This is a genomic window from Thermus tenuipuniceus (assembly GCF_002964845.1).
In the GTDB taxonomy this organism is placed as follows: domain Bacteria; phylum Deinococcota; class Deinococci; order Deinococcales; family Thermaceae; genus Thermus; species Thermus tenuipuniceus.
Window position 1 is genome coordinate 1 of sequence record NZ_KZ672956.1, and the last position, 54,780, is coordinate 54,780.

At 65.8% G+C, this 54,780-nt stretch carries 56 protein-coding genes and 2 tRNA genes (1 of these 58 only partly in view); 33 read left to right on the forward strand and 25 right to left on the reverse strand.

The genetic code is table 11. From position 1 onward, the window contains the following. Positions 1-224, reverse strand: a 224-nt coding sequence (locus C2847_RS00005; protein ID WP_128415144.1) for a helix-turn-helix domain-containing protein, incomplete at its 3' end; no start/stop codon positions are given. Positions 225-340: 116 nt separating this feature from the next. On the opposite strand from C2847_RS00005, the gene C2847_RS00010 reads away from it, so the two are divergent. Then, the gene (locus C2847_RS00010) at positions 341-1,774 is read left to right on the forward strand and encodes an ATP cone domain-containing protein (RefSeq protein ID WP_164835586.1); all 1,434 of its coding nucleotides are present in this window, start codon (positions 341-343) and stop codon (positions 1,772-1,774) included. Then, entirely contained in the window at positions 1,767-2,105 is a 339-nt protein-coding gene (locus tag C2847_RS00015) for a hypothetical protein (protein ID WP_105316574.1), read from the forward strand. Before C2847_RS00010 ends, C2847_RS00015 begins: the two co-directional genes overlap by 8 nt. On the opposite strand, the gene C2847_RS00020 is transcribed toward C2847_RS00015, so the two are convergent. From C2847_RS00020 to C2847_RS00040, 5 genes are all read right to left on the reverse strand, one after another. Further along, entirely contained in the window at positions 2,078-2,374 is a 297-nt protein-coding gene (locus C2847_RS00020) for a hypothetical protein (protein ID WP_105316449.1), read from the reverse strand. The genes C2847_RS00015 and C2847_RS00020 overlap by 28 nt on opposite strands. Then, a complete protein-coding gene (locus C2847_RS00025; RefSeq protein WP_105316450.1) occupies positions 2,374-2,688 on the reverse strand; it encodes a hypothetical protein in 315 nt (104 codons plus the stop codon). The genes C2847_RS00020 and C2847_RS00025 overlap by 1 nt, the downstream gene beginning before the upstream one ends. 12 nt (positions 2,689-2,700) lie before the next feature. After that, the gene (gene thrC / locus C2847_RS00030) at positions 2,701-3,756 is read right to left on the reverse strand and encodes a threonine synthase (protein WP_105316451.1); all 1,056 of its coding nucleotides are present in this window, start codon (positions 3,754-3,756) and stop codon (positions 2,701-2,703) included. A gap of 104 nt (positions 3,757-3,860) precedes the next feature. Next, on the reverse strand, positions 3,861-4,421 hold the full coding sequence (locus C2847_RS00035) for a Uma2 family endonuclease (RefSeq protein WP_105316452.1): 561 nt from the start codon (positions 4,419-4,421) through the stop codon (positions 3,861-3,863). Between the two features lie 4 nt (positions 4,422-4,425). Next, positions 4,426-5,424, reverse strand: coding sequence for a homoserine dehydrogenase (locus tag C2847_RS00040; protein ID WP_105316453.1), 999 nt, complete (start codon positions 5,422-5,424; stop codon positions 4,426-4,428). Positions 5,425-5,473: 49 nt separating this feature from the next. Here C2847_RS00040 and queG point away from each other — a divergent pair, with 49 nt between their 5' ends. After that, the gene (gene queG, locus C2847_RS00045; protein WP_105316454.1) at positions 5,474-6,622 is read left to right on the forward strand and encodes a tRNA epoxyqueuosine(34) reductase QueG; all 1,149 of its coding nucleotides are present in this window, start codon (positions 5,474-5,476) and stop codon (positions 6,620-6,622) included. Here the strand turns inward: queG and C2847_RS00050 are convergent. Next, positions 6,530-7,234 (reverse strand): metallophosphoesterase family protein, encoded by a 705-nt coding sequence (locus C2847_RS00050; RefSeq protein ID WP_105316455.1) that lies wholly within the window; start codon positions 7,232-7,234, stop codon positions 6,530-6,532. The genes queG and C2847_RS00050 overlap by 93 nt on opposite strands. Positions 7,235-7,304: 70 nt before the next feature. On the opposite strand from C2847_RS00050, the gene lnt reads away from it, so the two are divergent. Both lnt and C2847_RS00060 read left to right on the forward strand, forming a co-directional pair. Continuing rightward, positions 7,305-8,636, forward strand: coding sequence for an apolipoprotein N-acyltransferase (gene lnt, locus C2847_RS00055; protein WP_105316456.1), 1,332 nt, complete (start codon positions 7,305-7,307; stop codon positions 8,634-8,636). Further along, positions 8,615-8,701: transfer RNA gene (locus tag C2847_RS00060), tRNA-Leu, on the forward strand. The genes lnt and C2847_RS00060 overlap by 22 nt, the downstream gene beginning before the upstream one ends. 137 nt (positions 8,702-8,838) lie before the next feature. Here the strand turns inward: C2847_RS00060 and C2847_RS00065 are convergent. From C2847_RS00065 to C2847_RS00080, 4 genes are read right to left on the reverse strand one after another with little or no spacing between them, the layout of a single operon-like run. Then, on the reverse strand, positions 8,839-9,420 hold the full coding sequence (locus tag C2847_RS00065) for a DJ-1/PfpI family protein (protein ID WP_105316457.1): 582 nt from the start codon (positions 9,418-9,420) through the stop codon (positions 8,839-8,841). 56 nt (positions 9,421-9,476) lie between these two features. Continuing rightward, positions 9,477-10,229, reverse strand: a complete 753-nt coding sequence (locus C2847_RS00070) for a class I SAM-dependent methyltransferase (protein WP_105316458.1) — start codon at positions 10,227-10,229, stop codon at positions 9,477-9,479. Further along, positions 10,220-10,864, reverse strand: a complete 645-nt coding sequence (locus C2847_RS00075; protein ID WP_105316459.1) for a class I SAM-dependent methyltransferase — start codon at positions 10,862-10,864, stop codon at positions 10,220-10,222. The genes C2847_RS00070 and C2847_RS00075 overlap by 10 nt, the downstream gene beginning before the upstream one ends. Before the next feature lie 7 nt (positions 10,865-10,871). After that, positions 10,872-12,458, reverse strand: a complete 1,587-nt coding sequence (locus tag C2847_RS00080; protein ID WP_105316460.1) for an alpha-amylase family glycosyl hydrolase — start codon at positions 12,456-12,458, stop codon at positions 10,872-10,874. 114 nt (positions 12,459-12,572) lie between these two features. On the opposite strand from C2847_RS00080, the gene C2847_RS00085 reads away from it, so the two are divergent. From C2847_RS00085 to C2847_RS00100, 4 genes are all read left to right on the forward strand, one after another. Further along, positions 12,573-13,922 (forward strand): trehalose-6-phosphate synthase, encoded by a 1,350-nt coding sequence (locus tag C2847_RS00085; RefSeq protein ID WP_105316461.1) that lies wholly within the window; start codon positions 12,573-12,575, stop codon positions 13,920-13,922. Beyond that, the gene (gene otsB / locus C2847_RS00090) at positions 13,919-14,608 is read left to right on the forward strand and encodes a trehalose-phosphatase (RefSeq protein WP_105316462.1); all 690 of its coding nucleotides are present in this window, start codon (positions 13,919-13,921) and stop codon (positions 14,606-14,608) included. Before C2847_RS00085 ends, otsB begins: the two co-directional genes overlap by 4 nt. A 19-nt stretch (positions 14,609-14,627) precedes the next feature. Further along, a complete protein-coding gene (gene treS, locus C2847_RS00095; RefSeq protein ID WP_105316575.1) occupies positions 14,628-17,540 on the forward strand; it encodes a maltose alpha-D-glucosyltransferase in 2,913 nt (970 codons plus the stop codon). A gap of 98 nt (positions 17,541-17,638) precedes the next feature. Continuing rightward, positions 17,639-17,992, forward strand: a complete 354-nt coding sequence (locus C2847_RS00100) for a glycosyltransferase (RefSeq protein ID WP_208619912.1) — start codon at positions 17,639-17,641, stop codon at positions 17,990-17,992. Between the two features lie 179 nt (positions 17,993-18,171). On the opposite strand, the gene C2847_RS00105 is transcribed toward C2847_RS00100, so the two are convergent. After that, entirely contained in the window at positions 18,172-18,381 is a 210-nt protein-coding gene (locus C2847_RS00105) for a CDGSH iron-sulfur domain-containing protein (protein WP_105316463.1), read from the reverse strand. Between the two features lie 31 nt (positions 18,382-18,412). Between C2847_RS00105 and C2847_RS00110 the strand changes: the two genes are divergently transcribed. The 3 genes from C2847_RS00110 (at position 18,413) to C2847_RS00120 (ending at position 20,412) form a co-directional block, all read left to right on the forward strand. Continuing rightward, complete coding sequence (locus C2847_RS00110) at positions 18,413-18,805, forward strand: hypothetical protein (protein ID WP_105316464.1); 393 nt, start codon at positions 18,413-18,415, stop codon at positions 18,803-18,805. Beyond that, positions 18,798-20,342 (forward strand): tRNA lysidine(34) synthetase TilS, encoded by a 1,545-nt coding sequence (tilS, locus tag C2847_RS00115; protein ID WP_164835587.1) that lies wholly within the window; start codon positions 18,798-18,800, stop codon positions 20,340-20,342. The genes C2847_RS00110 and tilS overlap by 8 nt, the downstream gene beginning before the upstream one ends. Then, positions 20,321-20,412 (forward strand) — tRNA-Ser (locus C2847_RS00120). Before tilS ends, C2847_RS00120 begins: the two co-directional genes overlap by 22 nt. A 22-nt stretch (positions 20,413-20,434) precedes the next feature. Here C2847_RS00120 and C2847_RS00125 read toward each other — a convergent pair. Continuing rightward, positions 20,435-21,043 carry a YkgJ family cysteine cluster protein gene (locus tag C2847_RS00125; RefSeq protein WP_105316465.1) on the reverse strand — a complete coding sequence of 203 codons (609 nt, stop codon included), beginning with the start codon at positions 21,041-21,043 and terminating at the stop codon, positions 20,435-20,437. After that, positions 21,040-21,252, reverse strand: a complete 213-nt coding sequence (locus C2847_RS00130) for a hypothetical protein (protein WP_105316466.1) — start codon at positions 21,250-21,252, stop codon at positions 21,040-21,042. Before C2847_RS00130 ends, C2847_RS00125 begins: the two co-directional genes overlap by 4 nt. Positions 21,253-21,275: 23 nt before the next feature. Here C2847_RS00130 and C2847_RS00135 point away from each other — a divergent pair, with 23 nt between their 5' ends. Next, positions 21,276-21,770, forward strand: a complete 495-nt coding sequence (locus C2847_RS00135) for a DinB family protein (protein ID WP_208619913.1) — start codon at positions 21,276-21,278, stop codon at positions 21,768-21,770. Positions 21,771-21,808: 38 nt separating this feature from the next. Continuing rightward, positions 21,809-22,204, forward strand: a complete 396-nt coding sequence (locus C2847_RS00140; protein ID WP_105316467.1) for a DUF3197 domain-containing protein — start codon at positions 21,809-21,811, stop codon at positions 22,202-22,204. On the opposite strand, the gene C2847_RS00145 is transcribed toward C2847_RS00140, so the two are convergent. From C2847_RS00145 to guaA, 8 genes are all read right to left on the reverse strand, one after another. After that, positions 22,201-23,064, reverse strand: a complete 864-nt coding sequence (locus C2847_RS00145) for a hydroxymethylglutaryl-CoA lyase (protein WP_105316468.1) — start codon at positions 23,062-23,064, stop codon at positions 22,201-22,203. The genes C2847_RS00140 and C2847_RS00145 overlap by 4 nt on opposite strands. Positions 23,065-23,068: 4 nt before the next feature. Continuing rightward, complete coding sequence (locus tag C2847_RS00150) at positions 23,069-24,751, reverse strand: acyl-CoA carboxylase subunit beta (RefSeq protein WP_105316469.1); 1,683 nt, start codon at positions 24,749-24,751, stop codon at positions 23,069-23,071. Between the two features lie 24 nt (positions 24,752-24,775). Then, the gene (gene rnhA, locus C2847_RS00155) at positions 24,776-25,261 is read right to left on the reverse strand and encodes a ribonuclease HI (protein WP_105316578.1); all 486 of its coding nucleotides are present in this window, start codon (positions 25,259-25,261) and stop codon (positions 24,776-24,778) included. Continuing rightward, entirely contained in the window at positions 25,258-25,779 is a 522-nt protein-coding gene (locus tag C2847_RS00160) for a Uma2 family endonuclease (protein WP_105316470.1), read from the reverse strand. Before C2847_RS00160 ends, rnhA begins: the two co-directional genes overlap by 4 nt. Positions 25,780-25,783: 4 nt before the next feature. Next, complete coding sequence (locus tag C2847_RS00165) at positions 25,784-26,164, reverse strand: VOC family protein (RefSeq protein ID WP_105316471.1); 381 nt, start codon at positions 26,162-26,164, stop codon at positions 25,784-25,786. After that, entirely contained in the window at positions 26,164-26,451 is a 288-nt protein-coding gene (locus tag C2847_RS00170) for a glutamine synthetase/cystathionine beta-lyase binding protein (protein ID WP_105316472.1), read from the reverse strand. The genes C2847_RS00165 and C2847_RS00170 overlap by 1 nt, the downstream gene beginning before the upstream one ends. Before the next feature lie 157 nt (positions 26,452-26,608). Beyond that, positions 26,609-27,181 (reverse strand): Uma2 family endonuclease, encoded by a 573-nt coding sequence (locus tag C2847_RS00175; RefSeq protein ID WP_105316473.1) that lies wholly within the window; start codon positions 27,179-27,181, stop codon positions 26,609-26,611. Beyond that, positions 27,181-28,692: a glutamine-hydrolyzing GMP synthase gene (guaA, locus tag C2847_RS00180; protein WP_105316474.1), complete on the reverse strand. Its 1,512-nt coding sequence runs from the start codon at positions 28,690-28,692 to the stop codon at positions 27,181-27,183. The genes C2847_RS00175 and guaA overlap by 1 nt, the downstream gene beginning before the upstream one ends. A gap of 31 nt (positions 28,693-28,723) precedes the next feature. Between guaA and C2847_RS00185 the strand changes: the two genes are divergently transcribed. The 16 genes from C2847_RS00185 to C2847_RS00260 all read left to right on the forward strand — a co-directional run bounded on the left by C2847_RS00185 (position 28,724) and on the right by C2847_RS00260 (position 48,362). Then, positions 28,724-29,188: an S-ribosylhomocysteine lyase gene (locus C2847_RS00185; protein ID WP_105316475.1), complete on the forward strand. Its 465-nt coding sequence runs from the start codon at positions 28,724-28,726 to the stop codon at positions 29,186-29,188. Continuing rightward, positions 29,185-29,850 carry a 5'-methylthioadenosine/S-adenosylhomocysteine nucleosidase gene (gene mtnN, locus C2847_RS00190; protein ID WP_105316476.1) on the forward strand — a complete coding sequence of 222 codons (666 nt, stop codon included), beginning with the start codon at positions 29,185-29,187 and terminating at the stop codon, positions 29,848-29,850. The genes C2847_RS00185 and mtnN overlap by 4 nt, the downstream gene beginning before the upstream one ends. A 15-nt stretch (positions 29,851-29,865) precedes the next feature. After that, positions 29,866-30,789, forward strand: coding sequence for a ribose-phosphate diphosphokinase (locus C2847_RS00195; protein WP_105316477.1), 924 nt, complete (start codon positions 29,866-29,868; stop codon positions 30,787-30,789). An 81-nt stretch (positions 30,790-30,870) separates the two neighbouring features. Next, positions 30,871-31,491 carry a 50S ribosomal protein L25 gene (locus C2847_RS00200; protein WP_105316579.1) on the forward strand — a complete coding sequence of 207 codons (621 nt, stop codon included), beginning with the start codon at positions 30,871-30,873 and terminating at the stop codon, positions 31,489-31,491. Positions 31,492-31,641: 150 nt separating this feature from the next. After that, a complete protein-coding gene (pth, locus tag C2847_RS00205; protein ID WP_105316478.1) occupies positions 31,642-32,220 on the forward strand; it encodes an aminoacyl-tRNA hydrolase in 579 nt (192 codons plus the stop codon). A 9-nt stretch (positions 32,221-32,229) separates the two neighbouring features. Continuing rightward, positions 32,230-33,198 carry a D-alanine--D-alanine ligase gene (ddl, locus tag C2847_RS00210; protein ID WP_105316479.1) on the forward strand — a complete coding sequence of 323 codons (969 nt, stop codon included), beginning with the start codon at positions 32,230-32,232 and terminating at the stop codon, positions 33,196-33,198. A gap of 94 nt (positions 33,199-33,292) precedes the next feature. After that, complete coding sequence (locus C2847_RS00215) at positions 33,293-34,096, forward strand: carbohydrate deacetylase (RefSeq protein ID WP_105316480.1); 804 nt, start codon at positions 33,293-33,295, stop codon at positions 34,094-34,096. Next, positions 34,093-35,346 carry an MFS transporter gene (locus C2847_RS00220; protein WP_105316481.1) on the forward strand — a complete coding sequence of 418 codons (1,254 nt, stop codon included), beginning with the start codon at positions 34,093-34,095 and terminating at the stop codon, positions 35,344-35,346. Before C2847_RS00215 ends, C2847_RS00220 begins: the two co-directional genes overlap by 4 nt. Positions 35,347-35,352: 6 nt before the next feature. Beyond that, entirely contained in the window at positions 35,353-37,080 is a 1,728-nt protein-coding gene (locus C2847_RS00225; protein ID WP_105316482.1) for a glycoside hydrolase family 2 protein, read from the forward strand. Positions 37,081-37,104: 24 nt separating this feature from the next. After that, positions 37,105-39,474, forward strand: a complete 2,370-nt coding sequence (locus C2847_RS00230) for a glycoside hydrolase family 31 protein (RefSeq protein ID WP_279627857.1) — start codon at positions 37,105-37,107, stop codon at positions 39,472-39,474. Continuing rightward, positions 39,471-41,519, forward strand: a complete 2,049-nt coding sequence (locus C2847_RS12785; RefSeq protein ID WP_105316483.1) for a glycoside hydrolase family 2 TIM barrel-domain containing protein — start codon at positions 39,471-39,473, stop codon at positions 41,517-41,519. Before C2847_RS00230 ends, C2847_RS12785 begins: the two co-directional genes overlap by 4 nt. Beyond that, positions 41,519-42,805, forward strand: a complete 1,287-nt coding sequence (locus tag C2847_RS00240) for an MFS transporter (protein WP_105316581.1) — start codon at positions 41,519-41,521, stop codon at positions 42,803-42,805. Before C2847_RS12785 ends, C2847_RS00240 begins: the two co-directional genes overlap by 1 nt. A gap of 11 nt (positions 42,806-42,816) precedes the next feature. Beyond that, complete coding sequence (locus C2847_RS00245; protein ID WP_105316484.1) at positions 42,817-44,277, forward strand: glycoside hydrolase family 36 protein; 1,461 nt, start codon at positions 42,817-42,819, stop codon at positions 44,275-44,277. Beyond that, the gene (gene galT, locus C2847_RS00250) at positions 44,261-45,343 is read left to right on the forward strand and encodes a galactose-1-phosphate uridylyltransferase (RefSeq protein WP_105316485.1); all 1,083 of its coding nucleotides are present in this window, start codon (positions 44,261-44,263) and stop codon (positions 45,341-45,343) included. Before C2847_RS00245 ends, galT begins: the two co-directional genes overlap by 17 nt. Continuing rightward, complete coding sequence (glpK, locus tag C2847_RS00255; protein ID WP_105316486.1) at positions 45,340-46,830, forward strand: glycerol kinase GlpK; 1,491 nt, start codon at positions 45,340-45,342, stop codon at positions 46,828-46,830. The genes galT and glpK overlap by 4 nt, the downstream gene beginning before the upstream one ends. Further along, complete coding sequence (locus C2847_RS00260) at positions 46,827-48,362, forward strand: FAD-dependent oxidoreductase (protein ID WP_105316487.1); 1,536 nt, start codon at positions 46,827-46,829, stop codon at positions 48,360-48,362. The genes glpK and C2847_RS00260 overlap by 4 nt, the downstream gene beginning before the upstream one ends. Here the strand turns inward: C2847_RS00260 and ftsH are convergent. Beyond that, positions 48,359-50,212 carry an ATP-dependent zinc metalloprotease FtsH gene (ftsH, locus tag C2847_RS00265; protein WP_105316488.1) on the reverse strand — a complete coding sequence of 618 codons (1,854 nt, stop codon included), beginning with the start codon at positions 50,210-50,212 and terminating at the stop codon, positions 48,359-48,361. The genes C2847_RS00260 and ftsH overlap by 4 nt on opposite strands. 72 nt (positions 50,213-50,284) lie before the next feature. Here ftsH and C2847_RS00270 point away from each other — a divergent pair, with 72 nt between their 5' ends. After that, positions 50,285-51,637, forward strand: coding sequence for a tetratricopeptide repeat protein (locus C2847_RS00270; RefSeq protein ID WP_105316489.1), 1,353 nt, complete (start codon positions 50,285-50,287; stop codon positions 51,635-51,637). On the opposite strand, the gene C2847_RS00275 is transcribed toward C2847_RS00270, so the two are convergent. Further along, positions 51,634-52,671, reverse strand: a complete 1,038-nt coding sequence (locus C2847_RS00275; protein WP_105316490.1) for a DUF4388 domain-containing protein — start codon at positions 52,669-52,671, stop codon at positions 51,634-51,636. The genes C2847_RS00270 and C2847_RS00275 overlap by 4 nt on opposite strands. Positions 52,672-52,674: 3 nt before the next feature. Then, a complete protein-coding gene (gene ruvB / locus C2847_RS00280; RefSeq protein WP_105316582.1) occupies positions 52,675-53,646 on the reverse strand; it encodes a Holliday junction branch migration DNA helicase RuvB in 972 nt (323 codons plus the stop codon). A 30-nt stretch (positions 53,647-53,676) separates the two neighbouring features. Between ruvB and panB the strand changes: the two genes are divergently transcribed. Beyond that, entirely contained in the window at positions 53,677-54,462 is a 786-nt protein-coding gene (gene panB, locus C2847_RS00285) for a 3-methyl-2-oxobutanoate hydroxymethyltransferase (RefSeq protein WP_105316491.1), read from the forward strand. A gap of 166 nt (positions 54,463-54,628) precedes the next feature. Further along, positions 54,629-54,780, forward strand: partial view of a metal ABC transporter ATP-binding protein gene (locus C2847_RS00290; RefSeq protein ID WP_425275067.1) — the 5' portion only. 607 nt of this gene lie beyond the right edge of the window; only the first 152 of its 759 coding nucleotides appear in the window; the start codon lies at positions 54,629-54,631; the stop codon falls past the right edge of the window.

Consider the following 54,780-nt stretch of genomic DNA (forward strand, 5'->3'; position numbering starts at 1 on the left):
CCCTTCTCCCTCAAAGCCCTTTCCCAACGGTAGTAAGTAGCCCGGCTGATGCCCAAAAGCTCCTGGACCTCATCCCGGCTCCTCTTGCCCTCCCGCAAGGCTTTCACCAACTTCACCTTGCGAAGGCGTTCCTGGACATCCGGGTCGCCCGCTCCGGCCTCGGCCAGAGTCTGCGCTTCCTTAGCTCCTCGCCATAGGTCTTTGCCAACCGTGGTAAGCTGCATAGGGGGAACCTCCGCAGGGTCGGTTCCCCATCTTTTTATCCCCTTCAGCGTCTCACATGTGTTTGTCCGGGTTCAGAAAGCCCCTTCCTGAAGGGAAGATGCTATGATGCCAGAGAGTGGCTGAGGTCTTTGTGCGCTTAAGGCGAGGCCGGTGGCCCCTTTCCAAAGGGCTTTTGGTGGAGGCCCTTCTGCCCTTGGGGGTGCCCCTCGAGGCCGCTCAGGCTGTGGCCCACACCGTGGAGGAGCGGCTCAAGGCGGAAGGGCAGTTGGCCGTGCCCCCTAGGGTCCTGCGCAAGGTCTTCCTGGAGGAGGTGGCCCGGGCCCTGGGGGAGGAGGTGGCGGGGAGGCTTTCCAGGCAGACCCTTCCCTTTGAGGAGATCCTGGTGCTCCAGGGAAGGAAGCGCCGTCCCTTTTCCAAAGGGCTTCTGGCGAGGAGCCTCGAGGAGGCGGGTTTTTCTTTGAAGGAAGCCCACGACCTGGCCAAGGAAGTGGAAGGCTACCTCAGGCAGGAAGGGGTCAGGCAGATCTCCGCCCGCCGCCTGGAGGAGGTGGTGGCCCAGGTGGTGGGCCGGGCCCTGGGCAAGGGGGCCAAGAGGCGCTACCTCCAGCGCCAGGCCTTCGCCGGGGAGCTTTTCGTGGAGGAGGAAAGCGGCGAACCCCGGATGCCTTTCTCCAAAGGCATCCTGGCCCAGTCCCTGATGAGCATTGGGTTCTCCCCCGAGCGGGCGTACCGGCTGGCCCGGGAGATGGAAAAGGCCCTGCGCCAGGAGGGGCGGAGGGTGATCCGGCGGAATGAGCTTCGGGAAAGGGTGTACCAGGCCCTTCTCAGGGAGGCGGGGGAGGAGGTGGCCAGGCGGTACTTGCTCCTTAGAAGCCTGAGGCGAAGTGCCCGCCCGGTGCACATCCTCATCGGTGGGGTAACCGGGGTGGGGAAGAGCGTGCTGGCCTCGGCCCTGGCCTACCGCTTGGGCATCACCCACATCGTTCCCTCCGATGCCGTGCGGGAGGTCTTCCGGGCCTCCCTTTCCCAGGACCTTCTTCCCACCCTGCACCTTTCCACCTTTGAGGCCTGGAAAGCCCTTCTGCCGGACCTGAGCGGGGAGGAAAGCCACGAGGAGCGGGTGATGCGGGGCTTTTTGGACCAGGTGGCCCGGGTGGCGGTGGGCCTTAGGGCCATCCAGGAACGAAGCGCCCTCGAGGGAACCTCCATCGTGCTGGAAGGGGTCCATGTGGTCCCCCGCTACCTGGACCATCCCTACCGGGACAGGGTGCTCACGGTTCCCATGCTGGTGGTGCTTCAGGACGAGAAGCTTCACCAGGACCGCTTTCTCCTTAGGGACCGGGAGACGGCCCATGCCCGGCCGCAGGAGAAATACCTCACCCACTTCGCCGAGATCCGCCTTATCCAGGACCACCTTCTCCGTTGGGCCCAGGAGGAAGGGGTTCCCGTCATCCCGGGTGAGGATCTGGACGAGGCGGTGGAGAAGGCCTTGGAGGTCCTGGTGGCCTACCTCGAGGCCCATGGCTCCCGGGAGGCGGCCCGTGCTTGAGGTGCTGGGGTTTTCCCTCCTCCTCTTCCTGGCCTTCCGCTGGCAGCACCGCCTTCCCCTCTGGGCCTTGGGGGTCTGGGTCAATCTCATCTGGTTTGTGTATCAAAACGAGCTGGGCTCGGGGTGGCTGGCCTACCTAAGGGGCCTGGGTGTAGGAATCTTCCTGGCTGCGGGGTACGGCAGGCCGGGATTGGCCTGGGCCCTCACCCCTTGGCCCCTCCTCCTCTACCTGCGCCTGGATGTCCGGGAACTCCTCCTTTACCTGCCGGCCCTGGGAGAGGGGATGCTCCTTGGAGCCCTCCTCTACTTGGCGGGCTTTCGCAAGCGGTAGACCAGGTAGGGAAGGCCTACCCCCAGGGCACCCCCTGTGAGGAAGGGGATGGGGTGGCCGAAGAGGAGCTGAAGGAGGAAGAGCAGGGCGTAAAGACCCACAAAGAAGGGCACGGGAAAAGGCTTCTCCCCATAGGCGACGCCCATGGTGCCCACGAAGAGGCCCACAGCTAGGGCCATTCCCTCCTGGTTGGGGCGTAGGAAGAGGAAGTAGGCGTAAGCGGCCACACCCAGGAGGGCCAGGCTTTGGGATAGGCGGTTAGGGTTCATCAGGTCCAGTTAAAGCGTTTGACCAGCACCTGGGAAAGGACCAGGGCCACCCCGCCCCAGGCCACCTGGGGCTCCTGCCCCAAAAAGCCCATGACCGCGGAGAAGACCCCCGCCACGAAAAAGAAGGGGACGTACTTAGGGTTTACGGTGAGGCCCAGGACGAAGGCCACTAGGAACCCCGCTATCCCGGGGGGAAGGGTGGCTCCCAGGACCATGAAGCAAAGCATGAGGGCGATGGTGATGGCCCCTGCCAGGTAGTAGGCTCCGGGGAAGGGTTCCTTGGGCTTTTTGGGGGTGCTTTTGACCTCGGACATGGCCCAAGCTTATCACACTAGTCCAGCAGCCTGGGCCACCGCCTCGAGGTTCGCCGGCACCGGGGGTAGAAGCTCGGCCACCTTTTCCGCCGTGGCCGGGTCCTTGAGGCCGTGGCCCGTGAGGGTGAGGACCACGGTGTTTCCCGGATCCAACCGGTCCTCCCTAAGGAGCTTCCATACCCCGGCCATGGCGGCGGCGGAGGCGGGCTCGCAGAAGATTCCTTCCTCCTGGGCCAGGTAGCGGTAGGCGAGGAGGATTTCCTCGTCTGTCACTGCCTCTATCGTCCCGCCGGATTCCTCCTTGGCCCGCATAGCCCCTTGCCAGCTGGCCGGGTTGCCGATGCGGATGGCGGTGGCCAGAGTTTCCGGCTTCTCCACGGGCCGCCCCAGGACCAAGGGAGCGGCGCCCGCTGCCTGGAAGCCCAGCATCCGGGGGAGGCGGCTCGCCTTGCCCAGGGCGTGGTATTCCCTATACCCCATCCAGTGGGCGGTGATGTTGCCGGCGTTGCCCACGGGCAGGGCGTGGTACTGGGGGGCATCCCCCAGCTCGTCCACCACCTCGAAGGCCAGGGTCTTCTGGCCTTCCAGGCGGTAGGGGTTCAAGGAGTTCACCAGGGCCACAGGATAGGCCTCGGTGAGGGCCTTGGTAAGGGCCAAGGCCTGGTCGAAGTTGCCTTCGATTTGGATAATCCGCGCCCCATGGACCAGGCTCTGGGCCACCTTGCCCAGGGCCACGTAGCCCGCGGGCAGGATGACGATGGCCCTTATTCCCGCACGAGCGGCGTAGGCGGCGGCGCTGGCGGCGGTGTTTCCCGTGCTGGCAGCCGCCACCGCCTTCGCTCCTTCCTCCACCGCCTTGGAAACCGCCAGGGTCATGCCCCGGTCCTTGAAGCTTCCCGTGGGGTTCAGCCCCTCGAACTTGGCATAGAGGCGTATGCCCCGTCTTTGGGCTTCCGCAGGGCCTTTTAAGGGTATCAAGGGGGTGGAGCCTTCCCAAAGGGAGATCACGGGCGTGTTCAGGGACACGGGAAGGTGGGCCCGGTACCGTTCGATGAGGGGAAGCCGCATGGGGATATGTTTCCCCCTAGGAGGCTAAGCCGTCAAGGGTCCCAGGTCTGCCCTACCGAAGCAAGGGCAGGGCCTTTCCCACGGCAAAGCGTGGGAGGATGGCCCTATAGAAAAAGTTCCTGGGCCTTTAGGGCAAAGCCAGGCAGCTCCGGGTCCAAGGGGACGGATTCCGGGTCCTGGTACCTCTCGGCCCTACCGGGACGGAAGACCTCCACCTGGTGGGCGTAGGGGTCCAGAAGCACCGCCAGGCGTACCCCCTGGGCCAGGTAAGCCTGCGCCTTTTGCCGGAGTTCCTCGAGGCTTTGGCTTCGGGAGCGGATCTCAAAGACGGCATCGGGGACCAAGGTGGGAAAGCCTTCCCGCTCTTCCGGGGATAGGGCCAACCAGCGGTGGCGGAGCACAAAGGCGGCGTCGGGGGAGAGCACGGCTCCGCTGGGAAACCGAAACCCGGTGCTCGAGCTAAAGAGGTACCCCAGGCCCTTTTCCTGGTTCCAGCGGTAAAGCTGGCCCAGAAGGAGGGCTTCCAGGTGGCCGCTTTCCCCCCCTACAGGCGACACGATAAGCCTCCCGTCTTCCCATCGCTCCAACTGCCAGCCGGGGTTTTGCGCCGAGAGCTGGCGCAGTTCCTCGTCGCTCACGGGGCGGAGGAGGTTCAGGAAGGGCACGCCCTTATTCTACCCCGGGGAAAGGGGTTCCCTCCTCCCTGGAAGGCGTTGGGGCCGGGGCGGGGAGGTGGCCCAGGTTTCCCGATAGGAGGCGGAAGAGATCCGCCAGAAGGCCGCTGGCCGTGGCCCCGCCCCCGGCCCCCGGCCCCGTAACAAAAACCTCGCCTAGGGGCCTTGCCCGCACCCACAGGATGTTGCCCTGGGCCCGGGCCAGCGGGTGGTCCTGGGGCAGCTGCCGGGGGGCCACCGCAGCCCGCCAGCGCCCCCCTTCCCCATAGAGACTTGCTACCAGACGCACCTTTTTCCCTTGGGACTGGGCTTCCTGGAGAAGTTCCGGGGTTAGGCGGGTGATGCCCTGGATTTGCACCTCCGAGAAAGGGAAGGCAGGGTCCACCAGGAGCCTGGCCAGAAGGGTGAGCTTGTGGGCGGCGTCGATGCCCTCCACGTCCAAGGTGGGGTCCGCCTCGGCGTAGCCCAGAGGCTGGGCCTCGAGGAGGGCTTCCTCATAGGTCCGTCCCCTTTCCATCTCCTGGAGGATGTAGAGGGTGGTGCCGTTCAGGATCCCGTGGAGCTCTAAAAGCTGGCTTCCCCTGAGGGTTTCCAAAAAGGATAGGGCCGGGGTGCCGGCCATGACGCTGGCCTCGTGATAGATGAGCCCTTCCTCGGCGAAGGGGCGCAAGGCCTCCCAGGCCTCCGCCAGAAGGGCCTTGTTGGCGGTGATGAGGGGGATACCCGCTTCCAGGGCCGGGCGGACCAAGCTGAGGGGGGCCTCCACCCCACCCATGGCCTCCACCGTCACGTCCGCCTGCAGGAGGTCCATGGGTTCGGTGTGTAGGAGTTCGTCAGGGATAGGCCTGGGCTTTGATCTATCCCGCACCAAGACCCCCAGAAACCGAGGGGAGAAGCCCAGGGCATGGAAGTCCTCGAGGCGCTCCTGGACCAGGGTGTAAAAGGCGCTACCCACGGTGCCTCCGCCCAGGAGGGCGATCTTTACCTCTTCCATGCCGGGGATTATACCGGTTTTCCCTGGCCCTTTGCCCTAAAGTGGGGCCGTGGAGCCCCGTGCGCTTCTAGAGGAAGCCCTTCGGGAGCGGGGGCTTTTCCATGCCTGGGCTCCCCTGGCCTTACCGGAGGAGGCGGAGGGCCGCTTCCGGCGCTTCCTGACCGAGGGACGGCACGGGGGAATGGCCTATTTGGAGCGGGGCGTGGAGGCTCGTTTCCACCCGGAGCACCGCTTTCCCTGGGCGCGGAGCGCCCTGGTGGTCTTCGCCCCCTACGCCTACCCTGACCCCGGGGTGCCCAAAGGGGGAGTCCGGGTGGGCCGGGTGGCCCGGTATGCCTGGGTGCGGGACTACCACCTGGTTCTGGGGGAGGAGGTGAAGGCCCTCGAGGCCCTGGCCAGAAGCATGGGGATCGAGGCCAAGGGTTACGTGGACCACGGGCCCCTCCCCGAGCGCACCCTGGCGGCCCTTACGGGGGTGGGCTGGATAGGGAAAAGCGGCATGTTCCTCTCGCCGACCTTTGGCGTGCATGCCCTTATTGGTGTCCTCCTCACCTCGTTGGAGGTGGAGGTTTCCCCTCCGCACCCAAACCGCTGTGGGCGCTGTACCCGTTGCCTGGCCTCCTGTCCCACGGGGGCCCTTCTGGGGGATGGCACCTTGGACGCCCGGGTGTGCGTGAGCTACCTTACCGTGGAGCACAAGGGGTTTATCCCGCCGGAGGTTTGGCCGGGGATAGGGGAGTGGCTTTTGGGGTGCGACCTCTGCCAGGAGGTCTGCCCCTGGGAGCGGTTTGGCCGGGTGTGGCGGGGTTTTAGGCCGGAGCCGGAGCTGGCCCACCCGGACCTAACCGAGTTCTTTCGCCTCTCGGGAAGGGCGTTCCAAAGGAGGTACGGGGATACGGCCTTCGCCCGCCCGGGAAGGGCCCGCATGGCTCGGAATGCCCTTATCGTATTGAGCAGTCTAGGCCTTGGGAAAGAACTCATGGCGGTGGCGGCCAAAGACCCCCATCCCCTGGTGCGCCGCACGGCCCTCCATGCCCTTTACCGGGCTGGCTTGGGGATTGAGGAGTTTCTAAGGGATCCCGATGAAGGGATTCGGGCCGAGGCCTCAGTCCTCCTTGGGGAAGTGCCCCGTGCGGTAGACCTTTTCCAGAACCGGAGGGAGTCCCCAAGCCCTGAGGTCAAAGATGAGGGGACCTAGGTCGTAGGGCACCTTGAGGAAGCGGACCTCGAGGGTCTCCGTGTCCAGGATCATGGCATCGGCCCCGGGTTCTCCACTTAAGGAGAGGCCCACGCTTCCCGGATCTGCCACCAGGCCCAGGCCCACCCGGCGGGATAGGGGAAGGTGCCGGCCTCCCAGGAGGAGGGTGGCGGCGCCGTAGCGCTCCAGATGGGGCAGGAGCTGGTTGGCGGGGCCCAGGAGGTCCAGGTGGCTTTCGGGGTTACCAGGGGTGCCGTGGAAGGCCACCAGCCGGTTTCCCCCGTAAACTTTCCGGTGGGAAAGCCTTAGAGAGCGGAGGTAGTCCAGTTCCCTTTCCGAAAGCTGGGACCGGGTCCACGCCAGGGTGGCCTTGCCCACTCCCTCGGGCAGGGTGCCCGGCAGAGGGTAGGCTACCCTTAAGTCCCAGGCCCCGGCGATGGCGGGAAGCCCCTCCTTGATGAGGCGGCCGATGACCTGTTTGGGGTGGGGGCCGTAGCCCACCAGGTCCCCGAGCACCAGGATCTCGTCCACGCCTTCATCCCGCAGGGCCTCGAGGGCCGCTTCCAGGGCCGGCAGGTTGGCGTGGATATCGGAAAGGACCCCTAGCCGCATGGGTTCATTTTCCCACGCAACTTGGGAAAGACCTGTGAAAGAACCTGGGCCTACCCCTTATGTTAAAAGGGTGCGGCCCTTCCTCCTCGGCCTCCTCCTGGCCCTCACCTTGCCTCCTTTCCCTTTCGGCTTTTTCGCCCCTGTGGTCCTGGCCTTTCTCCTTCAAGGGGGTTTCCGCACGGGCTTCCTCATGGGCCTGGGGTTTTGGGGTTTGCACCTCATCTGGCTTCCCCAAAGCTTCGCCCAGCTCTTTGGCCCCCTAGGGGCCCTGCCCTTCCTTCCCCTGGTGCTTCTCAAGGCCCTTTCCTTTGGCCTCCTCTTCGCCCTCACCCCCACGCCCCTGGCCCGGGTGGGGGGGTGGGTGGCGCTGGAGTGGCTCACGGAGCAAGGGGATCTGGCCTTTCCCTGGGGGTTCTTGGGCTACAGCCTGGTAGAGGCCCCGGGGCGGGTGCTGGCCGCTTGGGGCGGGGTGTACCTCCTTTCCCTCTTGGTCCTGGTTTTGGCCTGGGGTCTGAGCGAGAGGCGCTACTGGCTCCTTCTGCCCTGGGGGGCCCTCTGGCTTTTTCCCTTACCCCCGGTTACCGGTGGGGAAAGGGCCCTTTTGGTTCAGGGCAACATCAACCCCTTGGCCAAGGTCCAGGGGGAGCTGGGCGAGGAGGTCTACCTCCGCCTCACGCAGGAGGGCTTGCAAAGGCATCCCGAGGCCCGGTTGGTGGTCTGGCCAGAGACGGCGGTCTGGCAGATCCCGGGAGGCATAGACCACCTCTTAGAGGGCCGGTTCCTCCTCACGGGTCTCAACCTCTATGGCCCCAACCGGGCGGTCCTTTACCAAGACGGAAGGACGCTGGGCCATTACGACAAGGTGCGCCTGGTGCCTTTCGGGGAGCGTTTTCCCTTCCGGGAGACCCTGGGAGGGGTGTACGGGTTTTTCTTCCAGGCCTTTGGCCTAGGGGATCTGGCGGACCGTACGCCAGGGGACCGGCTGGCGCCCCTCGGCCCTTATGGGACCATGATCTGCTACGAATCCGCCTTTCCCTCCGTGGCCCGCACCTTGGTTCGGGAGGGGGCGGGGGTGCTGGTCCTTCTCACCAACGATGCCTGGTATGGTCCTTCCTTTGGCGGCAAGCAGCACTTCGCCCTGGGGCGGCTTAGGGCGGTGGAAACGGGGCGCTGGCTCTTACGGGCGGGAAACGACGGCATCACCGCCAGCATAGACCCCTATGGCCGGGTGGTGGCCCAGATTCCCCCACACCAGGAGGGGTACCTCCTGGCTCCCTACGGCTTGAAGGAGGGCCGTACCCTTTACGTCCGCTACGGGGACTGGGCGGTGGGGGTGGCGTTGACGCTTTTCCTCTTGGGCCTTATCCTTAGGATGCGCGCGCCGGGGTGGCGGAACCGGTAGACGCGGCAGACTCAAAATCTGCTGTCCGCAAGGACGTGCGGGTTCGAGTCCCGCCCCCGGCACCAAAGGGGCCAGGCCGGAAGGGCCTGGCCCTCAGGCTTTTTATACCACCCTAGCTTGCGCCAGGGTGGGGGCCCCGGAAAGGACCTCCGGTAGGCGTCATCTCGTGGGGGCTTAGAGAACGAGACCAGAGGAAAGGGTATTACACCCCCTCTACCCGCACCCTCAGGACCTCCAAAAACCGGGCCAACCAGACGGGGTGCGCGGGCCAGGCGGGAGCGGTGACCAGGTTGCCGTCCACCACCGCTTGGTCCACCGGCACCTCCTCGTAATGGGCCCCGGCCAGGGTGAGCTCTGGGCCTACCGCAGGGTAAGCGGTGGCTTTCCGCCCTTGCATGACCCCGGCGGCTGTGAGCACCTGAAGGCCGTGGCAGATGGCGGCCACGGGTTTGTTGGCTTCAAAAAAATGGCGGACGATCTCCAGCACCCGGGGTTCCCGACGGATGTACTCCGGGGCCCGCCCACCAGGGACCACCAGGGCGTCGTAGTGGGCAGGGTCCACCTCGTCGAAGGTGTAGTTCAGGGTGAAGTTGTGGCCGGGCTTTTCCGAGTAGGTCTGGTCCCCCTCGAAGTCGTGCACCGCGGTGCGGATCCGCTGGCCGGAGCGCTTGCCTGGGCAGACGGCGTGCACCTCAAAGCCCAGCATCTTCAGGGCTTGGAAGGGCACCATGACCTCATAATCCTCCACGAAATCCCCTACCAGGAACAGGATCTTGCGGGCCATACCCCACCTCCTTGCCTCGAGGGCCATTCCCAGTCTATCCCCTTCCTTGTGCTTCCTCAAGGGTGGTTTTCCCAAAGGGCGAGGGTATAGCCTTCCTCTTGGGTGACCTGGGGAGAGCTTCCCACGGCTTCCTGAAAGAGGGCCCGTAGCCTTTCTGCGGAAAATCTGCGTTCTAGGGGAGGCCCTTCGTCTTCTTGGCGGAAGGGCCATTCCAGAACCACCACCCGCCGGGCCACCCGGGCCGCCTCCTTTAGGGCGGGGATGGGGTCCAGGTGATGCAGGCTTAGGCCGAAGAAGGCCAGGTCGAAGCTCTGGTGGGGGAAGGGGAGGCTTTCCGCTCGGGCTTCCAGGAAGCGGGCCTCCCTCACCTTGGCCCGGGCCACCTCGAGGCGGTCGGACCTGGGGTCTACCCCTACGGTAAAGAGGCCCAGGGAGGCGAAGGCCTCGGCGAAGACCCCGGTCCCCGTGCCGATGTCGAGGGCGCTATGGGCGGCCAGGCCCTCCAAGGCTTTTTGGGCTATTTCCAAAGGGGGAAAACGCCCTAGGCGCTCGGGTTTGCGGAAAGGGTCCCTGGCCTCGCAGGCGTTGGTGAAAAGGGCCCACATCACCGTGGCTCCCTCCGCCGCGGCGGCTTTGAAGGCCGCCTCGAGGGCCCGGAAGACCGCCTCCTCTTCCCCGGAAAGCTCCGTATGGGTGGGGTGGGTACGGTAGTCTACCCCGCTTCCCTCCAGGGCCAAAAGGGCCTTTTCCACTGCCCGGTAGTCCCCCTGCAGGAGGGGGTAGAGGGCGAAGAGGACCTTCACCGCCATCTCCCCAAGTATAGGGCGCCCCGGTTTCCTGCCCGCCGGCCTGCCTCGTCTGCTTCGGCGAAGGGGGGCTTGGCCTCAGGGGCCAGGAAGACCGCTTCCCCTTCCGCCTCCGGCGGGCCCAGGAGGTCTTTCAGGTCCTCGCGGGTGAGGAAACGGGCCTGGGCCCATGGGAGAACGCCCTTTTCCCCGAGCCTCCGGTACAAGGCTGCCCAGGGGGAGAGGGCCTCGAGGATCCCCACCAAAAGGCCTCCCCCGGGCTTCAGGACCCTTCTGGCCTCAACGAGGGCTTTCTCCACGTTCTCCACGAACTCCAGTACGGTGAAGAGGAGGACCACGTCAAAGCTTTGCCCGGGGAAGGGGAGGGCCTCTGCCCGCCCTTCTACCCACGTGGCTTCCGGTACCCTCCTTCGCCCCACCTGGAGCATGGCTAAGGAGGGTTCCAGCCCCACCTTTCGGGCATAGGGAAGGCGCTTAAGCCAGTAGCCGGTTCCCGCTCCCACCTCGAGGAGGCTTTCCCCTGAGGGGAGGAGGGTCCTCAGGGTCTTTTCCTCCTCGGCGATGGCAAAGGCCCCCAGGGGGGTCTCGTACCAGGCCTCGTAGCCCTCGGCTAGGGTCGCAAAGGGATCTTCCCGCATCCTGGCCCTAGCTTAGTCGCACCACCACCCCCTCAACCGGGCGCAAGCGCAGGGTCTCCCCCACGGCCTCTTCCCGGTCCAGATGGGTGGAGAGGACCACCCAGCCCTGTTGCGGTAACTCCAAGACCCTTTCCCGGTCCGTGAAGTTTAGGGCGACGAGGAGGCCTTTCCCTCGCAGGTAGGCGTAGAGGCCGTTTCTCGCCCAATAGGTGCGGTAGGGGCCGAAGAGGAGCTCGGGGTCTTGGCGAAGGCGGATGAGGCGTTTCACCAGATGGAGCATGGATTTCGGATCCTTCTCCTGGGCGGCCACGTTTCGCACCGTCCAGTCGGGGTTTAGGGGAAGCCAGGGCTCCACCGTGGAGAAACCGGCGTGGGGGGAGGTATCCCAGGGCATGGGAGTGCGCTCCGGGTCCCGGCCCAGGCTGTGGTAGCCCGCAGGGACGCGGTCCTTCTGCCTCAGGGCGGCGGGGTCTTGCACCCTATCTGGGGGGATTTCCCCGTTGGGCAAGGCCAACTCGTCCCCGTAGTACCAGGTGGGTGTGCCCCGTAGGGTGAATAGGAGCATGGCGGCCACCCGGGCCTGGACCTCCCCGAGCCTCGAGGCCAGCCGGGGCTGGTCGTGGTTGCCCAGAACCCAGTTGGGCCAGTCCCAGGGGGTGAGGAGGCTTTCGTACGCCTCCACGATGCGGGCAATGTTCTCGGGCCGCCAATCGGGGAGGCCCTGGGTGATCAGGCTGAAGTTGAAGGGGAGGTGGCACCCCGCCCGGTAGTAGCGCACCAGGCGGTGGAGGGGAAGGTAGATCTCTCCCACCATGACCCGCTCCTGTCCGGGCTGGCTGAACTCGTCTAAGACGTAGCGCATTTCGCGCACGTAGGCGTAGGTGTCCGGTTGGTCCTCCGTGAAGAGGTGGTCGTGGCGGAGGCGGTCGGGATGCCCGGGCCGCCACTCGGGGTTTCCCGGCTCATCCCGGAAGAGTGGGTCCTTGGCCAAAAGCCAAAGGACGTCCACCCGAAAGCCATCCACCCCCCGCCTAAGCCAGAAGCGCATGGCCTCGTGGATGGCCTCCCGCACCTCAGGGTTTTGCCAGTTGAGGTCGGGTTGCTCAGGCAGGAAGAGGTGGAGGTAGTACTGGCCGGTGCCCTCATCCAGGGTCCAGGCGGGGCCTCCGAAGAAGCTCTGCCAGTTGTTGGGAGGGCCGCCATCCGGGGCCGGGTCTTTCCAGATGTACCAGTTCCGCTTGGGGTTATCCCGGGAGCTGCGGGACTCCAGGAACCAGGGGTGCTGGTCTGAGGTGTGGTTGGGCACCAGGTCGATGAGGACCTTGAGGCCCAGGGCGTGGGCCTCCTTTAGGAGGCGGTCGAAGTCCTCCAGGGTTCCGAAGATGGGATCCACGTCGCAGTAGTCGGCCACGTCATAGCCGAAGTCCTTCATGGGGCTTTTGTAAAAGGGGGAGAGCCAGATGGTCCCCACTCCCAGGTCCTTCAGGTAGGGAAGCCTCCTGCGGATCCCCTCCAGGTCGCCGATGCCGTCCCCGTTGGTGTCCTGGAAGCTTCGCGGATAGATCTGGTAGATCACGGTTTCCTTCCACCACATGCAAGGAGTCTACACCCGGACAGGCCGGGTATGGAAGGGCTTCCAGAAGGGGCACCCTACTGATCGTGCACGCGATCCAAAAAAGATTTTCTCTTCCGGGGTATACTGACGTCTGTGAGCCTGATCATTGTGGCCAACCGTGCCCCTTTCCGTCTGACCGCCGAGGGGCTGGTTCCCGCGGTGGGGGGGCTCGCCACCGCCTTGTTGCCGGTCCTCGAGGCCCGGGGCGGAACCTGGGTGGCCGCGGCGGAGTGGGGCGGAAGGGGCTGGACGGCGCAGCTACGGCAAAGCGCAATCCGCCTGGAAAGGGTTTTCCTCAGCGAGAGGGAGTGGCAGGGCTATTACGGGGGATTTTCCAACAGGGTTCTTTGGCCTCTTTGCCACTACTTCCTGGAGAAGATAGAACTTAGACGGGAGTATTTCCAGGATTACTTGCGGGTGAACCGCCGTTTCGCCGAGGCGGTGGCTCGCATCCACCGGCATGGGGATACGGTTTTTGTTCAGGACTATCACCTCCTCCTTCTTCCCGGGCTTCTTCGGGAGAGAATCCTGGGGCCCATAGGCTTCTTCTTCCACATCCCCTGGCCCTCCAGCGGGGTCTTCCGCATCCTTCCCTGGGGGCGGGCCTTGGTGGAGGGGGTTTTGGGAGCGGATCTGGTGGGCTTCCACACCTGGGAGTATGCGGAGAACTTCCTGCGCACCGCTGCCCATTACGGTTTTCCCGTGGAGGGGAACCGGGTGCGGGTGGGGGAGCGCATGGTGCGGGTGGAGGCCCATCCCTTGGGCATCGATACCCACCGGTTCCACGAGCTTTCGCAAAGCCCGGAGGTGGGAGCCCATGCCAGGAGCCTGCGGCGCCTGGCCGGGGTGGACCGCCTGATCCTGGGGGTGGACCGTCTGGACTACACCAAAGGGATCCGGGAAAGGCTTTTGGCCTTTGAACGCTTCCTCCAGGCCTACCCCCACTGGCGGGGCCGGGTGGCTTTTTTCCAGATCGCCACCCCGAGTCGCACCCAGGTGGCCGCCTACCGGGAGCTCAAGCGCCAGGTGGACGAGGTGGTGGGGCGGATCCTAGGGAGTTTCCTGCGGGAGGACTGGGTGCCCCTCCGGTACTTTTACCAAACCTACACTCAGGAGGAGCTCTCCGCTTTTTACCGGGCTGCGGACGTGGCCCTCATCACCCTCTTGCGGGATGGGATGAACCTGGTGGCCTTGGAGTACGCCTACACCTCCTTGGAAGGGGTCTTGGTGCTTTCCAACCTGACGGGGGCGGCGGAATACCTCAAGGAGGCCCTTTTGGTCAACCCCTACGACCTGGACGGCATGGCGGCGGCCCTGGATAGGGCCCTGCGCATGCCCTACGGGGAGCGGCAGGAGAGGCTTTTGGCCCTGAAGGCGAGGATCCAGGCCCTGGATGCCCAAAGCTGGGCGGATCGGTTTCTATCCTCCCTGGAGGCGGGATGAGGGTGGCAAACCCCCTCTTCCTTCTGGACTACGACGGCACCCTGGCGCCCATCGCCCCAAGGCCCGAGGAGGCCCTCCCTCACCCGGGAGCCCTCGAGGTCCTTAGGGCCCTGATGGCCCGCTATCCCCTTTACGTGATTACGGGAAGGCGGGTGGCGGACCTGGCTAGGCTTCTTCCCCTTCCGGGCTTAAGGGTGGTGGGGGGGCATGGCTTGGAGGAGGGCGAGATAGGCGGGGAAAGCCATCCCCTTTTCCCTGCGGACCTTGGCCCCCTGCGGCGGGTGCTTCCCTCCTGCCCGGGGGTTTGGCTGGAGGATAAGGGGTTTGCCCTGGCCTTCCACTACCGGGGGGCGGAGGACGAGGAGAGGGTCCGTGCCTGCCTAGAGGTTTGGCTTGCCGCCCACGAGGATCTTTTGCGGGCCTTGGGCCTCGAGGCCCTTGCGGGGAAGAAGGTCCTGGAGATCAAGCCTAAGGGGGCCAGCAAAGGGCAAGCGGTGTTGCGCCTCTTGCCGAGGCACCCCGGCCACACCCCCATCTACATCGGCGACGACGCCACCGACGAGTCCGCCTTCCAGGCCCTTAGGGGGAGAGGGCTGACCTTCAAGGTGGGCCCGGGGCCCACGCAGGCGGAGGAGCGGCTTGGGGATGTGGAGGGGGTTCTGGCCTACTTGAAGTCCTACCTCTAGCGGCGCATACTTGGGGATCGTGGATCCCCTTTGGTACAAGGATGCGGTCATCTATCAGCTTCACGTGCGCTCCTTCTTTGACGCCAACGACGACGGCTACGGGGACTTCGAGGGCTTGAGGCAAAAGCTTTCCTACCTGGAGGCCTTGGGCGTGAACACCCTTTGGCTCATGCCCTTCTTCCAGTCCCCCTTAAGGGACGATGGGTACGACATCTCCGACTATTACCAGATCCTGCCTGTCCACGGAACCCTGGAGGACTTCCGGCGATTCCTGGACGAGGCCCACGCAAGGGGGATGCGGGTCATCATCGAATTGGTCCTCAACCACACCTCCATCGACCATCCCTGGTTCCAGGAGGCCAGGAAGCCGGGTAGCCCCTTGCGGGACTTTTACGTGTGGAGCGATACCCCGGACAAGTACCAGGGGGTGAGGGTTATCTTCCAGGACTTTGAGCCCAGCAACTGGACCTTTGACCCGGTGGCCGGGGCCTACTACTGGCACCGGTTTTACCACCACCAGCCCGACCTCAACTGGGACAACCCTGAGGTGGAGAGGGCCATGCACCAGGTGATGTTCTTCTGGGCCGACATGGGGGTGGACGGTTTCCGCCTGGACGCCATCCCCTACCTCTACGAGCGGGAAGGGACCAGCTGTGAAAACCTTCCCGAGACCATCGAGGCGGTGAAACGCCTGCGCAAAGCCCTGGAGGAGCGCTATGGCCCCGGCAAGGTTCTCTTGGCCGAGGCCAACATGTGGCCCGAGGAGACCCTTCCCTACTTCGGAGAGGGGGAGGGGGTGCACATGGCCTACAACTTCCCCCTGATGCCCCGCCTTTTCCTGGCCCTGCGCCGGGAGGACCGGGGGCCCATCGAGGCCATGCTTCAGGAGACGGAGGGCATACCGGAGACCGCCCAGTGGGCCCTTTTCCTGCGCAACCACGACGAGCTGACCCTGGAGAAGGTCACGGAGGAGGAACGGGAGTTCCTCTGGGAGGTCTATGCCCCCGACCCCCGGTACCGGATCAACCTGGGGATCCGCCGCAGGCTCATGCCCCTTCTGGGTGGGGATAGACGGCGCTTTGAGCTTCTTCACGCTCTCCTCTTCACCCTGAAGGGAAGCCCAATCCTCTACTACGGGGACGAGATCGGCATGGGGGATAACCCTTTTCTGGGCGACCGCAACGGGGTGCGGACCCCCATGCAGTGGTCGGCGGACCGGAATGCGGGTTTTTCCCGGGCTCCCTATCACCGCCTCTTCCTGCCCCCGGTGAGCGAGGGGCCCTACAGCTATCACTTTGTCAATGTGGAGGCCCAGCAGGAAAACCCCCACTCCCTCCTGAACTTCGTGCGCCGCTTCCTGGGTATCCGAAACCGGTACGCTCGGGTTTTGGGCCGGGGAGGCCTGCGCCTGCTTCCCGTGGCGAACCGGCGTATCCTGGCGTATGAAAGGGAGTATGAAGGGGAGAGGATCCTGGTGGTGGCCAACCTTTCCCGCTACACCCAGGCCTTCGACCTGCCCCTGGAAGGATACGAGGGCCTGGTTCCGGTGGAGCTCTTCTCCCAACACCCTTTCCCCCCGGTGGAGGGGCGTTACCGCCTGGCCTTGGGGCCTCATGGATTTGCTCTCTTCTCCCTAAGGCCCAAGGAGGAGACGGAGCGCCTCCACCTTCCCGACTGGGCAGTGCCCGGGGAGGAGGTGGCGGAGGCCCTCGAGGACCTGCCCTCCGTTCCCCTTTCTGGCGGCGTGGAGGGCCTCTTTGTCGATACCTTGGTGGACGAAAGAGCCCGGGCCTCCCTCCTGAGCGCCCTGGGTAAGGTCCTGGGGGAACGGGGTTGGCTAGCCCTGAGGCCTAAGCGGGTGGAGCTCAAGGACGCCCTTCGCTTCCAGAAGGAACCCCCTCTGTACCTCACCCTCCTGCGCCTCGAGGGGGAGGAGGCCTCCCTTGAGGCCTTTTTGCCCATTGCCCTGCGCCGGGAGGGGGAAGGCCCGGGGCTTTTCGCCCGGGTGCGGGGAGGGGGATACCTCTTCGAGCTGTCCCAGGACCCCGGGTTTTACGCCCTTCTCTTAAGACGGCTTTCCCAGGGGTTTGAGGGCCGGAGCCTTAGGGCCCATTACCGAGGCCGTCATCCGGGTCCGGTTCCCGAGACCCTGGAACTCCTCCGCCCGGGTCTAGCGGCAGGGGAAGGGGTTTGGCTCCAGGTGGGGTTGGTCCAGGATGGCGGACTGGACCGCACGGAGCGGGTTTTGCCCCTCCTTTCCCTGCCCTGGGCTTTGAAGCCCGCAGGGGGGCTTTCCTGGGAGCGAGGCCGGGAGCGCCGGGCCTTGGCACTCACCGGTACCCTTCCCTCTGGCCGGCCCCAGGAGGCCTTTGCCTACGCCTTAAGGCTGGCAGAGGAGGGCCTGGCCCGGCTTCAGGACCACCCGGTTGGGGAAGGGGCCTTGGGCCTGATGGCGGATGCCCTTAGGGAGCTGGAGGCCCTGGCCCGACTCCTGGGGGTGCGGCTTGCCCTTTTGCACCGGGCTTTGCGGGAGGTGGAGGGGGAGGGGGATGGGGTACCCCTCCTGAACCGCGGCCTGGGGGCTTTTGTGGAGGTGGAAGGGGAGGTTTTCCTTCTGGCCCTGGGAAAGGAAACCAGGGGCCTTCCCCTTTTGGACCTGGCCCGGCTGGCCTACGACCTGGAGCGGGCCCTCTATCTGGCGGCAGAAAAGAGGGAAGAAGCGGAGGCTTGGGTGGATCTGGCCGCGGACTTTCTGGAGGCGGCTCTTCTTCAGGCCTACCAGGAGGCGTACCCGGGCGATTTGCAGGCCGTGGGGTTCCCCCAGGTCATGCTGGCCTTAGCGCAAGAACAGGCCCTGCGGGAGGAGGGGCTTGGCCGAAAAAGGGTCCTTGAGCGTTGGCGGAGGAGGGCTGGGGACCAAGGGGTCCGGTAGCTGCTCTATAATGGGGGGCTGGGGCGGCGCCATCCCCTTAGCGGACGAGTCTGGGGGACTGCCCGGTTCTCCTTCCCTGGATAAAGGAGGGTTAGGCCATGCGGATCGCTCAGATTGCGCCGCTTTATGAGGCCGTTCCACCCAAGCTCTATGGCGGGACGGAGCGGGTGGTGCATGCCTTGGTGGAAGAACGGGTGCGCCGCGGGCATGAGGTCACCCTTTTCGCTTCGGCGGACTCCCGCACCAGCGCCCGCCTGGTGCCGATGGCGGAGGGGGGATTGCGCCTTTTAGGGGCCAGGGATGGTTTGGCCCTCCACATAGCCATGTTGGAGGAGGTCTATGCCCAGGCGGACCGTTTTGACATCATCCACTTCCCCCGCGCATTCCCCCGCGCAGCCGCGGGGTCCCGCTTCCGGGCTGAACCCTTGGCGCAAGCAAGGGGAGAGGCTTAGGCCCCCTCAACCGGCAAGGCTTGGGGGGTAACCAGACGTGGAGGGGTATCCCTTGCCCCAGGAGTGAGGCGGTGGGGCCCGCAGGCCTCGAGGGGCACCGGGGAAAGGGCAAAGGAGGTACTCCCTGGTCCAGGGGCCCTGGGGTCGGGCCCTCGTCCCTCCGGGCCTTTGGGGAGCCCCTAAGGCGCTGTTTCCAGCTCCCCTTTCTCCGCCTGGAACCCCACCTCCTTGTGGCTGCCGTCGCAGAAGGGTTTGTTTCCGGACTGGCCGCAGCGGCAAAGGGCCAGCTTGGCCCTTTCTAGCTGCATCTCCTCTCCGTTCAGGCGGAAGGGGGTTCCCTCGGGCAGGTCCAGGACGTAGGGGCCGTTTTCCCGGAAGCGAAGCCTCATGGGGTTAGGATACCGCGGCTATAGTGGAAGCATGGTATGCCCGCAAAACGGCAGGGTGGGCCTCGAGGTGCCCTTGAAGACGGTGAAGAACTTCCTCACGGGGAAGGCCCTGGCGCGAATTGACCCCCATGGCCCCCACTACCTTTGCCAGGATCCCGCCTGCCCGGTGGTCTACTACGGCCAGGAAGGGGTTTTCCTCGGGGAAGAGGTGCGCTTTCCCGTCTACGATAAGGGAGCCTCCCTCGTCTGCTACTGCTTCGACTGGACCCGGGAGGGGTTGGCGGAAGCCTTGCGCCAAGGACAGGATCCGGTGGCCCAGGTGGAGGAAGGGATCAGGGCCAAGCGGTGCGCCTGCGATCAGCGCAATCCCCGAGGGCGTTGTTGCCTTTCCACCCTGAAGGCGGAGGTGGCCAGGCTTGCCTGAGGGCTTCCTGCAGGAATTGGAGGAGGCTTTCCAGAAGCACCTGGCCCGGCTTGCGCCCCGGGATCCTTTGGTGCTGGCGGTTTCGGGGGGTGGGGATTCCGTGGCCCTGGCCCACCTGGTGAAGCGGGTTGGGCGAGGGGCGGTGGTGGCCCATCTGGACCATGCCCTCCGCCCGGAAAGCGGGGCGGACCTCTTCTTCGTGAAGGCCCTTGCGGCAAGGCTTGGCTTTCCCTTCCATGCCGAGCGGGTGGAGGTGGGAAGGATCGCCCGGGAAAGGGGGGAGAACCTCGAGGCGGTGGCCCGGGAGATCCGCTACGCCTTCCTGCACCGGGTGGCCAAGGAGGTGAAGGCCAAGGCCATCCTCACCGCCCATACCCTGGACGACCAGGCGGAAACGGTGCTCCTCAAACTCCTCCAGGGCACGGCCCGGGGTCTGGGTATCCGGGAAAAGGAGGGGCTGGTGGTGCGGCCCCTTCTGGCCTTCCGCCGAGCGGAGTTACGGGCCTACCTTAGGGCCCTGGGGGAGGTCTGGCGGGAGGATCCCTCCAACCAGGACCTTTCGCGGGATCGCAACTACCTGAGGCTTAGGGTTTTCCCCCTTTTGGAGGAGCGGTTTCCCGGGGCCAAGGAGGCCCTTTCCCGCTTCGCCCGGGTACGGATGGAGGAGGATGCCCATCTGGAAAGGGAGGCCAGGGCCCGCCTCCTGCCCGACCCCCGCTTCCACGTGCCCGCCTACCGGGCGGTTCCCCTTTTGGAAGCTCCCGCAGTCCTGAGGCAAAGGGCCTTGCGCTTCATCCTGGAGGCCTTGGACCTTCGCCCTGAGGCCCGGCTCATCGTCCTCCTGGAGGGGGCTTTGGCGGGTGGGGTGGCCACCCTGCCCGGCGGGTACACGGTCAGGCGCAAGGGGGGTACCCTTTTCCTCATCCCTCCGAAACCCAGCCTCCCCCTACCCCCAGGGTTCCGCCGGCCCGAACCCGGGGACTACCTGGCCATGCCCTACGGGAGGAAGCGCCTGGTGGATTTTTTGGCGGAAAAAGGGGTGCCCAAGGAGCTCAAGCCCCTTTGGCCGGTGAGGGCGGAGGGCAAGGAGGTGGTGGAGGTCCTGGGCTTCTTTCCCCCTTCCCAGGAGGAAGGGTACATGGCCCTGGCCCTCGAGGAGGCCAGGCGGGCCTTTCAGGAGGGAGAGGTGCCCGTGGGTGCGGTTCTGGTGGTGGGGGAAAAGGTCTTTAGGGCCCACAACCGGGTGGAGGCCACCCGGGACCCCACGGCCCATGCGGAGATGCTCCTTCTCCGGGAGCTGGGCAAGGAGGCCCGGGGGGGGAGGCTCTACGTGACCCTCGAGCCGTGTCGCATGTGCCATCATGCCCTTCAGGAGGCGGGGGTGGAGGTGGTCTACGGGGTGGAGAACCTGAAGGAGGGAGCCTTAACCCGGTTTGGCCACGGGGAGGGCTTGAGGGGTGGCGTCCTGGAAGGGGAGTGTGCTAAGCTCCTAAAGGGTTTCTTTGCCCGGCTCAGGGAGGGGTGCCGGAGCGGTTGAACGGGCCGGTCTCGAAAACCGGTAGGCCCCGCAAGGGGCCTCGCGGGTTCGAATCCCGCCCCCTCCGCCAAAGGGCGGCCTGCGGGCCGCTTTTATACCACCTGGAACCCCCACCGCCCCCCGAGGATCCCCAGCGCCTCCAGGAAGGTTTCCGCCTCCTTCCTTTCCCCGGGAAACCCGGAAAGAAGCAGGTACAAAAGGGTGGCTAGCTCCCCCAGGACCAGGAAGCCGTACCGCCTTTTTTCCTCCTCCCAAACCGCCTCCATGCGCAGGCGGGCCATGCGCCAGGGAGTGGGGAGGAAGTGGCCCTGCTTTAGGCCCGCCTCGGGCTCGCAGAGCCTGGGGTCGCCTTGGGTGAGAAGCCCCCGGCAGGCCAGCGGACGCCAGGGATAGACCCCGCAGAGGCCCTCTTCCAGCAAGGGGCAGGGGGTGCGGGCCAGGAAGTACCGGCCCGGGAAGCGAGGATCGTCCTTGCCCTCCCTCAGGAGGGCAAGCCGCTTGGGGCCTTCCTTCCGGAGCTTGGCCCTTTGAGCCTGGCTAAGGTGGGGGAGAAGGGCTTCCCCTTCCAGGCGGGAAAGGGTCACCAGGCCGAAGCAGCAGGCAAAGCACCCGGCCCGGCAGGAGGGTGCAATCCCCTTTTTGGCCAGATAGTCGGCCAGGTCCGCCTCGAGGGCCAGCCAATGGGCTTCCACCGGGTTCATCGGCGCTGGCGGTACACCCCCTTCCTGGGGTCATAGGGGCAGGCGCGGAAGGCCACGTGGGGGCAGAAGCGCCGGTGGCGGGCCACCTCCTCCGCCAGGGCCTTGGGCAGGTGGCATCGGGGGCAACGGGCCTGGGGAGAGGCTTGCCGCAACCGGTAGGCGAGTAATAGGACCAGGCCCGAAAGGAAGAGAAGACCAAAAGCCTCCACAGGGGTTAGTGTAAGCTCTTCCTATGGCCAGTCTTGCGCCTTTCCTGCAAGCCCTGGAACCCGGGGTTTCCCCGGCCGTTTCCGCCTGGATCAAGGGCCTTAAGGAAGTGGAGCTCCACCTGGACCGCTGGGCCTTCGACCTTTCGGAGGAGGGTTTTTGGTGGCGGCCCAAGGAGGGCCTGAACCCCATCGGGGGCCTGGTGCGCCACATCACCGGAAGCTCCTTGCGGCTTCTTTCCTACGCCTTCCCCCAGGAGCTTCCCGACTGGGCCAAGAAGGGGCGGGAATGGGAGCTCCAGGGGGAGCCTGAGTCCAAAGGGGTGGTGGAGGCCCGCTTCCGGGAGGCTTGGGCAAGGCTGGATTCCGCCTTCCGGAGCCTGCGGGAAGAGGAGCTTTCCCAGGAGGTTCCGGTGGGCGCCCAGGGTTTCCAGGCGCCCCGGGCTCACATCCTCCACCACCTGGTGGAGCATGCCCAGCACCATGCGGGGCAGATCATCTACGCCCGTAAGCTCATGTAGGGACCCGTGTCCTCCCGGGTTGGCCGTAAGATGTTTCCATGGAACGTGTAGGCCTGCGCGGTTCTCCCAACCGGACCCTCGAGGCCCTCAAGGAAGCCCTTAAGGGCGTGCGCTTTCCTGAGGCCAAGGTCTATTTCATCACCGACTGGCAGGACCGCCGGCATCAGGCCCGGTACGCCCTTCTCCTCCACGGGGGCAAGAAGGACCTCCTCACCCCTGACGCCTTTGGTCCCGCCTTTCAGGGAGGGGAAGAGGCGCTTTCGGAGCTGGTTAGCCTGTTGCTGGGGCTTGGGGCCAGGAAGTTCTACGAGGCGGTGGTTTCCCCAGGGGAGCTGACGGGCCTTTTGAACCTGCCGCCGGAGGAGCTCCTTAGGCGGATCAACGCCATCGCCAACCCCACCGACCCTGGCATCTACCTGAAAAGGGCCGCCTAACCGTATAGAAGCTTAAGCCGGGCGGCTTCCCCTGCCAGCTCGGGGAGGGCTTTCAGGTCTATTCCCGTGTGGTAGCCTTTGGTTTCCAGGTAGGGGAGGACCTTTTCCGTGGGCAGGTTTCCCACCAGCTCATCGCCGGCGAAGGGGCAGCCCCCTATCCCGGCCAAGGCACCCTCCAACCAGAGGATGCCGGCCGCCAACGCCGCCTCCACCTTGGCCAAGACCCCTTCCGGGCGGGCGTGCAGGTGGGCCCCTAGGCCTTCCGGGCCGAAGCGGGCCACGGCCTCCTCCAGCACCTCCTGGATGCGGCTTGCCTCCGCCACCCCGTAGGTGTCCGCCAGGGCGATCTCCCTGATCCCAAGTTCCCGTAGCCGTGCGATATCCTCCAGCACCCCTTCCACGCTCCAGGGGTCCCCGTAGGGGTTGCCGAAGGCCATGGAAAGGTAGACCACCAGGCTAAGCTTTCCTTTTGTGGCCTCCACCATGGCCTTTACCAAGGGCCAGGATTCCTGCCGGGTGCGATGGGTGTTCTTCCGCTGGAAGGTTTCCGAAAGGGAGAAGGGGTAGCCGATGGCCGTGAGGTTTGGGGCCTTAAGGGCCCTTTCCAAGCCCTTTTCGTTGGCCACGATGGCCAGATAGGTGCGGCCCTGGGGTGGGGGAAGGCTGGCCAGGACCTCCTCGGCATCCGCCATCTGGGGTACCCACTTGGGGGAGACGAAGCTGGTGAGGTCCAGATGGCGGAACCCCGCTTCCAGGAGTTTCTCTAGGAAGGCCACCTTCTCCTCGGTGGGGATGAAGCGGCTGAAGCCCTGCCAGGCATCCCGGGGGCATTCCACGTAGCGGATGGAGACCTTGGCCATAGGGTTACACCTGGAAGACCCCGGTGCGGAAAGGTTCCCGCTCGGGGTTTGAGGCGCAGGCCTCGAGGGCCCGGATAAGCCACTTCCGGGTCTCGTGAGGGAGGAGGATCCCGTCCACCCAGAGCCGGGCGGCGGCGTACCGGGGGTCCAGGGTTTCCTCGTAGCGGCCCTTGATGCGCTCGTAAAGCTCCTTTAGCTCTTCGTCAGAGGGTTCCTTCCCCTCCCGCCTGAGCTTTTCCACCTCCAGCTCCAAAAGGGTCTTGGCCGCCTGGGCCCCGCCCATCACCGCGTACTTGGCGCTGGGCCAGGCGAAGATGAACCTGGGGGCGTAGGCCTTGCCCGCCAGGGCGTAGTTCCCCGCCCCGAAGGAACCCCCCAGGATCAGGGTGATCTTGGGCACCACGGAGTTGCTCACGGCATTGACCAGCTTGGCTCCCCGGCGGATGATCCCCGCCTGCTCCGACTCCTTCCCCACCATGAAGCCCGTCACGTCCTGGAGGAAGAGGAGGGGGATGTTCATCTGGTTCACCTCGAGGATGAACCGAGCGGCCTTGTCCGCCGCCTCCGCGTAGATCACCCCCCCCACCTCGATCCGTCCCTTCTTCTTCAGGATGAGGCGCTGGTTGCCCACGATGCCCACGGGGAAACCCCCGATGCGGGCAAACCCCGTGACCAGGGTCTCCCCGTATCCCCCCTTGTACTCCAAAAACTCCGAGCCATCCACCAGCCGGGCGATCACCTCCCGAAGGTCGTAGGGACGGCTGCCGTCAGGGGCGATGAGGCCGTAGAGGTCTTCGGCGGGGTAAAGGGGTTCCCTGGGTTCCTTGCGCCCTTCTGCCCAGGGGGCGAGCCTGGGGGGTGGGTACAGGGCGATGAGCTGGCGGATCCTTTCGATGGCCGCTTCGTCGTTCGGCTCGTAGAAGTCCACGGTACCCGAGACCTCAAAGTGCATGCGGGCCCCGCCCAGCTCCTCGCTGCTGACCTCCTGGCCGATGGCCGCTTTTACCAGGGCAGGCCCCGCCAGGTAGAGGCCACTTCCCTCGGTCATGATGAGGACGTCGGTCATGACGGGGAGGTAGGCTCCCCCGGCCACGCAGTTGCCCATGATGGCGGAGATCTGGGGGATGCCCAGGGCGGACATGCGGGCATTGAGGTAGAAGATACGGCCAAAGTCGTCCTGGTCCGGGAAGACCTCGTCCTGTAGGGGTAGGAAAACCCCGGCGGAGTCCACCAGGTACAGGGTGGGGATGCGGTTTTCCAGCGCTATGGTCTGGGCCCGGATCACCTTCTTGGCGGTGATGGGGAAGAAGGCCCCCGCTTTCACCGTGGCGTCGTTGGCGATGATCATCCAGGTCTGGCCCTGGATCTGTCCCAGGCCGGTGATGACCCCTCCGGCCGGGGCCCCGCCCCACTCCTCGTACATCCCCCACCCGGCGAAGGCCATGAGCTCGTAGAACTCCGCGCCCGGCTCCAGAAGCCTGGCAATGCGCTCCCGGGCGGTGAGGCGTCCCTTTTTATGCTGGCGTTCCACCGCCTTGGGGCCTCCTCCCTGGCGCACCCGTTCCAGGCTCTCCTTGAAGTCCCGCACCAGGGCCACCCAGGCGTCCTTATTGGCCTTGAAGACCGGGCCTTCCCGCTCCTCCGGGCGGAGCTTGCTCTCGAGGCGGCTCGTGGGCTGGCCTAGCATGGCCTTAGTATAACGTTTTTCTGCCTATCGGGGAAAAAGCGTGGCTCCCTTAGGGGGGCAGGGGGTTTGGGACAGGGCCTTTTGCCGCTGGGCCTGGTGCCTGGCCTCCCGGTCCACCCGTTCGTTCTCCGGGTGGCCGCCATGTCCACGCACCCAATGGGGCACCACCCGGTGCCGCTTGAGCTCCAGCATAAGGGCTTCCCAGAGGTCGCGGTTTTCTATGGGCTTGCCGTCCGCCCTCCGCATCCCTCTTTTTTCCCAGGCGGGAAGCCACTCGTTTAGGGCCTTCACCAGGTACTGGCTGTCGGAGAAGAGGTGCACTTCACAGGGTTCCTTGAGCGCCCTAAGCCCTTGCAGCAGGGCGGTGAGCTCCATGCGGTTGTTGGTGGTGCAGGGCTCGCCTCCGGAAAACATTCGTTCGTGGCTGCCATAGCGCAAAAGCGCCGCCCACCCGCCAGGGCCGGGGTTACCCAGGCAGGCCCCATCGGTGAAAAGCTCCACCGGTTTCACGACCAAGGGATGGGCTGGTGGGGGAAGGCCAGGGGGGCCTTGGCCTCGCCGGGGAAGAGGATCTCCCTGAGGCGGTAGTGGCCCTCTTGGGGATGGCGGTAGACCTCAAGGAGGTTTTCCACCAGGTTCACGATCCAGACCTCAGGGATACCTGCTTTGGCATACAGGGCGAGCTTCCTGCGGTCGTGGTCCAGGCTGGTGTCGGCCACTTCTATGAGGAGGAGGACATCCTTGGCCTCAGGAAGGCGCTCGCTGTACTCTTCCAGTGGTGGCCGCAGAACCTGGAGGTCGGGTTCGGGCTCGGAGTCGGGGGAAAGGCGCAGGGGGGATTGCACGGCGATGACCGCCTCCTCTCCCAATAGAGCCTGGAGCCTCTTGTCCAAGAGGGCTACAGCAAAGACGTGCCTAGGACCAATCGGGCTCGTCTCGTAGATCTCCCCCTCGAGGAGCTCGAGGTGCTTCACCCCCTGGAAGAGGCGCTCAAACTCTCCTACCCCGAAGCGGTACCGGGTGGCCATGCCCTCATTCTAGGCCCCAGATGGCAGCGGGGGCCAGCTCCACCAGGTTTCCCGCGGGGTCGCGGGTGTAAAGGCTTTTCCCCCGGGGCCAGTCCGCCCACCAGACGGGAAAGCCCGCTTCCTCCAGCCTCTTGGCCCAAAGGGAAAGCTCTTCTTCCGCCACCCGAAAGGCCACGTGCACGCTCCCACGGGCCCCGTGGGGGGGAAGGGTTTCCTCCTTTTCCGTGTGCTCGGGGTTGAAGACCAAAAAGACCCCGCGTCCGGCCCGGAAGAAGGCGTGGCGCGGGGGCTGGTACTGGAAGCAAAGAAGACCCAGGACCCCCTCGTAAAAGGCCCGGGCCTTCTCCAGATCCTCGGCGTAGACGGCGGTCTCCAGAACCTCCACTACTTGAGCTTGGCGATGAGGTCGGCCACGGGGATGGCCTCGAGGGTAATGGTTTTCACGCTACCCCTGGCCCCCAAGTGGAGCATGGCCCGGGCCACCGCCAGGGCATCCTCCGCCTCCACGATGTTCACGAAATCATAGGGCCCCAAAACCGCGTACTGGGCCACCACCTTGACCCCGAAGTCCCTTTCCAGTTCCTGGTTCACCTCCTTGATGCGCTCGGGGTTTTTCACCAGGGTCTCGGCGCCATCGTCCGTGAGGGTGCTGAGGACGATAAAGGTGGGCATCTTGGCCTCCTTTCCCCCTCAGGATAGCCCAGGAGTTCCAGTTTGACAATCGAGCCAAGTACCCCGGTTGGGGTTTGCGCCCCAGCGGGGACCCCAGAAAGGCTGTGGGCAAGCCGCATCCGCCTTTGCCGATGGGGCGACCTTCGTGCATGGGTCCTTAGTCTTCCTGAGGCGTTTCCAGGGGAATCCCGCTATAGACCTCCTCCAAGGAGAGGGTTCCTTGGGGGCAGGGCAAGGGTACCTCCCCTTCTGTGAAGACCTGATAGAGGATGCCCGTGGCCTTTTTTTGATAAAGCTCTATTCGCCTTTCCCGGATATCCGCCAATACATACCCTTGCAGGGAAGGCAGGGAAAGATACCGCCAAAGCTTCTCCCGCCGGTCTATCCCTTCGGTGCTTGGGGAAAGGACCTCCACCACCAGGCAGGGAGTTTCCTCGTAGTAGGGGTTTTCGGGCGGGGGAGCACAAACCACCATGAGATCCGGGTAGTAGACGGTCCTTTCCCCCACCTTGAGCTTCATATCCGCCACGTAGAGGCGGCATCCCTGCCTACGGGCTAAGGGGCCCAAGAGGAGGGCCAGGTTGGTGGTTAAAAGGGCGTGAGCCCGGCTGGCCCCGGCCATGGCGTAGGGCAGGCCCTCCACCAGCTCATGCTTAGTTTCATACCGGGCTTCCCAGGCCAGATACTCTTCCAGGGAAAGGGGTTTTAGGGCCTTGGCGGGTTCGCCCATCACTCCCATTCTATGGTGGCGGGAGGCTTGGAGGTGAGGTCGTAGACCACCCGGCCGATCTCCGGCACCCTGCGGGTGATGCGCCGGGCTGCTTCGTCCAGGAAGTCCAGGGGCAGCCGGGCCCAGTCGGCGGTCATGAAGTCCTCGGTGGTCACGGCCCTTAAGGCCAGGACGTAGCCGTACTTCCGCTCGTCCCCTGCTACCCCCACGCTCCGCACCGGGGTGAGGACCGCCAGAGCCTGGGCCACCTGGCCGTAGAGGCCCCACTCCTTGAGGAGGCTGATGAAGATGTCGTCCGCCCGTCGGAGGATGTCCAGTTTTTCCTCCGTGACCTCCCCCAGGATGCGCACCGCCAGGCCCGGCCCCGGGAAGGGGTGGCGCAGGCGGATGGGGTCGGGAAGGCCGAGAAGCAGGGCGAGTTCCCGCACCTCATCCTTGAAGAGGAGGCGGAAGGGCTCGAGGAGCTCGAACTTCAAATCTTCAGGAAGACCGCCCACGTTGTGGTGGCTCTTGATCTTGGCCGCCCCATGCCCGCCCGCGGACTCGATCACGTCGGGGTAGAGGGTCCCCTGGGCGAGGAAGCGGAAAGGGCCTGCTTCCCGGGCCACCTGGGAGAAGACCTCCACGAACTCCCGCCCAATGATCCGGCGCTTTTCCTCGGGGTCTTCCACCCCCTTGAGGGCCTCGAGGAAGCGCTCCTTGGCGTCCACCACCCGGAGGTTCACCCCCAGGGCCTTAAGGGCCCCCTCCACCTCCTCCTGCTCCCCTAGGCGCAGGAGGCCGTGGTCCACGAAGACCGCCAGGTGGTTCACCCGGGCCTTGGCCAAGAGGAGGGCCAGGGTGCTGGAGTCCACCCCGCCGGAAACCGCCAGGAGCACCCGGTCCTCGCCCACCCTTTCCCGCACCTCCTTAACCAGGCTTTCCAGCACGTGCTCCGGAGTCCAGTCCCGTTTTACCCCGGCGATCCCCAGGAAGTTTTCCAGGATCTGCATCCCCTTGGGGGTATGGGCCACCTCGGGATGGAACTGCACAGCAAAGGTCCTGCCGTCTGGGGCTTCCATGGCCGCCACGGGGTTCTCCTCCGTCTCCGCCGCCACCCGCCACCCCGGGGGCAGCTCGGTCACAGCGTCCTGATGGCTCATCCAGACCTGGACCTCGCCCTCCAAGCCTTTGAAGAGGGGGCCCTGGTAGCGGGTGAGGAGGGCCTTGCCGTACTCCGCCCGCCCCGCGCGCTCCACCTTGCCCCCAAGCTCCTGGGCAAGAAGCTGCATCCCGTAGCAGATGCCCAGGGTGGGAAAGCCCAGGTTCAGGACCCTAGGGTCGGGCCGGGGGGCATCGGGGTCAAAGACGCTTTTGGGTCCCCCGGAGAGAATGAGGGCCTGGGGCTTGTGCTTAAGGATCTCCTCCAGGCTTGCCTGCCCCGGCAGGATCAGGGAAAAGACCCGAAGCTCGCGGAGCCTTCTGGCGATGAGGCGGGTGTATTGGGAACCGAAGTCCAGGACCAGGACCATGGAAGCCAGTCTAGCAGGGTAGGATAAACCCATGGCTGAGGTGGAAAGCTTTGCCCTGGACCACACGAAGGTGAAGGCTCCCTATGTCCGCCTGGCGGGGAGGAAACGGGTGGGAAGTGGCCTGGTGGAGAAGTATGACCTGCGCCTGGCCCAGCCCAACCGGGAGGCCATCCCCACGGGGGCTTTGCACACCTTAGAGCACCTTCTGGCGGGTTATCTCCGCGACCACCTGGAAGGGGTCATAGACCTTTCCCCCATGGGGTGCCGCACGGGGTTCTACCTGGTGGTGGAAGGCCCTTTGGAGGAGGAAGGGGCTTTGGTGGCCTTTGAACGAGCCTTAAGGGATGTTCTCCTGCACGAGGGGCCCATTCCCGGGGCAAGCTTCAGGGAGTGCGGCAACTACCGCGACCACGACCTCCAAGGGGCCAAGGCCTGGGCGGAGAAGGTCCTGAGGGAGGGCCTCAGGGTCCAGCCCACCGTTCCCCTCGCGCCATGACCGCCTTCTTTGCCGCGGAACCTGAGGAGGCGAGGGCCCTAAAGGAGGCCTTGGGGGCGGTGGAGGCCCTCGAGGCCCCCTTCCCCCTCCACCGGGGAAAGGGGGTGCTGGTGGCAGAGACCGGCGTGGGGAAGGTGGCGGCGGCCTCGGCGGTGGCCCATGTCCTCACGCGTTTCGCTCCCAGGGAGAGCTTCTTCCTGGGGGTGGCGGGGGGGCTGGACCCTTCCTTTAGGGCCATGGACCTCCTGCTGGCGGAGCGGGCGGTGCAATGGGATGTGGACCTGACCCCCTTTGGTCGGGAGCCCGGGGAGACGGCCTTTGGCGTGCGCTTCTTTCCTTCCGACCCCCACCTTTTGGCCCGGGCAGAGGGGGTGGCCCAGGTCCTGGGCTTTCCCTTCCGGCGGGGGGTGGTGGCCACGGGGGACCGGTTTCTGGCGGATAGGGAGGAGGCAAGGAGGCTGGCCCGGCTCCACGGGGCCCAGGCGGTGGAGATGGAAGGGGCCGCGGCCCTCATGGTGGCCTGGCGCTTTCGGCATCCCATGGCCCTGGTCCGGGTGATCACCGACGGGGCGGGTGAAGAGGCCGTTAGCGATTTCCAGGTGTTTTTAAAGGAGGCCTCGAGGCGGCTTGGCTACCTGGCCCAGGCTCTTTTGGCATACTGAAAAGGGAGGGGCAAGGTGGAGATCAAGCTCTTCACGGGGAACGCCCACCCCGACCTGGCCCGGCGGGTGGCGGAGGCCTTGGGGATACCCCTAGGAAAAGCCCTGGTGGATCGCTTCCCCGACGGCGAGGTGCAGGTGCGGCTTCTGGAGAGCGTGCGAGGGAATGACGTCTACCTGATCCAGCCCACCAGTCCTCCGGTCAACGACCACCTGATGGAGCTCCTCCTCCTGGCCGATGCTGCCCGCAGGAGCTCAGCCGCCCGCATCAACGCCGTCATCCCTTATTTCGGCTATGCCCGCCAGGACAAGCAAACCCAGGGCCGGGAGCCGGTGAGCGCCAAGCTGGTGGCCAATCTCCAGGAGGCTGTAGGGGTGCACCGGGTGATCGCCATTGACCTGCACGCCCCCCAGATCCAGGGCTTTTTTGACATCCCCGTGGACCACCTGTCCGCGGTGCGCCTTTTTGCCCGCTATATGCAGGAGAGAGGATATACGGAAAACGCCGTGGTGGTTTCCCCGGATGCCGGCCGGGCGGAGGAGGCGAGGCGGCTTTCCGAAAGGTTGGGCCTGCCTTTTGCTATGCTGGCCAAGCGCCGCCATGGCCCCAAGGAGACCTCCGTCACCTACGTGATCGGAGAGGTAGCGGGGAAGAGGCCCTTGATCATCGACGACATCGTTTCCACTGGGGGGACCATCCGGCGGGGGGTGGAGGCCCTTCTTCAGGCAGGGGCCTTGCCCGAGGTGGTGGTCATGGCCACCCACCCGGTGTTGGTGGGGGAGGCCCGGGAAAACCTTTCCCACCCCGCCATTCGGGAGGTGGTCTTTACCGACACCATCCCCCTAAGGGACGGGGGGTATACGGTGCTTTCCACCGCCGAGCTTCTGGCCCAGGCCATCCAGCACGTGCACACCAACCAGTCGGTGAGCGCGTTGATCTGAGGTGGCAGGAGGGTCTACGGGTGTGCTAAGCTTTCCCATAGTGTGCCCCTTGGGGGCCTTTGCCTTTTGCTAGGAGGAGACATGGAATACCGTTTGAAGGCCCAGTACCGGGAAGGGGAGAAGCCCGCCGCCTTGCGCCGTGCGGGGAAGCTCCCCGGCGTCATCTACAACAAGCACTTGAACCGGAAGGTGTACGTGGAGCTTGGGGAGTTTGACAAGGTCTTCCGCCAGGCTTCCATCCACCACGTGATCGTCCTGGAACTCCCCGACGGCCAGGAACTGCCCACCCTGGTGCGCCAGGTGAACCTGGATAAGCGCCGGCGTCGCCCCGAGCACGTGGACTTCTATGTGCTCTCCGACGAGCCCGTGGAAATGTACATCCCCTTGCGCTTCGTGGGCACGCCCCAGGGGGTGCGGGAAGGCGGCGTCTTGCAGGAGATCCACCGGGATATCCTGGTGCGGGTTTCCCCAAGGAACATCCCCGAGTTCATCGAGGTGGACGTTTCGGGGCTGGGCATCGGGGATAGCCTGCACGCTGCTGACCTGAGGCTTCCCGAAGGGGTGAGGCTGGCGGTTTCCCCCGAGGAAACCATCGCCGCCGTGGTGCCCCCTGAGGATGTGGAGAAGCTGGCGGCGGAGACCCTCGAGGCCCCCACCGAGCCCGAGGTCATCAAAAAGGGCAAAAAGGAAGAGGAGGAGTAGGACTACCCCACCTTGGCAAAAGCCAAGGTGGGGACCCCGGTGCATCCCTTTTCCAGGCCACGCCCTCGGGCGCCTGGGGAGCAAGGTATGGCGAGAAAGGGATAGGGGGTGGGATGGGCGGGCAGTCCGTCTCCTTTTTGGAGGGAGAGGATGTTTTTGGTGGTGGGCCAGGGGAACCCGGGGGAGAGGTACGCCAGGACCCGACACAACCTGGGCTTCATGGTCCTAGACCGGCTGGGCCTGGAGTTTCGGGAGAGGGGGGAGGCCCTTTTGGCCGAGGTGGAGGTGGAGGGGGAAAAGGGGTTTTTCCTCAAGCCCCTCACCTACTACAACCTGAGCGGCCAGGTGGTGGCTCCCTTGGTGCGCTTCTACAAGATCCCTTCGGACCGGCTTCTGGTGGTCCACGACGAGATGGACCTGCCCCTGGGCCGCCTGCGCTTCAAGGCCGGGGGCAGCGCGGCGGGGAACCGGGGGGTGGCCTCCATCGCCCAGGCCCTGGGGACCGAGGCCTTTCACCGCCTGCGCTTGGGGATTGGCAAGCCCCCTTCCCGGGAACTGGGGGCAGAGTATGTCCTTTCCCCCTTCCTTCCCGAGGAGTGGCCGGTGGTGGAGCGGGTCCTCGAGGCGGCCAAGGAAGCTGTGCTCTGCTGGGTGAAGGAGGGGCTTCCTCCCTGTGCGGGCCGTTTTAACGGCCTGGATCTTTCCCAGGGCTTGAGGGAAAAGGGCTAAGCTTTAGGCATGTCCGCGCCCAAGGTCCTCCTCATCGCCGGGGGAAGAAGCCCCGAGCATGAGGTTTCCCTTCTTTCCGCCCAGGGGGTTTTGGAGCACATGCCTTTTTCCACCGAGCTGGCCGTGATCGCCAAGGACGGCAGGTGGCTCCTGGGGGCGGAGGCCCTGGCCGCCCTTAGGGCCAAGGTGGCCCCTATCGGCCGGCACGCCTTTCCACCTCCTCTGGATTGGAGCCGGTATGACGTGGTCTTCCCCCTGCTTCACGGAAGGTGGGGGGAGGATGGCACCATCCAAGGGTTCTTGGAAATCCTGGGTAAGCCCTACGTGGGGGCGGGGGTGGCGGCCAGCGCCCTTTGCATGGATAAGGACTTAAGCAAAAGGGTTCTGGCCCAGGCGGGGATTCCCGTGGTTCCCTGGGTGGCCCTTTATCAGGGAGAGCGCCCCTTTATCCCCTTTGACCCGCCCTTTTTTGTGAAGCCCGCCAACACGGGTTCCAGCATCGGCATCCACCGGGTGGAGCATTACGCCGAGCTGGAGGAGGCCTTGGCCGAGGCCTTCCGCCACGACCAGAAGGCGGTGGTGGAGCAGGCGCTTTCGGGGGTGCGGGAGCTGGAGGTGGGTATTCTGGGGAACATCTTTGGCGAGGCCAGCCCCGTGGGGGAGGTGCGCTACCAGGCGGCCTTCTACGACTACGAGACCAAGTACACCCCGGGCCGGGCGGAGCTTTTGATCCCTGCCCCCCTGGACCCCGGTACCCAGGAAACCGTGCAGGAGCTGGCCTTGAAAGCCTACAGGCTTTTGGGCATCCGCGGCATGGCCCGGGTGGACTTTTTCCTGGCGGAAGGGGAGGTCTACCTCAACGAGATCAACACCATTCCCGGCTTTACCCCCACCAGCATGTACCCCAGGCTTTTTGCCGCCGGAGGGCTACCTTACCCCGAGCTTTTAAGGCGGCTGGTGGAGCTGGCCCTGGAGTGAGGGGCTTAACCCCTCGAGGGGCTTGGCCAAGCCCCTTTTTGCTTTTTTCTCTGGTGGTGCGCTAGGATGGAATCCGAAGGGAAAGGGGGTTTTTATGGACCTTCTGGAGCGGCTTGGGCTTCTTGGGCGGCGGGTCCTCCTCCTGCACCACGACGACCTGGGCCTGACCCATGCGCAAAACGGAGCCTACCAGGTCCTGGGATTTCCCACGGGAAGCGTGATGGTGCCAGGGGCCTGGGCCAGCGGGGTCAGGGGAGAGGACCTTGGGGTGCACCTGGTGCTCACCAGCGAGTGGCCTGCCCCCAGGATGCGGCCCCTCACGGAAGGGGAAAGCCTTCGGGACGAAGTGGGGTATTTCCCTTCTTCTCTGGAGGTTCTTTGGCAGAATGCCCGCCTCGAGGAGGTGGAGCGGGAGCTAAGGGCCCAGATTGGGGCGGCGAAAAGGCTTTTCTCCCCCACGCACCTGGACACCCACCAGGGGGCGGTCCTCCGCCCCGACCTGGCGGAGGTCTACGTGCGCCTGGCCCAGGAATACCGCCTGGTGCCCTTGATCCCGGAGAGCCTCGAGGGCCTGGGGGTCCCGCCTGTATTTTTGCCGGAGCTGGAAAGGCTCATGGCCCAGGTGCCCTTCCCCAGGGTGCGCTTCCTGGACCCCTATGGCCTTCCCCCGGAGGGGCGGCTTGGCTTTTACCTGAACCTGGCCAACCTGCCCCCTGGCCTTTACTACCTGGTCCACCACAGCGCCCTCCCCACCCCTGAGGGCCGGGTCCTTCCCGACTGGAGGACGCGGGAGGCGGATTACTTCGCCCTTGCCCACCCCGAGGTGCGCCGGGTCCTTTCCGAGTTCTACCCCCTCACCTGGCGGGCCGTGCGGGAAGTCCTTTGGGGGGAATCATGAAAAAGTGGCGCTACGCCTCGGGGCAGCTGGGCCTCACCCTGGTTTCCGAGAGCTTCGGCACCTATCTGGCCTTCTTTTATCTGGAGAAGCTCGGCCTTTCCGCTGCCTTTTACGCCCTGGCCCGCACGGTGTATGCCTTTTGGGACGCCATCAACGACCCCCTGTTCGGCCACCTTTCCGACCGCACCAAGACCCGGCTGGGCCGTAGGCGGCCCTGGCTTCTTGTGGGTGTTCCCCTGTTTCTTCTCTTCTACCTCCTGGTCTTCTGGGTGCCGGACTGGGCCCGCTCCCCTCAGGTCCTGCCCTACTACTTTGCCGTGGGCATTGTCCTTTATGAAACCATGGCCACCGTGGTCTGGACCAACTACGGGGCCCTCTTCCCGGAGATGTTCCGGGGCCTTGGCGAGAGGGCGGGAGCCGCGGCCTTGAAGCGGGGCACGGAGCTTTTCGGTTTGATCCTGGGGATTGCCGTGGCCCCCCTGGTCTACGCCCAGGTGGGGTTTTTGGGCATGGCCCTCCTCTTCGCCGTGCTTGCCCTTGTGGCCTTTCTCCTCTTCTTCCCAGGCATCCAGGAGGACCCCAAGGCGGAAAGTGGCCTGGGGCTAAGGGAGTCCTTCCGCCTGGTCCTGGCGAACCGGGCCTTCTGGGTGGCGGCTTTGGTGGGGCTTCTCTTTGAGTTTGGGCGCATGGTGATCCAAACGGGGATGGCCTTCTATGCCAAGCACAGCCTGGGCCTGCCGGAAGGGGCCACCACCTTTCTTTTCGCCGCCGTTTTCCTGGTGGCTATACCCTCGGTCTTCCTCTGGGGCCGGCTGGCAAGGACCCTGGGGGGCAAAAGGGCCTGGCGGCTCGCCCACCTCCTCATGGGCGTGGCGGCCTTGCTCCTTTTCCTTCCCCAAAGCCTCCTTTCCGCCATCCTGGTGGGGGCCTTGGTGGGGGTGGGGTTTGCCGGGGTTAGGGTCACGGGGGAGGTGGTGATGGCCAAGGTGATAGACCTGGACGCTGAGGGGACGGGCACCCGGCGGGAAGGGGCCTACTACAGCCTGGTGGGGCTTTTTGGCCGGGCCTCAGGGGCCTTGGTGGGGCTTTCCTTCGCCCTCCTTGGACTCTTTTTTGGGTATGTGAGCGGGGAAAACCCCGGGCCGAACCCGGGTTTGGCCTTCCGCTTCCTGGTGGCGGTGATTCCGGGGGTGGCTATCCTGCTGGCCTACTTCCTTGCGGCCCTTTTCCCCCACGAGATCAAGGAGTAGAGCCCTATGAAGCTGGACCCTAACCATCCCAGGCCCACCCTCCAGCGCCCGGGTTGGAAGGACCTCGAGGGCCCGTGGAACCTCTCCTTGAACGAGGCCGAGGACCCCACGAAGGTGCGCTTCGACCGCACCATCCAGGTGCCCTTTCCCCCCGAGGCCCCGGGTAGCGGGGTGGGCGAACCCTGGGTGCAGGTGGCCTGGTACCGGAAGGTCCTAAGGGTAAAGCCCAGGCCCGGCCTTCGGCTTTTCCTGCGCTTTGGAGCGGTGGACTACCGGGCGGAGGTCTTTTTGAACGGGGCCCGGGTCCTGGAACACGAAGGGGGGCATACCCCCTTTGGCCTGGAGCTCACCCCCTTCCTGGGGAGGCCCTTGGAGGTCCTGGTGCGGGCGGAGGACGATCCCTCGGATCCGGAAAAGCCTAGGGGCAAGCAGGCCCTGGGGGAGCCCGAGGGCATCTTCTACCCGAGGACCACGGGGATCTGGCAGCCAGTTTGGCTGGAATGGGTTCCGGAAAGCCATATCGCCTCCCTTCGCCTCCGCCCGGACCTCGAGGCCTTGGGCTTCCACCTGGAGGTCCAGGCCGTGGGGGAAGGGGATGCGGTGGAGGTGGCCCTTTTTCCGGGGGTGCGGGGGGAGGTTCCCTTTGGGGAAAAGCCTTGGCTGGAAGCCCGTTTTCCCCTTGCCGGCGGGCTTGCCCGAGGGTTTTTGGGGCTTCCCCTAAAGGGAGAGGCCGGGGCTTTCCTCTGGCGCCCGGAGAATCCGGTGCTTTTCCCCTTGTGCCTCCGCCTCCTCGGGGGAAGGCGGGTTCTGGACGAGGCCTACTCCTACGGGGGCTTAAGGGAAGTTTCCGCCCGGCAAGGGGTCTTCTTCCTCAACAGGGAGCCCTACTACCCCAAGCTGGTCCTGGACCAGGGGCTTTGGCCGGAGGGGCACCTGGCCCCGCCTGGCCTATCCGCCCTTAGGCGGGACGTGGAGCTCGTTAAGGCCCTGGGCTTCAACGGGGTGCGCAAGCACCAGAAGCTGGAGGACCCCCGCTACCTCCACCTGGCGGATCGGCTAGGACTTTTGGTCTTCGCCGAGATGCCAAGCTTCTTCCGCTTCTCTCCCAAGGCCGCCCGGCGCTACCTGGCCGAGCTGGTGGCGGCCTTGGAGCGGGACCACAACCACCCCAGCGTGGTGGCCTGGGTCCTTTTCAACGAGAGCTGGGGCCTTTGGCCTTGGGGGCCTGAGGCTCGCTTCTTCCTCCAGGGCGTGTTTTTCCTGGCCCGCTCCTTGGACCCCACGCGCCTTTTGGTGGATAACGACGGCTTTGAGCACGGGTCCTTTTGGGACCTCTATACCGTGCACGATTACGCTCCCCCCGAGGTCCTTGCCCGCCGCTACCGCCAGAAGCCCTTTCCCCTGGCCCCCATGGGCCGGCCCCTTTCCTGGGAGGTTCTTCCTGAAGGGGTGCACCCCTTCCTCTCCGAGTTCGGGGGTGTAAGGCTCAAGGGCTCCACCCCGGGCTGGGGGTACCGGGAGGTGGAGGGGGAGGAGGCCTTCTTGCAGGAGGTTCTCCGTTATTTGGAGGTGGCCTGCGAAAGCCTCCTGGGCGGGTTTTGCTACACCCAGCTCTACGACACCTTCCAGGAGGAAAACGGGCTTTTGGACTTCTGGCGCAGGCCCAAGGTGCCCCCGGAGAGGGTGCGGGCTTTCCTGGAGGGGTGCGAGGCCAGACGGATGCTTTGGGGGTAGGTTATGGGTGCGCCGCGAAAGGGCTTGCTGAAGAAACTTTGGAATGCGGTGGAAATGGTGGCCCTTCTGGGCCCGGGAGTTCTCCTTTTGGCCATCCAGTACGCCAGGAAGCGGGATCGGTGGGAGCCCAAGACCCCCTTCCTCCCATGGCAAGGGGTGGGGAAGCCCCTGGGCCTAAAGGCCATTCCCGGCGGGGTGAGGGTGCGTTTCCAGGAGGTGGAACTGGAAGCGGTCTTCCTGGGAGAGGACCTCCTCCGCCTCACCTGGTTTCCCGGCGAGGCGGTGCCTCCTTACGCCCTGGCGGGGGCGGAGGAAGCCTCCCCCTTTGAGCCCGAGCGCCAGGAGGGAGGCCGCCTTCTTAGAACCCCCCACCTGGCCCTGGCGGTGGAGGAGGAAGGGTTGACCCTCTGGGATGGGGCGGGAAGGCTTCTCAGGCAGGAGGCCTACCCCGAGCGCTCGAGGAGGGCCTGGCGGCACCGGGTGCACCTGGCCCCGGAAGAGAGGGTCTTTGGCCTTGGGGAAAGGGCCTATACCTTGGACCGCCGGGGTGGGGTCTTCCGTTTCTGGAACCAGGACCCTGGGGGAAGCTACAGCCCCGGGGAGGATCCCCTCTACCTTTCGGTACCCCTTTGGCTTTCCCAAAAGCCCGAGGGAGGGTACCTGGCCTTTTACGAGAACCCTGCGGATGGCTTTGCCGACCTGCGGGAAGGCGAGGCCCTGGTGGGCTTTCTTGGCGGAACCTTCCGCTACTACCTGATCCCGGGGCCCCTGGAGGAAGCCCTGGCCCGTTATGTGCGCCTCACCGGCCTTCCACCCCTGCCGCCCCGCTGGGCCCTGGGCTTCCACTATGCCCGCTGGGGACTTAGGACCCGGAAGGAGGTGGAGGAGGTGGTGGAGGGTTTCCTGAAGCGGAACCTTCCCCTGAAGGCGGTCCACCTGGACATCGATTACATGCGGGGATACAGGGTGTTCACCGTGGATGAAAAGCGCTTTCCCGACCTGGGGGGCATGGTGCGGACCTTCCGGAAAAGAGGAGTGCACACGGTGCCCATCCTGGATCCCGGGATTAAGGGAGAAAGGGGATTTTCCCCTTATGAGGAGGGCCTAAGGAAGGGGGTGTTCTGCCGTTTGCCCTCGGGGGAGGTTTTCCTGGGTCCCGTCTGGCCTGGGCTTGCTGCTTTCCCCGACTTCACCGACCCCAAGGGCCGGGCCTGGTGGGGGGAGAGGCTTAAGGGCTTCTTGGACATGGGGGTTTCCGGCTTCTGGCTGGACATGAACGAGCCCGCCCTCTTTGCCGCCTGGGGCGAGCCCACCTTTCCCCGGAGCATCCGCCATGCCCTCGAGGGCCAAGGGGGGGACCATGCCTTAGCCCACAACCTCTACGGCCTCCTCATGGCCCGGGCCAGCTTTGAGGGATTCCGGGAACATGCCCCCCTTCGCCGGCCCTTCCTCCTCACCCGGGCGGGGTTTGCCGGGGTGCAGCGCTACGCCTGGGCCTGGACCGGGGATGTGGAGAGCAGCTGGGAGGGCCTGAGGACCACCCTGCGGGCCCTCCTGGGCCTTTCCCTTTCCGGGGTGTACTTCGTGGGCTCGGACATCGGGGGCTTTAGCGGAAACCCCTCCCCCGAGCTCTATGTGCGATGGTTCCAGCTTGCCGCCTTTACCCCTTTTTTCCGCCTCCACTCCGCCCGCTGGACCAGGCGCCGGGAGCCCTGGCGCTTTGGGGAGGAGGTCTTGGAGGGGGTGCGCTGGGCTATGGAGCTTAGGGAAAGGCTTCTTCCTTATCTCTACACCTTGGCCTATCGGGCGAGCCGGGAGGGGCTTCTCCTCCTCAGGCCCCTTTTCCTGCAAGGGGGCCAGCCTGATGGGGCAGACCTCGAGGAGGCCTTCTTGTTGGGAAGAGACCTCCTGGTGGCCCCGGTCCTGGAGGAAGGGGCCAGGGCTAAGGAGGTGCCCTTGTCCAAGGGCAGGTGGTACCTCTGGGAGGAGGATGGAGTCCTGGAGGGCCCCGCCCGGGTACGGCTTCCCGCTTCCCTAAAGCGGATTCCCCTTTTGGTGCGGGCCGGGTCCATCCTGCCCCTCTTGGAGGAAGGGGGCCTTGCCCTGCACCTTTACCCGGGGGAAGGCGGTGCGGAAGGCCGCCTGTACTGGGATGAGGGGGATGGGGAGGGAGCCTCCAGGCGGGACCGCTTCCGTCTGGAAAGGGCGGGGGGAGGCTTCCGCCTCCTTTGGGAAAGCCAGGGGGAATACCCCTGGCCCTGGGAGGGGGTGGGCCTGAGGCTTTTCGGCGGGAGGCTTCTTAGAGCTTGGGTGGAGGGGAAGGGGTACCGGGCTGAAGCCGGGAGCGTCCGCCTTCCTCCCTTCCAAGAGGCCCTTTTGGAGGTGGAAGGATGAGGCTGCAAAGAGCCTGGTTTTTAGCCCATGAGGCGCAGACCCCTGCGGAGCTTCCCCGGGCCGGTTGGCGGGAGGTGGCGTTGCCCCACCAGTGGACCCTGGAGGGCTTGGAGGCGGAGGTGGGCTGGTACCGGTTTTCCCTTCCTGAGGGGGGCCTAAGGCGGTTTCTCTACTCCCTTGGGGACTATTACCAGGAGGCCTGGCTGGATGGCACCTACCTGGGGCGGCACGAGGGGTACTTCTTCCCCTGGCGCTTGGAGCTTCCCCCGGGGCGGGAGCTCCTCCTCCGGGTTGCCGCCCCCAAGGAGCCCCTGGGGGTTTGGCCTCGGTTCAAGCGGCAGATCAAGGGGGTCTTGGGCCAGCACGACTGCCGCCCTGGGGGGACCACGGCAAGGGGCCAGGAGCGGGGCACAGGGGGTCTTTGGGACGGGGTGGAGGTGCTCTTCCGCGAGGAGGTGGCTCTACTCGGGCTTACCCACCGCCTCCACCCCCGGCCCGGAGGCTGGCGGCTTCTGGTGCGGCTCCTGGTGGATGCCCCTAGGGCCTTTCGGGAGCCCCTAAGCCTGAGGCTTCTTCCGGAGAACTTCCCGGGGGAAGCCCGGGAGGGGGAGGCCCTCCTGGAAGGGGAGGCGGGGAGGGCTTGGCGGGAGGTGGTGTGGGACCTCCCGGAGATGCCCCTCTGGGAGGTGCGGGAGCGGGGCTTTCCCCACCTCTTCTGCCTCGAGGCGGAGCTCCTGGGGGCCAGCCTCAGCGCCCCCCTGGGCTTCCGCACCGTGGGGCTGGACCCTGAGGGCTGGCTCCTCCTGAACGGCAGGAGGCTTTTCCTAAGGGGCACCAACGCCATCCCCACCCAGTGGCTGGCGGGCTACACAGAGGCCATGGCCCAAAGGGACGTGGCCCTCCTCAAGGAGGCCAACCTGAACGCGGTGCGGGTCCACGCCCACGTGACCCACCCTGCCTTCTACCGGGCCTGCGACCGGGAGGGGATCCTGGTCTGGCAGGACTTCCCCTTGCAGTGGGGGTACGCCCCCGACGAGGCCTTCGCCCAGGAGGCCCTGCGCCAGGTGCGGGCCATGGTGGAGCTTCTTGGGGCCCATCCCTCCATTTACCTCTGGTGCGCCCAGAACGAGCCCACCCACAACCGCCACACCTTAGGCCCCCTCCTTTCCGCTGCCCTCAGGGCCGAAGACCCCACCCGTCCGGTGAAGGAGGCCTCGGATTTCCGCGAGCACCCCTACCCCGGGTGGTACTGGGGGCATATACGGGACTTCCTGGCCCTCCCCGGGGCGCCTCTCCCTTCCGAGTTCGGGGCCCAGGCCCTGCCCCGGGCGGAGCTCCTGCGCCGGGTCCTGGGGGAGGCGGCCTGGCCTCCTAGGTGGGAGGTCTGGGCCTACCACAACTTCCAGCCCCATGAGACCTTCCGGGTGGCGGGGGTGGAGGTTGGGGGGTCCCTGGAGGAGTTTGTGGAGAACTCCCAGGCCTACCAGGCGAGGCTACTGGAGTTTGCCATCCACGCCTACCGGCGGGGGAAGGGGAGGGTGGTGGGCTACTTCCAGTTCATGTTCGTGGAGCCCTGGGAGGGGATCACCTGGGCGGTGGTGGACGTGGAGCGGGTCCCCAAGAAGGGCTATCACGCCCTGAAGGAGGCCAGCAGCCTGGTTCTCCTCTCCCTGGTTCCCTACCGGGAAAGGATGGAGGTGGGGGGGCCTCCCCTGCAGGAGGCCTGGCTCGTAAGCGACCTGGAAAGGCCCCTAAGCCTTCGGGTCCACCTTTTCCTGGAAGGCCCGCAAGACCTTTCCCTTTACGAAGAGGAGGTGGCCCTGGCCCCCGGGGAGGCCAGGCGGTTTTTCAGCCTGGGGGAGCTTTGGGAAAGCCCCCTCGAGGTCCAGGCCCGCTTCCTTCCCCTCCAGGAGGCTTTGAGGGGGCTTACCCCTGGCGCCTACCGCCTGGTGGGGGAAGCCTACGAGGGGGAGAGGCTTTGGTCCCGCCATGTCCTCGAGGTGGAGTATCTGGAGCCTATCCTGCCCCTGGGGGTGGCCTGGTGATCCCGGCCCAGATCGCCTATGCCCTGGGTGCTTTGGGCCTAACCCTGCCGGGCCAGACCTTCGGCACCTACCTGGCCTTTTACTACCTGGACCATCTGGGTTTGGCCGCCAGCGCCTTCGCCTTGGCCCGCTTGGTCTTTTCCGTCTGGGATGCGGTGAACGATCCCCTCTTCGGCTACCTCTCCGACCGCACCAGGACCCCCTGGGGCCGGAGGCGGCCCTGGCTTTTCCTGGGGCTTCCCCTGTTGCTCTTGGCCTTTTACCTCACCTTCGATGTCCCCGGGTCCTTCTTTCAGGGGCCTGCCCTCTTCTGGTATTGCCTTGGGGTGATCCTGTTCTTTGAGACCTTCGCCGCCCTCACCTGGGTGAACCACGCGGCCCTTTTCCCCGAGCTTTTCCACAAGGAGGAGGAGCGGGCCCGGGCCAACGCCTGGCGGCAGGGGTTCTACTTCGTGGGCCTGGCGGTGAGCATCGCCCTGACCCCCCTGGTCTACACCGCCGTGGGCTTTTCTGGCATGGCCCTCCTCTATGGAGCCATCGGGGGGGTGCTGGTCCTCCTCTTCCTCCTGGCCATCCGGGAAGACCCCAAGGCGCAGCTGGCCAAGCCTCTTCCCCTCATCCCCGCCTTCCGCTACACCCTGGGGAACCAGGCCTTCTGGATCTACTCCCTGGCCGCCTTGTTCCTCCTCTTTGCCGTGGGGCTTTTGGGTGCGGCCATGCCCTTTTACGCCAAGTACGCCCTAGGCCTGGGGCCGGAGGCTACCTCCCTGCTCTTCGCTGCGGTCCTCCTGGCCGCTTTGCCCTCGGTCTTTCTCTGGGCCCGGCTGGCAGGGAGTTTGGGCCCTAAGGGAGCCTGGCTCCTGGCCATCGCTCTCTTGGCCCTGGGGGCCCTTCTTCTCTCCCTGCCCCGCACCCTTCTTGAGGCTTTGCCCGTGGGCTTCCTCATCGGGGTGGGGTTTGGCGGGGTGCTGGTCTTGGGGGATGTCCTTCTGGCGGAGGTCATCGACCGGGACGCTCAGCTCACGGGAAGGAGGCGGGAAGGGGTCTACTATAGCGTCTATGGGTTTATCAATCGGCTTTCCGGGCCCCTACAGGCCCTTTCCTTTGCCCTCCTTACCCCCCTCTTCGGCTACGTGAGCGGGGAGGTTCCGGGGCCAAATCCGGAGGCTGCCTTCCGCTTCCTTATGGCGGGGCCTCCTTTCGTGGCTGCCCTTTTGGCCCTGGCTCTGGCCTTTCGCTTCCCTTACGGGACCAAGGGTAGAATGCCAGGGGCAGGAGGCTCCTAGGGAGGGTGGGCATGCGGCTGGAGTTCTCGGATCCTCTTCAGGGAAGCCGCCTCGAGGTGGCCATTCTGGCCCCTTCTGCGGAGCCGGTGTCCGGAGGGTACCTCCTTAAGGGAAGGGAGGTCCGGGTCTTTCCCCCCTTCAGGGGAAGCCAGTTTTTCCGCCACGGCTGGCAGAGTTGGAGCTTGGCCTCCTGGGTGGACCCGAGGGAGCCTCCCAGGCCTCTTTTCCCCAAAGAACGTCGTCCCCAGGCGGACGACCCCTTTCTCCTCGAGGCTGCGGACTGGGGGAAGGCCTGGTGGGGAAGCGGCCTTGGGGCCTTGCGCTCTCCTCGAGGCCAGGTTCTCCTCCTGGGGGCCCTGGATCTGGGGGCTAGGGTTTTGGGGCGGGAGGAGGCGCTTTTGGGGCGGTACGCCCTGGGGGAAGGGCGCTGGTTTTTGGCCTACGGTCCGGAAGAAGAGGTGTTTGCCGCTTATGCCCGGTACCTTCCCCACCGCCTTTCCGGCAGGCCCCCCAGGGTCTGGTGCTCCTGGTATAGCTTTTACACGAAGATCAGCGAGGCTCTCCTCCTCCAGGCCTTAGACGAGGTGGCTGCCTTTCCCTTTGAGGTTTTCCAGGTGGACGACGGTTGGCAGAAGGCCCTCGGGGACTGGGAGCCAAACGATCGCTTCCCCCGGGGGATGGCCTTTTTGGCGGATAGGATCCGGGAAAAGGGCCTACGGGCGGGGCTCTGGCTGGCCCCCTTTTTGGTGACCCAGGACAGCCCCCTTCGGCATTCCCGCCCCGAGTGGTTGCTTAGGGATGGGGAAGGCCGGCCCGTCCCAGCGGGCTTCAACTGGGGGAAACCCCTCTATGCCCTGGACTCGGGGAACGAGGAAGTCCTGGACTATGTGGCTTCCTTGGTGCGGAAGGCAAGGGAGTGGGGGTACGACTACCTGAAGCTGGACTTTCTCTATGCCGCTGCCCTTCCTGGAGCCGAAGGGGAGGGGCGGTACCGGAGGGCCATGGAGAGGGTACGGGAGGAAGCGGGGGAGGCCTATCTCCTCTTCTGTGGGGCCCCCATCCTGGCCTCCTTGGGGCTTGCCGATGGCCTCAGGGTGGGTCCGGACGTGGCCCCCTACTGGGACAACGAGGACCGCTCCTTCTGGCTGCAGGACCCCACGGGCCCGGGGCTAAGGAATGCCCTCCGCACCACCCTGCACCGGCTTTGGCTGTGGGAAAACGTCCAGGTGGACCCGGACGTGGCTTTCTTCCGGAGCCGTTTCTCGCTGCTATTCCCTGAGGAGATGCGCCTGCAGGAGGCCATGGGGGAGATCACCGGCTTCAAGGCCACCTCCGACCCCCCCTCCTGGCTTTCCCCGGAGGAAAGGGAAAGGCTTTGGGCCTTTCTGAGCCGGGATAAGGAGGTAAAGCCCCTTGGCCCCTACCGTTACCAGGTGGGGGAGGAGGTCTTGGACTATGCCATCCTTTTATAAGCCCTTTTATAAGCACGTGCATCGCAAGAAGGACGGGCGGGAGCTGATCCTTTACGGGCTTCATCCCCTCGAGGCGGAGGTCTTGCCCGTGGCCGAGGAGCCCTCCGTACCGGAGGGGGCGGGGTTCTTCTCCCCAAGCCCCCACCTCCGCTACCACCCCTTGCGGGGGGAGTGGGTGGTCTACGCCGCCCACCGCCAGGAGCGGACCTTCTTGCCTCCCAAAGAGCACTGCCCCCTTTGCCCCAGCCGGGAAGGTGGCTTCCCCACCGAGATCCCCTTTGCCCACTTCCAGGTGGCGGTCTTTGAGAACCGGTTTCCCTCCCTGGTGCCAAGGCCCACCCCTCCCCCGGAAGGGCTTCCCGTTCCCGCGGAGAGGGCTTTGGGCCGGTGCGAGGTGGTGGTGTACACCCAGGCCCACGTGGGAAGCCTGGCCACCCTCACGGAGGAGGAAAGGCTCCTCCTGGCCTGGGTTTGGCGGGACCGGTACCGGGCCTTGTATGCCCTCGAGGGGATCCGGTTCGTTATGCCCTTCGAGAACCGGGGGGAGGCGGTGGGGGTGACCCTCCACCATCCCCACGGGCAGATCTACGCCTACCCCTTTGTGCCCCCTATCTTGGAGCAAGAAAGCCAGGTTTTCCGGGAAAGGCCCGTGCTCCTGGAGCTTTTCCCCCACCTAGAGCCCTACCGGGTGGACCGGGAGGAGGGGTTTTTGGCCTTCGTGCCCCCCTTTGCCCGCTACCCCTTTGAGGTCTGGGTGGCCCCTCTGGAGCGCCACCCTGGGCTTTGGACCTTTTCCGAGGGAGAGATGGCCGCCTTCGCCCGGCTTCTGGGCCGGGTGGTGGCCCGCTACGATGCCCTTTTCGCCGAACCCTTCCCCTACGTGATGGTTTTCCACGCCGCCCCCCTGGGGGAGGAGCGCACCTTCCATTTCCACGTGGAGTTTTACCCGCCCAAACGGGCCAAGGACAAGCTCAAGTTCCTGGCGGGCACGGAGCTTGGGGCGGGCACCTTCGTGGTGGACGCCCTGCCCGAGGATGCCGCCAGGCGGCTAAGGGAGGCCTTATGAGGTATCTTCTCGCCCTGGACCAAGGCACCACCAGCAGCCGGGCCATCCTCTTCAGCCTGGAGGGGAGGCTTGTGGCCATGGCCCAGAGGGAGTTCCGGCAGCTTTACCCCAGGCCGGGCTGGGTGGAGCACGACCCTTTGGAGATCTGGGCGAGCCAGCTCGGGGTGGCCCAGGAGGTTTTGCGCCAGGCCGGGGTGGAGGCCAAGGAGGTGGTGGCCCTGGGCCTCACCAACCAGCGGGAGACCACCCTCGTGTTCGAGAGGGGCACGGGGAGGCCCCTCTATAACGCCATCGTCTGGCAGGATCGGTGCACGGCCCCTTTGTGCCAGAAGCTAAAGGCCCAAGGGCTTGAGCCCCTCTTCCGGGAGCGCACCGGGCTTCTTCTGGACCCCTACTTCTCCGGCACCAAGCTGGCCTGGCTTTTGGAGAACGTGCCCGGCCTTAGGGAGCGGGCGGAAAAGGGGGAGGCCCTTTTCGGCACCGTGGACACCTGGCTCCTCTACCGCCTCACCGGGGGCAGGGTGCACGCCACCGATCCCTCCAACGCCAGCCGCACCCTGCTTTTCAACCTGCACACCCTCTCTTGGGACGAGGAGCTTCTGGGGATTCTGGGAATCCCCCGGGCCATGCTGCCCGAGGTGCGCCCCTCGGATGGGGAGTTTGGAAAGACCCTTCCGGAGCTCTTCGGGTCTCCCATTCCCATCCGCGGGGTGCTGGGGGACCAGCAGGCAGCTCTTTTCGGGCAGGGGGCCTTGGAGGCGGGGCAGGGGAAGTGCACCTACGGGACCGGGGCCTTTCTGCTCCTGAACACAGGGGAGCAGCCTGTCCCTTCCCAAAAAGGCCTCCTCAGCACCGTGGCCTGGAGCCTGGGGGGCAAGGTGAGTTACGCCCTGGAGGGAAGCGTCTTCATGGCGGGGGCGGTGGTGGGGTGGCTTCAGGGCCTGGGCTTGATCCGGGAGAGCGCCGAGGTGGAGGCCCTGGCCCGGGAGGTGGCGGATGGCGGGGGCGTGTACCTGGTCCCGGCCTTCACGGGCCTGGGGGCCCCCTACTGGGACCCCTACGCCCGGGGGGCCATTCTGGGCCTCACCCGGGGCACCACCAGGGCCCACCTGGCCCGGGCGGCCCTGGAGGGAGTCGCCTTCCAGGTGGTGGACGTGGTGCGGACCATGGAGGAGGAGGCGGGCCTGCCCCTACGGGAACTCCGTGTGGATGGGGGGATGGCCCAAAACACCTTGTTCCTGGAGATCCAGGCGGACCTCCTGGGGGTGCCGGTCCTGAGGCCCAAGGTCACGGAGACCACCGCCCTGGGGGCGGCCTGGATGGCCGGGGTGGGGGCGGGGGTCCTGGGGCTGGAGGAGGTGAAGGGGGCCTGGACCCTGGAGGCGCGCTTTGACCCTCGGATGCCAGAGGAAAAGCGGAAGGTCCTCCATGGGGGTTGGCGGCGGGCGGTGGAGCGGGCTTTGGGCTGGGCGGGGGAGGAGGGATGACAAGCCGGGAGGAGCTCTGGGAACGCCTTAAGGAGCCCCTGGACCTCCTGATCCTGGGGGGTGGGGCCACGGGGGCGGGGGTGTTGTGGGAGGCCACCCTGAGGGGCCTGAAGGCGGCCTTGGTGGAGGCGGGGGACTTCGGGGCGGGGACCAGCAGCCGCTCCACCAAGCTCCTCCACGGGGGGGTGCGCTACCTGGAGCTGGCGGTGAAGCACCGGGACTCGAGGCAGCTCCGCTTGGTGCGGGACGCCCTCAGGGAGAGGAGGGTGGTGATGGGGCTCGCCCCCCACCTGGCCAGGCCCTTAACCCTCCTCACCCCCCTCTTCCGCCCCCTGGAGATCCCCTACTACGGGCTCGGCCTCAAGCTCTACGACCTGCTGGCAGGAAGGAGGCGGCTGGCCCCAAGCCGCTACGCTCCTTCCAAGGAGGTGCAGGCCCTCTTCCCCGGCCTTCCCCCCACCCTGGGGGGCATCCTCTACCAGGACGGGCAGTTCGCCGACTACCGCCTGAACCTGGCCCTCATCCTCTCCGCTATCGGGCGGGGGGCGGTGGCCCTGAACCACGCCGAGGCCACGGGCTTCCTCCTGAAGGGGGGAAGGGTGCGGGGCGCGGTGGTGCGGGACCGCCTCACGGGAAAGGAGGTGGAGGTCCACGCCAAGGCGGTGGTGAACGCTACCGGTCCCCAGGCGGACCGGGTGCGCCACCTTTTGGATCCCCATCTTCCCCCCCTCCTCACCCCCTCCAGCGGGACCCACCTGGTCCTGGACTACCCCTTGCGGGTGGGCCTCCTCCTGCCCAAGACCCGGGACGGCCGGGTCCTCTTCCTCCTGCCCTGGCAGGGCCGGGCCCTTTTGGGTACCACCGACCTCTTGGCCGAGGCTACGGCCTGCCCCTTGCCCCGGGAGGAGGAGGTGGCCTACCTCTTGGAGGAGATCCGGCCCTACCTGGGAGACCTCTCGGATAGGGTCCGGGCCGCCTGGGCGGGCCTCAGGCCCTTGGTGGGGAAGGGGGAGACCCGGCTTTTGGTGCGGGACCACCTCATCCTGGAGGAACGGGGCCTCTACACCCTCACCGGAGGAAAGTGGACCACCTTCCGCCTCATGGCCCTGGACCTCCTGGAACGCCTGGCCCGGGACCTCTCCCTTTCCCTTCCTCCTTCCCCGAGCCACCGTACCCCCCTCCTGGGGGCGGGGCCCAGGCTGCCCTTGCCCTTGCCAGAAGCGGTGGCCGAGCACCTCTACACCCACTACGGCACCCTGGCCCTCGAGGTGGCGGCCTTGGGGGATAGGCCCCTTCTCCCCGGGCTTCCCTACCTGGAGGGGGAGGTAGTGTGGGCGGTGCGGGAGGAGCTTGCCCAAAAGCCCCTGGACGTGCTGGCCCGCAGGCTGGGCCTGGCCCTTCTGGACCGGAAGCGGGCGGAGGAGGCCCTGCCCCGGGTGGGGGACCTCATGGCCCCTCTCCTGGGCTGGGATGATCCCACAAAGCAGACCCTTCTCTCGGAGGCCGAAAAGGCGCTTCCCGCCCTTTGCTAGGCGCTTTCCTCCGAGGCCCTTTGCACCGCCTGGGTTTCCTTGAGGATGGCCCGCACCCGCTCCCCGGGGATGGTTTCCTCCCTAAGGAGTTCCTCGGCGATTCTGTGCATGGCGGGGGCGTGCTCCATGAGGACCTGGCGGGCCTTGGCGTAGGCTTCGTCCAGGATCTTGCGGATGTCCTGGTCGATGAGGCGGGCGGTTTCCTCGGAGTGGTCCTTCTTCTTGGCGATCTCCTCACCCAGGAAGATGGGGCCGGAGTCCGAACCCCAGGCGATGTTCTTGAAGTGCTCCCCCATACCCCAGTCCAGGACCATACGTTTGGCGATCTGGGTGGCCCGTTTGAAGTCGTCCTGGGCCCCGGTGGTCACGGTGCCGGTGAAGAGCTCCTCCGCCACCCGGCCCGCCATGAGGACGGCCAGTTCGTCCATAAGGTGGTCCTTGGAAACCAAAACCCTTTCCTCGGGTTTGCTCCAGCGGGCACCCAAGGCCATGCCCCTGGGGACGATGGAAACCTTTTCCGTCTTGTCCGCATGGGGGAGGACCTCTCCCACCACCGCATGCCCGGCCTCGTGGTAGGCCACGGCCCTCTTCTCCTCCTCGGAAAGCTTAAGGGCGGGCCGCTCGAGGCCCAGGACGATCTTGTCCAGGGCCTTCAGGAAGTGCTCCTTGCGGATTTTCTTGGCGCTATCCCGGGCCGCCAGCAGGGCTGCCTCGTTGACCAGGTTCTTCAGATCGGCCCCGGAGAAGCCCGGGGTGAGGTGGGCCAGTTCCAAAGCGTCCACCTCCTCGGCGATGGGTTTGCCCCGCATGTGCACCAGGAGGATGTCCCGGCGCTCTTCCAGGGTGGGGAGGCCCACCACCACCTGGCGGTCAAAGCGCCCGGGGCGCAAGAGGGCGGGGTCCAGGATGTCCGGGCGGTTGGTGGCGGCCAGGACGATCACCGAGGTGTCCTTTTCGAAGCCGTCCATCTCGGAAAGGATCTGGTTCAGGGTCTGCTCCCGCTCGTCATGGCCGCCCCCGATGCCTGCCCCCCGTTTGCGGCCGATGGAGTCCAGCTCGTCGATGAAGATGATGCTGGGGGCGCTCTTTCTGGCGTCCTCGAAGAGGCTCCGCACCCGGCTTGCTCCCACCCCCACGAACATCTCCATGAACTCGCTGGCGGAAACGGAGAAGAAGGGTACCCCCGCCTCCCCCGCCACCGCCCGGGCCAGGAGGGTTTTGCCCGTGCCCGGCGGGCCCACCAGGAGGACGCCTTTGGGGATCTCTGCCCCTAGCTCCAGGTACTTCTGGGGGTTTTTCAGGAAGTCCACCACCTCCATGAGCTCCCGCTTGGCCTCCTGGTGGCCGGCCACGTCCTTGAAGGTGGTGCTGACCCGCTTCTCCTTGCCGTAAAGCCGGGCGCGGCTTTGGCCGAACTGCATCACCTGCCCGGCCCCACCTTGGGCCCGCATGAAGAAGAACCAGAAGAAGGCGATGAGGAGGAGGGTAGGTCCCAGGTAGAGGAGGAACTGGGGCCACAAGGAGGGGGGTTTGGTGACGATCCTCACCCCGTTTTCCTCCAGGAAGCGCAATAGCTCGGGGTCGGTCACCTGGGCCGGGGGCAAGGGCACGGCGAAGCGCCTGGCCACCTGGCTTCCCCCTTGGGGGGTGGGGAAACGCTCCGGTTCCTTAAGGGTGCCCAGAATCCGTGTTTCCTCTAGGACAACCTCGGCCACCTTGCCTTCCCGTACCAGCTTGCGAAACTCGGTATAGGAAAGGGTGGGGGCCGGAGGGCCTGTGAAGGCGGTATAGACCAGATAGCCCAGAAGGAGCAAGAAGACCAGGGTGAAGGGATTAATTCGCTGCGGCAAGGTCTACCTCCCTGGTCCTATGGTAGCGCCTTTAGGGTAAAAGAACGTGGGGTGTGGTATCCTCTAGCGGCGATGAAGGGGGTCCTCGAGGCCCTGCACCAAGGGGATTACGATACCGCCATTGAGCGCCTTACCCGGAAGGCCCTGTTCGGCCCCAAAGCGGAGGCCCGGGAGGCCCTTCTGCTTTTGGCGGAGGTCCACAGCCTCTATGGGGAGGAGGGGCTGGAAAAGGCCCACCGGGCCTTGGAGGAGGCCTATGAGCTTGGGGGACTGGAGTACGACCCCCTGTACCGGGCCCTTCTGGGGGAGCTTTTGGCCCTCGAGGGCCGGGGGGAGGAGGAGGTGCGGGCCCTTTTCCTCCCCACGGAGGACCCCCGGGCCCGGTACCACCAGGCCCAGGCCCTCTTCTACCTGGGCCGGTTTGAGGAGGTTTTAAGGACCCTTAAGGAAGGGCTTCCCGCTTTTTTGGCCTGGCGGGCGGAGGGGCTTAAGGGAAGGGCCTTGGAAAGGCTGGGCCGCTACCGGGAGGCCGCCTTGGCCTACGAGAGGGGGACGGAGCTGGCCTTGGGGCTGGAGCGCTACTGGCTCCTTTTGGATGCTGCCGCCATGTGGCTGGAGGCGGGGGAGGGGGAAAGGGCCCTTCTGGCCCTTGAGGAGGCCTCGGGAGCCGTGGGGGAGGAGCCCGTGGAGGACGCCGCCACCCGCCACTACCTTCTGGCCCGGGCCCATTTCCTCCTGGATAACCCCAACCGGGCCCTGGAGGAGGTGCTGAAGGCCCTAGCCCTGGAGGAGGAAAGCGGCCATAAGGCCTACGGCACCCCCCTCCTAGAGGGGCAGATCCTGCTCCGACTGGGCCGCTACGCCGAGGGCATGGCCGCCTTCCAGGAAGCCTTGGCCAGGGCTGAGGGTCTGGAGAAGGGATACGTTTTCCATGAGATGGCGGTGGCGGCCTTGGACCAGGGGGCCTACCTGGAGGCGGAGGAGTACCTGGAGGCCCTTCTGCGGGAAGAGGGTTACCCCTACCGGGCCCAAGCCCTGGCGGACCTGGCCGAGGCCCTGTACCGCCAGGGGCGGTACCAGGAGGCGGAGGAAATGGCCCAAAGGGCCATGCGCCAGGGGGCGGAGGCGGCAGGGGAGCTGATCCTGGGCCATATCGCCTACGACCTGATGCACCTGGAAGAAGCCTTGGCCCACTACCGTAAGGCGGCGGAGGTTTCCGAGGAGGGAAGCCGGGAGTGGGTGGGAGCCCAGGAGATGGTGGTGGACACCCTGGTCCAGCTGGGTTACCGCTCTCCTGAGGAGATCCTGGCCCGTGCGGAGGCGGTGCTGCCCCATGTCCACCCCGCCGACGAGTGGCACCAGGCCCTTCTGACCTACCGGGAGCGGGCGGAGGCCATCCTGCGGGAGGGAAGACGGCCCAACTAGGGCCCCCCCCGCCTTAAGGGGGCCAGGGCCTTAAGCACCTCCTGGGCCTTTAAGGGTTTGGGGAGATGCAAAACCCTGAGGGGACGGAAGAGAAGCCCCGGGGGGGTTTCGCTCACCAGGTACAGGGAGGCCAGCTTGCCCTCGGGGTGGGCCCTGAGCTTTCGGGCTATTTCCAAGGCTTTTTCTCCCTGGAGGATGATGGCCTTGGGCCTCTCCTTGAGAAGGCGGAGGGCCATCTCCAGGTCCAAGGGGAGCTGTACCCGGTAGCGGTGGGCCTCCAGCAAGTAGAGGAGAAGCCGCCGCACCACCCCGCTTTCCGCCAGCACCAGAACCAGGGGGTCGTCCGCCAGCAGGGTGGAAGGGCGGATCAGCCCCCGGCTTTTCAGCTCAAAGAGGATATGGTAAACCTGCTCTTCCGGAAGGCCGGATAGCAGGGCCACGCTTCTCGCTCGGCGCACCCCGTCCAAGAGTTCCAACACCGTCCAGGCCTCGGGGGTGAGGGGGTGGCGGGTGGGGTCCTCCACCAAGTGGAAGACCTCGTCGGGGTCCACCTGGCCTTGGCGCCACTCGTCCAGGCGCCGGGCCGCTTCCAGAAGGGTGGCCTTGGTTTCCAGGGTTTCCGGCAAAGCCACCTGGCTTCCCTCCCCCAGGGGCTCGGCTAGAATCTCCCCTTCCTTTTCCCCCAGCAGGGTGGCCAGGGCCTCGAGGACCTGGGCCTCGAGGGCCTCTCTAAGCTCCTCTTCCCCGATGAGGCCCAGCTCCAGGGCCAGGGCCCCCAAGGGGGTTCCGGGGTTTTCCCGCCCCTGGCGCTCCACTAACTCCTGAACCTCCTCCAGGGAAAGATGGCCAAGGCGCACCAGGTACTCCCCCAGGTGGGGTCCCGGCTCGGTGCGGGCGTAGAGGATGCGCCCGTGAAGGAGGTGGATCCGGCCATAAAGACGCCCCCGGAAGGTGACCACGGCGCTTTTGCGGTGGTCGGCCAGGGCCTTCAGGAGTTCCGCCAGGTCCAGTTCTTCCAGGGTGGCCCGTACCATGGCCTAGAGAAGGGGTTCCACGGGAGGGGGATAGCCCAGGTGGCGGTAGGCCCGTTCCGTGGCCACCCGGCCCCGGGGGGTGCGCTTCAGGAGCCCCTGCTGGATGAGGTAAGGTTCGTGGACTTCTTCCAGGGTACCTGGGTCCTCGGAGACGGCGGTGGCCAGGGTCTGCAGGCCCACTGGGCCGCCTCCGAAGCGCAGGATTAGGGTTTCCAGGATCTCCCGGTCCCGTTTCTCCAGGCCGAGCTCATCCAGGCCCAAGGCGTTTAGGGCTTCCAGGGCCCTTTCCTGGGTAATGGTTTCCTCCCCCGCCACCTGGGCGAAGTCCCGCACCCGTCGGAAAAGCCTTTTGGCCACGCGCATGGTGCCCCGGCTTCTTTTGGCGATCTCCAGGGCGGCTTCCTCGGCGATGGCCACCCCTAGAAGCCTCGCGTCCCGCCTGACCCCTTCGGCCAGCTCCTCCAAGGAGTAGTACTCCAGGTGCTCCACGATGCCGAAGCGGCTCCTCAAGGGGGCGGTGATGAGGCCCGGGCGGGTGGTGGCCCCGATCAGGGTGAAGCGGGGAAGCTCCAGGCGGATGGTGCGGGCCGCCGGCCCCTGGCCGATGACGATGTCCATCTTGAAGTCCTCCATGGCCGGGTAGAGGTGCTCCTCCGCCTGGCGGCTTAGCCGGTGGATCTCGTCGATGAAGAGGATGTCCCCTTCCTCCAGGGAGTTGGCCAGGATGGCGGCTAGGTCCCCGGGTTTCTCTATGGCGGGCCCCGAGGTGACGCGCAGGTTCACCCCAAGCTCGTAGGCGATCACGTGGGCCAGGGTGGTCTTGCCCAGGCCAGGGGGTCCGAAGAGGAGGAGGTGCTCTAAGGGCTCCCCCCGGGCCTTGGCCGCCTCGAGGTACACCCTCAGCTTCTTCTTGAGCCTCTCCTGACCGATGTACTCGTCCAGGGTCCTGGGCCTTAGGGCGAGGTCCGGGTGCACTTCCACGCCCTTTCATGATAGCCTTTTCCCGTGCGCCGGACGGTAAAAGACTTTCGCCATGCGAAGGGCCAAAGGCTCGTCTACCTCACCGCCTACGACTACCCCACGGCCCGCCTAGCTGAGCGGGCTGGGGTGGACGCCATCCTGGTGGGGGATTCCCTGGGCATGGTGGTGCTGGGCTATTCCTCCACGGTTCCCGTGAGCCTGGAGGAGATGCTCCACCACACCAAGGCGGCCCGGCGGGGGGCCCCGGATACCTTCTTGGTGGCGGACCTGCCCTATCTTTCCTATGCCACCCTGGATCGGGCCCTTTTCGCCGCGGAGCGGCTTCTGAAGGAAGGTGGGGCGGATGCGGTGAAGCTGGAGGGTGGGGAGGAGGTGGCGGGGATCGTGGCAGGGCTTACCCGGGCAGGGGTCCCGGTTTTGGGCCATGTGGGCCTCACCCCCCAGACGGCGAGCCAGCTTGGGGGCTACAGGCTGCAGGGGAGGCGCCCCGAGGAGGCCGAACGCATCCTGAAAGGGGCCTTGGCCCTGGAGGAGGCGGGGGCCTATGGGGTGGTGCTGGAGATGGTGCCCACGGGCCTGGCCAAGGAGGTCACGGAAAGGCTATCCGTCCACACCATCGGCATCGGGGCCGGCCCCCACACGGACGCCCAGGTCCTGGTTTTCCACGATGTGGTGGGGCTTTACGGGGAGTTCAAGCCCCGGTTCGTGAAGCGGTACCTGGAGGGGGAAAGGCTTTTCCACGAGGCCCTATCCCGATTCGTCCGGGAGGTGCGGGAGGGGGTTTTCCCCGCCGAGGAGCATAGCTTCTGATGCCACCCCGGCCAACCCTTTCCCAAGGCCCGTTTGGGGGTATATGAGGGCAGGGTTCCGTTCCGGTAGCTGAGGGATGGGACTGCGCGGGCCAGGGTCCTACCCGACTGGCGGGAACCCCTAGGGACGTGCCCCCGGGCTTGACGGGCTTGTTGAAATGTTGAAAATGGATTACCGTTATTGTGTGGTGGCCCTCGAGGTCCGAGACCTGTCCGTGCGCTTTGGGGAGTTCAGGGCCCTAGAGGGCGTCAGCCTGAAGGTGCCAGAGGGGGCCTTCGTGGCCATCGTGGGCCCCAACGGGGCGGGGAAGAGCACCCT

Bases quoted from the DNA above. Each gene is read 5' to 3' on its own strand.
- C2847_RS00020 (WP_105316449.1), bottom strand. From the start codon at position 2,374: ATGAACCCTAACCGCCTATCCCAAAGCCTGGCCCTCCTGGGTGTGGCC.
- C2847_RS00025 (WP_105316450.1), bottom strand. From the start codon at position 2,688: ATGTCCGAGGTCAAAAGCACCCCCAAAAAGCCCAAGGAACCCTTCCCC.
- thrC (WP_105316451.1), bottom strand. From the start codon at position 3,756: ATGCGGCTTCCCCTCATCGAACGGTACCGGGCCCACCTTCCCGTGTCC.
- C2847_RS00040 (WP_105316453.1), bottom strand. From the start codon at position 5,424: ATGGAAGAGGTAAAGATCGCCCTCCTGGGCGGAGGCACCGTGGGTAGC.
- C2847_RS00050 (WP_105316455.1), bottom strand. From the start codon at position 7,234: ATGCGGCTAGGGGTCCTTTCCGATATCCACGCCAACCTGCCGGCCCTG.
- C2847_RS00065 (WP_105316457.1), bottom strand. From the start codon at position 9,420: ATGGCCCGCAAGATCCTGTTCCTGGTAGGGGATTTCGTGGAGGATTAT.
- C2847_RS00070 (WP_105316458.1), bottom strand. From the start codon at position 10,229: ATGGCGGTGAAGGTCCTCTTCGCCCTCTACCCCCTCCTGCAGGGGGAC.
- C2847_RS00075 (WP_105316459.1), bottom strand. From the start codon at position 10,864: ATGCGGGAAGATCCCTTTGCGACCCTAGCCGAGGGCTACGAGGCCTGG.
- C2847_RS00080 (WP_105316460.1), bottom strand. From the start codon at position 12,458: ATGTGGTGGAAGGAAACCGTGATCTACCAGATCTATCCGCGAAGCTTC.
- otsB (WP_105316462.1), top strand. From the start codon at position 13,919: ATGAGGGTGGCAAACCCCCTCTTCCTTCTGGACTACGACGGCACCCTG.
- C2847_RS00100 (WP_208619912.1), top strand. From the start codon at position 17,639: ATGCGGATCGCTCAGATTGCGCCGCTTTATGAGGCCGTTCCACCCAAG.
- C2847_RS00105 (WP_105316463.1), bottom strand. From the start codon at position 18,381: ATGAGGCTTCGCTTCCGGGAAAACGGCCCCTACGTCCTGGACCTGCCC.
- C2847_RS00110 (WP_105316464.1), top strand. From the start codon at position 18,413: ATGGTATGCCCGCAAAACGGCAGGGTGGGCCTCGAGGTGCCCTTGAAG.
- C2847_RS00125 (WP_105316465.1), bottom strand. From the start codon at position 21,043: ATGAACCCGGTGGAAGCCCATTGGCTGGCCCTCGAGGCGGACCTGGCC.
- C2847_RS00135 (WP_208619913.1), top strand. From the start codon at position 21,276: ATGGCCAGTCTTGCGCCTTTCCTGCAAGCCCTGGAACCCGGGGTTTCC.
- C2847_RS00140 (WP_105316467.1), top strand. From the start codon at position 21,809: ATGGAACGTGTAGGCCTGCGCGGTTCTCCCAACCGGACCCTCGAGGCC.
- C2847_RS00145 (WP_105316468.1), bottom strand. From the start codon at position 23,064: ATGGCCAAGGTCTCCATCCGCTACGTGGAATGCCCCCGGGATGCCTGG.
- C2847_RS00150 (WP_105316469.1), bottom strand. From the start codon at position 24,751: ATGCTAGGCCAGCCCACGAGCCGCCTCGAGAGCAAGCTCCGCCCGGAG.
- C2847_RS00160 (WP_105316470.1), bottom strand. From the start codon at position 25,779: ATGGCCACCCGGTACCGCTTCGGGGTAGGAGAGTTTGAGCGCCTCTTC.
- C2847_RS00170 (WP_105316472.1), bottom strand. From the start codon at position 26,451: ATGCCCACCTTTATCGTCCTCAGCACCCTCACGGACGATGGCGCCGAG.
- C2847_RS00175 (WP_105316473.1), bottom strand. From the start codon at position 27,181: ATGGGCGAACCCGCCAAGGCCCTAAAACCCCTTTCCCTGGAAGAGTAT.
- guaA (WP_105316474.1), bottom strand. From the start codon at position 28,692: ATGGTCCTGGTCCTGGACTTCGGTTCCCAATACACCCGCCTCATCGCC.
- C2847_RS00185 (WP_105316475.1), top strand. From the start codon at position 28,724: ATGGCTGAGGTGGAAAGCTTTGCCCTGGACCACACGAAGGTGAAGGCT.
- mtnN (WP_105316476.1), top strand. From the start codon at position 29,185: ATGACCGCCTTCTTTGCCGCGGAACCTGAGGAGGCGAGGGCCCTAAAG.
- C2847_RS00200 (WP_105316579.1), top strand. From the start codon at position 30,871: ATGGAATACCGTTTGAAGGCCCAGTACCGGGAAGGGGAGAAGCCCGCC.
- pth (WP_105316478.1), top strand. From the start codon at position 31,642: ATGTTTTTGGTGGTGGGCCAGGGGAACCCGGGGGAGAGGTACGCCAGG.
- ddl (WP_105316479.1), top strand. From the start codon at position 32,230: ATGTCCGCGCCCAAGGTCCTCCTCATCGCCGGGGGAAGAAGCCCCGAG.
- C2847_RS00215 (WP_105316480.1), top strand. From the start codon at position 33,293: ATGGACCTTCTGGAGCGGCTTGGGCTTCTTGGGCGGCGGGTCCTCCTC.
- C2847_RS00220 (WP_105316481.1), top strand. From the start codon at position 34,093: ATGAAAAAGTGGCGCTACGCCTCGGGGCAGCTGGGCCTCACCCTGGTT.
- C2847_RS00225 (WP_105316482.1), top strand. From the start codon at position 35,353: ATGAAGCTGGACCCTAACCATCCCAGGCCCACCCTCCAGCGCCCGGGT.
- C2847_RS12785 (WP_105316483.1), top strand. From the start codon at position 39,471: ATGAGGCTGCAAAGAGCCTGGTTTTTAGCCCATGAGGCGCAGACCCCT.
- C2847_RS00245 (WP_105316484.1), top strand. From the start codon at position 42,817: ATGCGGCTGGAGTTCTCGGATCCTCTTCAGGGAAGCCGCCTCGAGGTG.
- galT (WP_105316485.1), top strand. From the start codon at position 44,261: ATGCCATCCTTTTATAAGCCCTTTTATAAGCACGTGCATCGCAAGAAG.
- glpK (WP_105316486.1), top strand. From the start codon at position 45,340: ATGAGGTATCTTCTCGCCCTGGACCAAGGCACCACCAGCAGCCGGGCC.
- C2847_RS00260 (WP_105316487.1), top strand. From the start codon at position 46,827: ATGACAAGCCGGGAGGAGCTCTGGGAACGCCTTAAGGAGCCCCTGGAC.
- C2847_RS00270 (WP_105316489.1), top strand. From the start codon at position 50,285: ATGAAGGGGGTCCTCGAGGCCCTGCACCAAGGGGATTACGATACCGCC.
- C2847_RS00275 (WP_105316490.1), bottom strand. From the start codon at position 52,671: ATGGTACGGGCCACCCTGGAAGAACTGGACCTGGCGGAACTCCTGAAG.